Below are 57671 nucleotides of genomic sequence, written 5' to 3'. Positions count from 1 at the left end.
CACAGGTATCGCAAGGCGCAGGGGCGGTAAAGCTGATTTCTTTTTTGCAACCGCGCACCGCTTCTTCTAAGGTCAGCTCAATCACATAACGCAGGTCTGAGCCGCGGCGCGAACGTCCACCACCGCCACGCGATTGACCAAAGATATCGCCAAAGTTGCCAAAGATATCACCAAAGATATCTTGGAAGTTACCACCGCCGCCGCCGAAACCGCCGCCGCCCATACCGTTTTCAAAAGCGGCATGACCCATACGGTCATAAGCTGAGCGTTTTTCTTCGTTGCTCAACACCTCATAAGCCATCGATGCTTCTTTAAACTTATCTTCGGCATCGGGATCTTCAGAGTTACGGTCTGGATGATATTTCATGGCCAGCTTGCGGTAGGCTCGCTTAATTTCCTTGCTGTCAGCGGTCTTACTGACACCTAATACTTCATAAAAATCGCGCTTACTCATGGGCTCTCCTCTCGTCTTCACAGTCCACCGATCGGTCGATTCATCAACCCGAGTCAATTATCCTAATACTGCCTATACTCGCACTAAAAGGTTTCACATGAAACACAGTGAAATATGCGAAGGCAAAGAAGATAATTTATGAATCTTGCAAGCGAATACGGCGGGATGCTGCTTAGCCAAATCAATTATTAAAAGTTTGCGCTATTTATGGAGATGCCAGTGTGATTTATCAAGCGCTGGGATGGCGAAATTCTCACTTATGATGCCTGAAGCACTTTAAAAAAGGATTTATTAAGGATTGAACAAAGGTTTTCATACCGTAATATGATTAAGCCATGCTAGTATTTATCGTCCAAGTTTGTGGTCATTTATATTAAAAAATTTTAAGTTTGCGATAAGGTAGCATTTTTTATGAAAAAGCTGATTGTTTTATTGATTGTCATTGCAGTCGCTGTTTATGGCGGTTCGCCTTACTATAGCGCTTATCAGCTTAAAAACGCCTACGACGCCAAAAATGGCGCGACTGTCGCGGCGGCTATCGATTATGAGCAAGTACGACCGAGTATCCAAAATCAATTGATCAGTCAATTTGCTATGACTATGACCAAATATCCGTTGGTCGCAGAACTCGGCGGGGCGCCATTAATAGAGGCAGCAAATGGTTTTATTACCCAAGCAGTCGACGGTGCGATTACCCCGCAAAACATTGAAAAAGTCATCAACACCCAAGGTCAGGCCAACACCGCCACCAAAGAGCTTGCCGCCGCATGGGCAATCGCCAGTAATCAAGTCGATTTAAAAAACTTGATTCAAAACTTAATCATCAATCGCGGCGACATCAATGCAGTGGTTAAAAATCAAATGCAGCAAATTATGGATAAACAAGCGGCAGAACTTGAAAAACAAGCGGCGCAAGGCACGGATAGTGATAAGCCAACATTGGGCTATTGCGGTATTAATTGCTTTACTATTAGCGGTCAAGTGAAAGGCTACCCGCTCACTATCGAGATGCAGCGAGACGGTTTAATTGCTTGGAAAATCGTCAATATCGTCTTGCCACAATAGTTGTTGCCATAATAGACTTGCTACCATCAACTGTTAGGCGCAAAAAAACCGCCCTATGAGCTATGTTCATAGGGCGGTTTTGGCTTAATCATTTTCATACAGCAATTTATACGATAAATCTACGTTTGAGAATAGCTAAACCAGCTATTCTACGCCCAAAAACTCTAAAAACTCAGGGCTCTCAAAACTGGCTTGAAAAAGGACACCATCTTCACGGTAAATAGCAGGTGTTGCCATCACTGCCAAACCAGCGGCTTTTTCGCGGTTAGGAGTGACATAATCGACGTCACAACTTGCTGGTGCAGGTGTCATTTTTCCCTGTAACATAGCCTTATCAAAAGCGCTACGGCGGCTGTCTTCACTACCTTGACACCAGATACCACGCATTTGCTCAGGCGATTGCTCATATATCGGATAGCCAATGGTTTTTACCGTCACACCTTTGGCGTTAAGCATCGGTAACTGCTGATGTAATCGGCGGCAGTACGGGCAATTGACGTCGTTGGCCACGTAAATAACCGCTTTTTCAGCGCCAGTCGCTGGATAATTAATCAGATGGCTTTCATCTAAGGTCGCAAATACAGACTGATTTTTGCGCTTTTCAAACTCTTGATCGAGCCCAATAAACTGACCATTTTCAATCACTGATATCTCGCCATCGGTAATATACTGCGCATCATCTGACAGTAAAAAAGGCACACCTTCTAAGGTAGCACCCCAAATAACACCCGGTACAGCGGTATAAAAGAACGGCGTTTTGGCACTCATGTTTTTCAGCGCACTCATATTGGCTAGGATGTCAGACTTGACGCTGGCGCTGACAGGTTTGCCGACTTGCGCACTACTACGCGCTGGGATTTTGGTTACTAGCCGTTCGCTGGGGTTCTTTTGTAGCTCGCCTTGAATCACGTATTTGCCATCTTCGGTAATATGCAGCGGCAATTGACCAGCCAAATTGACCTGATACATATTGGGCAGCTTAGAAGGTACGATAGAGGTAATTTGCGTTTTGATACCGGCTTGGATGAGCAGTTGACGTAATTGACTATCAATAGCTTTACTAACGGTACCAGACACTTTTGTACTTTGAGTCGCTTGGCTGACGTTTTTATGAACAGCCTCAGTAGTGCTTGGCTGCGCGCAAGCCGTGGTTGCCAATAACGTGGCAGTAATCAGGCTGGCGGGTTTTAATACAAGTAATTTCACAGAGACCATCCTATCTGGTTTTTGATAGCAGCTGTGTTTAATAAAAGGCATATCAAAACATTGCGCTATTAATAAAGACAACTATATTATGTAAAAACATAGATTAAAAATAATAAACGGACTGTAGCACATGTGAGTATTTTGCAAAGCCTCAAACAGTTAATTTTGCAAAACTGCTACTGAGCTTTAAGAGATAGGCAACACAGACGGCTGGTAGAAATAACCAAGGCAAATAACGGACAGCAAAAAGCAGCACACTGTGAGTGGCTGCTGATTTTGCAAAAATCATTTTAATGGGCTATTTTAAATCTCATAGCACACAAATTTAGAATTTGGCGACTTCTTCGGGGGTTAGGAAACGACTGTCCCCTTTATCCAAGCCATCCAAGTTGATATGACCAATACTGGCGCGATGTAGCTCAGTCACTCTATTGCCAAAGTAACCCATCATACGTTTAACTTGATGATATTTACCTTGCTCTAAGATTAAACGCGCATGAGTTTCATCGATGAATTCAAGAATCGCAGGCTTGGTCTCTTCGTGCTCGCCTTCTAAAAGAATGCCTTCAGCGACTTCTTTGACCGCATTGGCTTGCGCCGCTTCATCCATTGGATCAGCCAAAGTCAGCTCATAGATTTTTGCATGTTCGTGCTTAGGACTGGTCACACGGTGCAACCATTTACCATCATCACTGATTAACAACGCACCCGTGGTATCGACATCGAGGCGACCCGCAATACGTAAGCTGCCAAGCTCTGGTACGGCAATCAGCTCAGTGACGATAGGATGTTCTTTCACTTTAAGCGTACATTCAAAACCTTCAGGCTTATGTAATAGAATATAACGACTGCCCGCCGCGACCGATAATGGCTCCCCCGCCCAAATTACCTCATCGTTGACGATATCGACATGTAAGCCTGGATCTTTGACCACAGTGTCATTTACCGTCACTTCACCAGCGTGCAGAATCTTTTTCGATTCTTTACGCGACAGCTCAGTGGCTTTACTAATAAATTTATCTAAACGCATACTATTTACTACCATCAGTTTTATGTTACCAATCCTAAATCAGAAGCCAACGTCATTCGCATTCAGGCGTGGCCTGCTCGCTATCTTCACTGGTTAGAAATGGTACTATAATAAAAAATTAATGAACACTACGTCAAATACAGACAACAGTGAAAGTCAGACAAGTTTACCATATCCAACCTAAGCCTGATGAAATATGAACTATCAAACGCTAAAACAAGCAGTCACTGCCCGCTTAGAAATCAAGAAATCTGAGTTTATTGCCTACGCTTATCCGGTCAATTCACGTGAAGAAGCGATGTTTCACGTGGAACAGTTACGTCAACAATATGCCGACGCCCACCATCACTGCTGGGCATACATCATTGGTGACCCCAATAACACCACCAGCGCAGGCTTCGATGATGATGGCGAGCCCAATGGCACCGCAGGACGACCGATACTAAATGTCTTACAGCACAAAGCTATCGGTAACGTCATTATCATCGTGGTACGTTATTTCGGTGGTATCAAACTCGGTGCTGGCGGCCTAACTCGTGCCTATGCAGGCTCGGCTCAAGCAGCGGTCGATGAGATGATATTACTGCCCTATGTAGCGATGGCGCAAGTACAGATATTGGCAGAATTTGCGACTGAAGCGCAATGTCGCTATATCGTCGAAAGTTTAAACGGCCGTATCGATAATGTCGATTATAGTAAAAAAGTGACATTGACTGTGACGCTTGCTGAGGCAGATATAGAGCATTTAAAAGAACGCCTTGCGATGGATGGACGTGTACTAGATGAGTGATAAAACTGGATGAGTAACCATGCGTTCACTGAAAACCATTGGTTTTGACAACGACCGTGGGTATGATAAAGCACTGATTTTTAACGACGATTTTTTAACAAACCTAAAATAAGACCCCTATATGCCAACCTCAAAGTCGACAAAACCATTCTCGCCAGCGCCTTTTAAACCGCCATTCTGGCTGACCAATCCACACCTGCAAAGTATCCTGCCGAAGTTTTTTGCACCTAAAGCGCCTACTTACCGACGCGTGATTAAACAAGACTCGCTTGCCGAAACAGACATCGCTTATGATTTTTATGATGCGTATCCTATAAAAACAGCAGAAAATGCTGAGCTTGAGCAAACGCCATTAATCGTGCTATTCCATGGTATGGAAGGTAGCAGCGACAGCCATTATGCGCGTGCTTTGGCGTATCAGATGCATGCGCAAGGTTGGCACTTTGTCGTGGCGCACTTTCGCAGCTGTGGCGGCATTCCTGCTAATGGTAGAGTTTTTTATAATGCGGGTGATACCGATGAAGTGCATCACGCCCTGCAAAATCTAAGTCAGCAGTACGCCAATATTTATGCGGCTGGGGTATCACTTGGTGGTAATGCCTTGGCAAAGTATATGGGCGAATATGGTAACAAAGCAATCTGCCAAGGCGCTGTTGTGATTTCTGCGCCGGTTGATATGTCATCGGCTGCTCTTAGTATGCACAGCTTTTTGAGCCATCGTATATACACGCCCTACTTACTCAACCCCATTATCAAAAAAGCCTTGGCCAACGACATTACTAAAGATGAGATCGACTCGATCAAAGCGGTCAATCGCATCAGTGATTTTGATGATATCTTTACCGCACCGCGTCATGGCTACCGCTCTAACAATCACTACTATCAAGCCTCTTCAGCACTACCTTATTTGATAAAAGTGACGAAGCCTTTATTATTAATTAGTGCCAAAGACGATCCTTTCCTTGGTTTTACCGCCACACCAAACGATGTCTCAGACAGTGTCACTATTTTAGACACTGAGCATGGTGGGCATGTGGGCTTTATTCGTTATAACGCTGATAAAGACAAATCACCTCATCTTTATAAAAAATCAAGATTTGATATCAATTGGATACCCGAAACCGTCAGCGCCTACTTTAACCATATTGGTGTACCATCTAAGCACTGATAATTTGGCAAACGTTAACCCTACTATTTAAACTCTAACTGTTTGAGATTGCTTTATGTATCCATTTATCCGTTATGCCAGCACCATCGCCCACGCCGCACTACAAGTAAAAAAAGGCCATACTCTGACGTTTAAAGATACCAGTGAGATTACCTTTCGCTGCCGGCTGACAGACATTGATAATTTCTTAGAGATGAATAATGGTCGCGTGCTGACCCTTTATGACATGGGGCGCACCGATTTTGCTGTGCGTAGTGGACTTGGCAGCCAACTACTCAAGCAGCGTTGGGGCTTGGTCGTTGCTGGCAGTACCATTCAATATCGCAAACGCATTCGTGCTTTTGAAAAAGTCACCATGAAGACCAAAATCGTCGGCTTCGATGAGCGCTGGATATATATTGAGCAATCGATGTGGGTCAAAGGCAAACCTTGCTCATCGGCCCTACTGCGGACGGGCGTGACTGAAAAAGGTAAGGTGATCGAGACCGCACGCGTACTAGCAGCTTTAAACCAATCAGATTGGAAACTGCCACCGAGCGGCTATGTGGCAGAATGGATTGTGAGTGATGCTGACCGTCCGTGGCCGCCACAAGCGTAAGTTTTTGCTAGGTTCACCGCAAATATCTACTGATTATTTAACCATTTGCATGACAGCGCTGCTTCACAAGTAGGTCGTCACAAGCAAGTAACCTTATAGCTACTATTTCCTAACAATACATTATATAGATACATATAATAAATGTTAGGATAGTAGTGAGTCTTATACTCAACTAAATATTGTCTAGCTAAAACAGTCTAATAAGGAAAATAATATGGTTAATAATACTGATTATGTCGGCACGCTGTTTGATAATAGCGAATCAAACCCAAGTAAAATTACTTTAGCATTTACCATGGCAGGTGTGGCGCTGAAAAAAGGGCACTCAGCATCGGTCATATTAATGGTAGACGCGGTACATTTAGCATTGCCGAAGGCATTAGATAACGTCAATATTGGTGCACCATTTGAACCTGCAGGCGAATTGCTAGAAGCCTTTGTCGAAAAAGGCGGTCAAGTGTTAGTCTGCGGCGCATGTATGAAACACAATGGTGTCGAAGAATCAGCGATTGATAAGCGCTTCACCGTCATTAGCGGTGATGACGTGGTTGAGCTGTTGATGAATGCGAAGGGTTCTTTACAGTTGAACTAAGAGTTTAAGCTAAGCAGTTAGTTTATAAAAACAGGTCGGTTTTCTTAACTCTCTTTTCGATGGTGTAAGAACTGACCTATTTTTTACGTTAAATTTCAACATCTAACCTTGTATTACTATTTAATGTTGAATACTAGCCACAGCTTCTCAACCCCTCCTATTTCTCAACTAAATAAACATTATCTAACACACACGCCGTTCAGCTTTGTTAAAGTACGTCATGCAAACCTCCTAATAAATAAAAAGGACGCCCGTCATGACCTTGCTGAATATTCTCAATTTAACTCATCCTATCGTGCAAGCGCCTATGGCAGGAGCAACCACACCTGAGCTGGCAGCGACGGTCAGTAATTTTGGTGGATTGGGTTCATTGGGATCTGGCATGACGACGCCAAAGGTTTTAAACAGTGAAATTGATAGCATTAAATCACTCACTGATCGCCCTTTTATGATCAATCTGATGGTATTGTCTGAGCATGAATCTAATACCTTGGACAGCGCGGTTCCAAATTGGCTAAGCCAGTATTATCAAGAAAATAATATAGAAATAGAATTACCGAAACAACCAGCGCTCAGCTTTGCAGAGCAACTACAAGTGCTCTATGACAATCCTGTTCCTGTCGTCAGTTTTACCTTTGGTATTATTAACGCCGAACAAGTGCAGCGTTTACAGAGTCTAGGCACACGCGTCATCGGTACTGCCAATCATCCATTAGAAGCAAAAGCATGGTCAAATATTGGCGCAGATGCAGTATGCGTACAAGGCGTAGAAGCTGGTGGACATCGCGGTGGTTGGTTAGCGCAAAGTGCAAACGACCCATTGGGATTATTGACACTGATTGCTCAAACTCGTGCGTGTACTGATGTTCCTTTGATTGCTGCGGGTGGCATTATGACGGGGCAAGCTATTAAGGCCGTTCAAACCGCTGGTGCCGAGCTAGCGCAAATAGGAACGGCATTTTTGACCACCGATAAGAGCGGTATCAATGATAGCTATAAACAAGCACTACTTGACGCCAGTGAAGGTAAGCGCAGTGCCGAAACGCGCTTAACACGACTATTTTCAGGTAAACAGGCACGCGCTTTATTGAACGATTATCTGCGTGACTTTGCTCAATTTGAGAGCGCTCATGAGCTACCACCTTATCCACAATTAAATGCCATGACCAAATTGTTGCGTGCCCATGCGACCAAAAATCTTGATGCCGAACATCAATCTTTATGGGCAGGACAAGGGGTGGCTTTGGTCAGACAAGAGCGCACGATTAAATTATTAGAGCGCTTGGTAAAAGAGAGTTAGTTTGATTGACGTAGGCTGAGTTTTTAACCCAACCTACAACAGCTCATATCCAACCAAAATCTGAGCCAATAAATTCTTACAACATCATAGGTAAATGGCTATTTCTTTAGCGCTTCACGAAACGTTTTATAATCCTCAGCCGTTTGCTTCACCGCCTCTATCATTGGTACATGCCCAATCTCTGGCATCATAATAACTTGTGATTGCGGAATGATTTCTTTTATTAGCGTAACCGTTTCAGGCTTGATCACTTGATCCTTCTCACCCCAAACCACCAGCGTTGGAATATGATAGTCAGCGATAATCTTAGCGCGACCTTCGACATTGTCTTCAGTTATTTGCGCCAGTATCTTAGATTCTAGCGCTTTATTCGCAATACGTTCTTGCGCAAAGACGGCTTTTACAGACTTAGGAATATAAGGCGGCTTAGACATGACAAGGTTATACATAGCATAAAAATCTTCCTTCTTATTGACCAACAGCGGATTATTCTCAAGGGTTGCGCTTTCCAACGATTTCGGCACGCCCGCTGACCAAAAGCCTGCACTATCTATCAGCCATAGGCTTTTGACCTCTTTAGGATACTTCGCGGCATAAGCGACACTGATAGCGCCGCCCATCGAATTGCCACCGACATGAATATTAGATGCTAAGCCCTTAGCTTGTAGTAGCTCATGTAAGCGCGTCGCTTGTGCTTCCGAGCGGTAGTCTGCTGTTATCGGTTTGCTAGAGTCTCCAAAGCCGAGCAAATCAGGAATTATCAAATGGTAGTTTTCTAACTGCCGAGCAATACGGGTAAAGTTGTCTTTATTACCGCCAAAGCCATGAATTAGTAATAAAGGCTCGCCCGCTACATTGCCGTTTTCGGCGTAGACCATTTTATCGCCAGAAGCTAACATCAGCGCTTTGACGGCTAAATCAGACTTATTGCGCTCATACTGAACTAACTTTTGAGTGGTGTTGACAGCTAAGGTATTAGGCGCGGTGGTACAGCCAACGACTGAAAGGCTGAACAAAGCAGCAAGGCCTAGGCGTTTTAAACTCATCGAAACTTCCTTGTTAAATCCAGCAAATGAAGAAGGGTGAAAACAGCTTAAAAGCATAATCCTAGCACAAGCCTATTTCAAGTTTAAACTATGACCACCGCGATGTGCGCCAATAGTGCTAAAGATGGTCAAGTAGAACATCTGTCACTATGGAAGGGAGAAGGCGTTGCAGGTGATGAGGCTAAATGACTAAGAATTGCGAACGGTTCGTTACCGCTGAGCTGATTACTGTTCTAATAAAGATGGTACGAGCATTCTCATTTATAATAAGTACCTTTCTTTAATCAATTATTGAATCAATCCTAAGTTAACTATCTGGCACCTTTCGTAGGACGCTTTTTTACAATCAACCAAAGCCAACTTGAATGATGCAAAAGGAAAGACATTGAGCGAGACAAGTATTCCCACTGATAAACGGCGTGACCTCACCGAAGGATCGATTGCCAAAACCATGCTGCTTTTTGCCTTACCGACCCTTGGCTCATCGGCCCTGCAGTCGTTGAACGGCTCGATTAATGCCGTCTGGGTAGGCCGATTTTTAGGCGAAGAGGCACTAGCAGCAACGGCAAACGGCAACATCTTGATGTTTATCCTGATCTCATTCGTTTTCGGTTTCGGTATGGCTTCTACTATTTTGATTGGTCAGGCAATGGGCCGCCGTAACGACACCATGGTTAAGAAAACCATGGGAACGGCGCTGGGCAGTATTATTCCAATCAGTATATTGGTATCGGCAATAGGGTGGCTATTTGCCCCACTGCTCCTTGAGCTACTCGGTACACCACCAAGTGCGGTAGATCTTGCCCTGACCTATCTGCGGATGATTTTCATTGCGATGCCCGTCACCTTAACGTTTACGCTAATCATGATGGCACTGCGCGGAACGGGCGATTCTACGACGCCGCTTTGGTTTATCATTGTATCAGTCGTGATTGACCTGACTTTGACACCGACGCTCATTTTGGGTCTAGGACCCTTTCCCGAATGGGGTATATTTGGCGCGGCCTTCGCAACCGCTGTCGCAAACGCGCTAGCGCTTATTGGTATGGTGATCACCATGTACATGCGTGACTCGGTGCTGACACTTAGGTTGCCAGAGCTTCGTTTTCTACGCGCAGACCGAGAAATCCTGAAGTCGATGTTCTCAAAAGGTTTGCCGATGGGCCTGCAGATGATCGTCATCTCTTCGGCGGCGTTGACGATGCTGTCGCTGATTAACCGCGAGGGCGTACAGACGACAGCCGCTTACAGCGCGACCCAGCAGCTCTGGACATACGTGCAGATGCCTGCGATGGCGCTAAGTGCTGCGGCCAGTGCAATGGTTGCACAGAACATCGGTGCCAATCAATGGAGCAGGGTTGCAGGAATCACACGCTGGGGGCTTATTTTTAACCTGATATTGACAGGCGCAATTATCGGGGTATTAACTATGTTCGATGAAACTATTTTGGGCTTTTTTCTTGGCAGTGACAGCGAAGCGGTGCCGATTGGGCGGCATATTCAGTTAATGGCGACATGGGGCTTTGTCTTTTTTGGGATAGCGCAAGTGCTGTTCGGCACGATGCGTGCGAACGGTTATGTGGTTTGGCCGCTGATTGTCATGGTAATTTCGATGTACCCAGTTCGTCTAGGATTTGCTTTCGGGCTTTATCCCCTACTTGGAACCGATGCGCTTTGGTTGTCGTTTCCAGCAGGCATGGTAGCAACCGCTCTGATGGGGGCTGGACTATATCTGTACAGCGGATGGCGCAAGGGTAAAAACTTGGTCGCAGAGGAAGCCGCGCAAGGAACTGAAGGGTATCGCGTGCAGGTAGGTACCTCTGCGTCGTGTCGTGATATTGCACCGACGACTGTGTGGAAACTGTCACCTTTACGCCGTATCACAAGGTTGCACCGCCGACTGCAAAGTCGACTGCAGAAACACCGTATGATAAGAAAGCATAAACGCTCATCGCGTGGTTTATAGTGGTTTATAGATAGTAAGTCCAATTGGTTTAAGCTCAACTGTTTTAAAATTAATGACTTAATAAAAAATCCACCGCTGCGGCTGCATGAATAGCGGTGGTATCAAATACAGGAATTGGGCTGTCTGCTTGCTGAATAAGCAGTCCAATTTCGGTACAGCCTAAGATGACGCCCTCTGCACCTTTATTTGCTAAATCTTGAATCACCTGCTGATAATATTGGCGTGAGCTGTCAAGTAGCTGACCTTGACATAGCTCCTCATAAATAATGCGATGCACCTCTGCCCGCCCGTCATTTTCTGGTATCAACACTTGCAAACCCGCATCAATCAAACGCTGCTTATAAAAGTCCTGCGTCATGGTGAACTGAGTTCCAAGTAGAGCAACCTTAGTGAAATCTTGCTGCTTAATCGCAGCAGCCGTGACATCAGCAATATGAATAATAGGTAAGCCAGTCGCAGCTTGCATCTCATCCACGACTTTATGCATGGTGTTAGTAGCGATTAATAAACCTTGCGCGCCAGCCGCCTGCAAGCGCTTACCGCTACTCGCCATTATCACGCCCATCTCATTCCATGCGCCTTGCGCTTGCAACTTATTGATTGGCGCAAAATCCACACTATGAATCAGCAAATCTGCTGAGTGTAGCCCGCCAAGTTTGGCTTTGACACCCTCATTAATCAGTCGATAATAGCTTTCGGTACTTTCCCAACTCATACCACCAATGATACCCAAGGTTCGTTGCTTTGTAGCTGCCATTCCCTTCTGCCCTGTATTTTTAACCTTATTTATCGTAGCAAAATGGATGAGCTTTAGTTTGTTAAAAGCTGGATATTGTTATTTTTATAGGTAAGAAAGTCGCCCTTAAAATATAACGAATCTTATTATTAATAATAACTATTTTACCTCGCCAGCATCACGCGTTATCATAGTCGCCGCTAAGCATGAGCAATGCTTTATATCATCCTCTTTCATCGCAAAATCACGTTTATAACACCCCTTAAACGTGGCTCTCATCAAGCAGGACAACATAACGTTATGGCAAAATTCCCGACCGTCAGAATACGCACTCGGCGCAAATACTATCGGCTGATTTTCACCTTTTTGATGGCGCTGATGATGTCTACGATTATTTCGACAGCGTTGCTGCTGATTAATGTAGGATTTGTCGAAGGCTTCTTTACCACCCTGTTTCATTCATGGAAGTATGCCTTTATGGTTGCTTGGCCGAGCGCTTATATTTGTGCCTATTTAATCCAAGAGCACCTGCTGAGCCGCATCGAGTTTTATTAGATCCTTTATAAGCTTTAGTACACTATGCTTGTATAAAAACAGCTAAGATAAGCGACAAACTGTTTTTATTCAGAGGCGACTATGAGCCAAGCACGGCGTACTATCGAGCAATTACTGCAGCAAGGTATTCTGCCTCTCAAAAATGCCGAGGCGGCAGCAACGCACCTAGAAGTCTATCCAAGCAAACGCACTTGGCTGAATTTTTTTGACAAGACACTACTGATTGTCGGAGCCGTAGCGCTGGTATTGTCTCTGGTGTTCTTTATCGCCTATAACTGGCAAAACATGGGCAAGATAGGTAAGTTTGCGTTGGTTGAAGGCGCGCTGGTTATTAGCATTGCGCTTTATGTGACCCTGTCTTTTAGGCGACGGTTTCAGCTAATTCGGCAGGTATTATTGCTTATCGCTAGTATCATTACCGGTAGCTTGTTGGCGCTATTTGGGCAGGTCTATCAAACGGGCGCTGATACGTGGCAACTGTTTTTTGGTTGGGCAATACTGATTACGCCGTGGGTCATGATTGGCCGTTTCCCTGCGCTGTGGCTGCTGTGGTTAGGGCTGCTGAATGCATGTTTGATATTATATTTGGATGTCGCAAATCTACAGTTTATCGCCTATCACTTACAAAGCATCTCTCAGGTGGCAATCCTAGCGCTATTTAATTTCGTTGCTTTTTACTTTTGGCTTATGAGCTTCGATAATAAAAACCCTTCCTCTGCTAGTAAGTCCTTTAATCGTATTAACGTTAAAAAACTCATGTCCGATACACCGGCTAGTAACGTTACTCGTAATCTAAGCAATCCTCAAACCCAATCCAACTTGCACTGGAGTACTTATGTTGTCGGTTTATCAAGTACGTTCTTTATGACGTATTTGGCTATTGTTACTGTTTTCGAGAATGGCAATATCTGGGCAACGCTTATCTCTGTCATAGTGTGGTTAGGTTGGTGCGGCTTTATTTTTTGGCAGTTTCGTCAGCGCCGTACTGACTTGCTGATGCTTACTTATCTGTCATTTTCTCTCATTATCGTGGTGATGTTTTGGGTCGGTAGATGGCTGTTAGATGACTTTAATGCGGCTGGATTTTTGCTATTAGCGCTGTTGCTTATTGGTATGAGCTCTACAGCTGTCATGTGGCTGCGCAAAGTATCGCGCCTAGAGAATGACCATCAAACCCATACGATTGAGAGAGACGCTAACGATGAATGATGATAAACAAGCGCTACTTCAGCTAAAAAACCTTGGCTTGCTTGATACTGAGTCAGTTCATACCAGCTCAGTTGACAGCAGTTCGGTTGATGAGAATTTAACCAATGCCAGACCTGCCAGCGCAGATATTGATAGCCATCAACCAGACCAAGACAATCCTTGGTTTTTACAGCTGCTTTTTGGGCTAAGTGGTATGTTAGCCAGCCTATTTTTTATTGGGTTTTTGACGTTACTATTAGACAGTACCGGTGCGCTTGATAGCGCAATAGCGTTATTCATTATTGGCTTATTATTAAGTGCTAGCGGTTTTGTCTTATTTAAAAGTAAGCGTGCCAGCCATAATATATTTTTAAACAGCTTAGCTTTGACGATTAGCATCGCTGGTCAAAGCTATGTGATGTATGCCTTGATGAATGATGATATTGAACATCCCTTTGGTATATGGTTGTTTTTATTCTTGCAAAGTGCCATGACTTTTATCGTACCAAATTTTATTTATCGTTTACTCAGTAGCTTAGCTGCTTTGGGCTGCATGGTATTTTTACTGAATTACTATCATCTGCATGAGGTAAGTTTGGGGTTATTGGCGCTGATTGCTATCGTTAGTCATTTACAGCATTATCAATTATTGCAGCGTGCTCCCGTTAAATGGCGCGCTGGCAGCTCTGATATTATCAAGGCGCTTGGCTATGCCAGCACGCTCATGCTACTTTGTATTTCCGTCTACTTTATCGCTGCTGAATATAACAATAGCTTTGCTACTTATGATGGCGACACTTTTAGTTATAACTACTACTTAGCACAGGGGCTCTTAACACTCGCCAGCCTTTATGCCGCTTATTTGATTCTTAAGCGCTATCACGTCAAATTACTATCAGCAGCAGGACTGCTCATTAGCGGCGTGATTGTGTTGCTTGGGATAATATCAATTTATGTCTCAGGCTTATTAGCCACCAGCTTGATTATCATTATCGCAACTGCCAATAGCCAACGCGTACTCTTAGAACTAGGCATTATCGCCTTAGTTGGTTATGTCTTTTGGTATTACTATCAGCTCGACACCTCGCTATTGGTCAAATCCGCCTCCATGCTTGTCATCGGTATCTCGCTATTACTGCTGCGCTGGATGCTTATCAGAGGCCATCTTGCGAATATAAAACCGAGCGCTAACGACAATCAGGAGCGTCCGTCATGAACAATAAAATTTTGACCAAGCACCTGATTAAGGATACATCGAGTGCGCATTGGCTACGAAAACCGGCCGTCACGATTGTTATTGCCCTCCTTGGATTGGCGCTGGTATTGGTCGTGATGACGATGAATATCATCAAATACGAAGCCCATCTTACGACTGGTGATACCGTCTTATTAGCGCTTGCCCCTGTTGATCCGCGCGGCTTTATGCAAGGCGACTATATGACGCTAAGCTATGCGCTAGAGCGTGACGTATTTGACACCTTAAACAAGGGCCCCGGTAGCTATCCTACTAATGAAGAAGGCTATGTCATTGTCGCTTTAGACAACCATAACGTCGGACAGTTTGTGCGCTTAGCTGCTGATAATCAGCCGGATAATCTGGCTACTGATGAGATGGCCATTCATTACCGTATCCGTAATGGCACAATGCAGCTTGCGACCAATGCCTTTTTCTTCCAAGAAGGTCATGGCGAAGCATTTGAAGCAGCACAATATGGATTATTTCGGGTGAATGATAAGGGCGAGCCGTTATTAACCGAGATGGTAGATAGTAATTTCCAGTTTATTAAAGGTAAGGCTGAGTCAGCTGCTGACTCCTCTCCTTAAATAATAAAAGACGGCTAGGTAATGACTTTTATTAACCAAACTGATATTGCGATAAGTAGGCACGACTTGTTACTGTTGATGGCTGTAAATTATCAACTCATTAGAAAAAACTTAAAACTAAAAAAGGAATTATTATGCGTAGTGCAACTTATAACGAATTTGGCAAACCAACTGAAGTATTGACCCTCGGCGACCGCCCTATCCCAGAGCCTAAGGCTAATGAAGTCCGCGTCAAAACCATCTTAGCCTCTATCCATAATCATGACTTGCTTACCATTCGTGGTCAGTACGGATTTAAACCTGAATTGCCAGCTATCGGTGGTAGTGAAGCGCTGGGTATTATCGACGCCGTTGGCAGTGAGGTTACAGACTTAAAAGTCGGCCAGCGCGTGGCAGCAGCCAGTGTGCAAGCAACGTGGGCGGAGTATTTTGTCGCATCAGCCGATATGGTCTTTGCCGTCCCTGATAGCCTAAAAGATGAAATGGCGGCACAATTAATTGCCATGCCGCTAAGTGCTCTAATGCTGCTGGAGTTCTTAGACGTAGAAAGCGGTCAATGGATTATCCATAATGCCGCCAATGGCGCCGTCGGTAAGTCGCTCGCCATGCTGGCAGCGGCGCGTGGCGTTAATACCATCAACGTCGTACGCAGTGCAGATGCGATAAAAGAATTAGCCGCTCTCGGTATTAAAAATAATATCAACAGCTCAGATAAAGACTGGAAAGAGCAAGTCCGTCAAATCATCGGTGATGATAGCATCAGCGCGGCAGTCGATTCTGTCGGTGGTGAAGCTAGCGGCGACTTATTATCCTTGCTAGGTCATGGCGGCACTTTGGCGTCTTTTGGTATCATGTCAGGCAAGCCAATGATCCTTAATCCGACACATTTGATCTTTAAACAAGCGGTAGTGAAAGGTTTTTGGGGCAGTAAAATCAGCCAAGAAATGAGTGTTGAAAACAAACAGCGCCTGATAGATGAGCTTATCGAACGAGCCACCAGTGATAAATTACATCTACCCGTTGAAGCGATTTTTGATTTGGCTGATATTACCAAAGCGGTCGATGGCAAACTGCAATCAGGCAAACAAGGTAAGGTATTACTAAAACCATAAACGATTATTTAGTGAGTTTAAGTATTATTGAAAATGGCAGCATTCTTTATAGTAAGAACGCTGCCATTTTTTATGGCTTATTTTATGGTTATAACATTTGATGGTCACAAACAGCTGGCAACGTTAATTAACCAAAGTCAGGTTGCGGGTATTAAGGCCAGCTTGTTAAGGTTGATGAGCAATTAATCACTGTCATCGTTTAAAAATAAACCACATCGATTAACGACATATACCTAACAATAAAAAAGGACCTTACCATGCGTAGCGTAACCTATCATAAATTTGGCAAACCATCTGACGTACTGAATATTACCGACCACCCTACCCCAGAGCCACATGCCAACGAAGTGCGTATCAAAACCATTTTATCCTCTATCCATAATCACGACCTCATCACTATCCAAGGTCAATATGGCACCAAACCAAAACTGCCTGCAGCTGCGGGTAGCGAAGCCGTGGGTACTATTGATGCTATCGGCGAAGGTGTCGATGGTATAGAAATGGGTCAGCGTGTGGTGGTAACAGGTGTCGAGGGCACGTGGGCAGAGTACTTCACCGCCCCTGCCAGCAGTATTATTCCTATACCTGAACAAATCGATGATGAAATGGCCGCGCAGCTTATCGCCATGCCGATGAGTGCCTTGATGCTTATTGAGTTTTTAGAACTAGAAAAAGGTCAATGGGTCATTCAAAATGCTGCAAATGGCGCCGTTGGCGAATCGCTTGCGATGTTAGCCGCCGAGCGCGGTATCCACACCATCAACGTCGTCCGTAGTAAAGAATCGGCAACCGAGCTGACGGAGATTGGTATCACCGAAAATAACGTCGTGAGCGCTGATGACGACTGGAAGGATCAAGTCCGCCAAATCGTTGGCGATGCCAAAATAAGCGGCGCAGTCGACTCTGTTGGCGGTCAATCTGGCGGTGATTTACTAAGCTTGCTCGGTCATGGCGGCATGATGGCAGCGGTGGGCGCGATGTCTGGGCAGCCGCTAGCGCTCAACCCGACTCACCTCATCTTTAAGCAAGCCACAATCAAAGGGTTTTGGGGCGGCGCCTTGATGCAAAAGCTGGATGCGGATAATAAAAACCGCTTGATAAAAGAGCTCATCGAGCGTGCTGCCAGTGGTAAATTAAAGCTACCGACAGGTGGCATTTATACGCTAGATAATATTAAGGAAGCGGTATCAGGTAAGGTGCAATCTGGCAAAAAAGGCAAAATACTGCTAAAGCCATAAGGTTTTTTTATACCAATAACTGCCCGCACCTAATGTGACCAATTTACATGGCGCGCAGGCAAAGCTACTCTAATCAGGAACACTCTTATGTCTAATAATAAAACATTTAAAGCCTTGGTCGTTGAAGAAACCAGCGACGGTGAATTTAAAAAAAGCATTCAGCAGCGCAACGTTAGCGATTTACCTGAAAATGATTTATTGATCGAAGTCCATTACTCATCGTTAAATTTCAAAGATGCGATGTCGGCATCAGGCAATAAAAGAATCACCAAGCAGTATCCACACACGCCCGGTATCGATGCTGCAGGCGTCGTGGTCAGCGACAAATCTGGCACGTTTACAGCAGGACAAGAAGTCGTGGTCTTTGGCTATGACTTGGGCATGGATACCGATGGCGGCTTAAGTCAGATGATATCTATCCCAGCCGATTGGGCGGTCGAATGTCCACCTTCTCTAACACTAAAAGAAGCGATGATTTATGGTACTGGCGGCTTAACAGCAGCCTTAAGCATTCAAAAGTTAGAAAAAATGGGTGCAAAACCAAGTGACGGACCAGTCGCGGTCACTGGCGCAACGGGCGGCGTTGGCAGTATCAGTATTGCGATTTTGAGTCAGCTCGGCTATGACGTTATTGCTTTCTCTGGTAAGCCTGAGCAAAGCGATTATCTAAAGGAGTTAGGTGCAAGTGAAGTCCGTCATCGCGATACCATCAATGAAATTGGCAATAAACCTGTCGGTCGTGAGCTATGGGCAAACGCCATTGACACCATCGGCGGCGATTATTTAGCAAACTTGCTGAAACAGACCAAAGCAGGCGGCGCGGTCACCTCTTGCGGCTTGGCTGGTGGAGCTGAATTTTCGATGACGGTCATGCCATTTATCACCAGAGCAGTTTCTTTATTGGGTATCGATTCGGTCTATATTCCACTGGCGGATAAAAAGGCTATCTGGGAGCGTGTCGCTACCGATATGAAACTGCCTAATCTAGAGAGCTATGGCGAAGAGATTACGCTTGAGCAAACGCCGGAATACTTAGATCGTTTTATGGCGAGTCAGACGGTTGGACGTTATGTGGTGAATGTGCGGGGTTAAGTTTTGGTTTAAGATCGAATTTTATAAATAGTAGCGGTGCTCTTTATCTAAAAGAGCACCGTTTTTTTGTATAGAAACAATGAATAATTTATTCACATTGAAGCTTAAGATAAAAAATAATTAAGTATAGTAAACTTAAGTACATTTTATTGGAATCATAAAATATGAATAGTAAAAAAGCTGAGTTGTTTAAGGTAGGTGAAGTTTATAATCGAATGTCTGACATACATAACAAATATGACGGGCAGCAACAAGGAGGTATTTCTACACCTGCTGAATTTCCTTATATATTTATCTTTACGGGTACTACTGGTGGAGATTATGGGTATAGAGATGGATATGATAATGAAGGTGTCTTTAACTATACGGGTGAAGGGCAAATAGGTGATATGAAGATGACTAAAGGAAATTTAGCTATTCGTGATCATCAAAAAAATAGGAAGGAAATATATCTTTTTGAAAAATTCCTATCAGGCTATCGCTTCGTAGGTCTTTGTAATTACATAGATAATCGCATAGAAAAACTAAAAGATAGAAATGGTGAGTTACGTGATGCTATCGTTTTTCGTTTAGATATTGTTAATGCTCAAAATATTGATACCGCTCAAAATTTGCATGCAAATATAGTTGAAGCACCTAAATCTACGTACTGTACTAAACCTAGCAAAGCTAGGTCATTACAGCAATTACGAGAGATTGCCTTAAGTTCAACACCAACCCAAGCAAGTACTCAAGAAAAAATTCAGTCTATTCAAAACCGTAGTACAGCAATTAAACTTTATGCCAAGAAAAGAGCTAACGGTATATGCGAAGGATGTAATGAGACAGCTCCATTTGAAACCAAATCTGGACCTTATCTGGAAGTTCACCACCTAACGAGGCTAGCAGATGGTGGTGCGGACTTGCCTCAAAACGTCATCGCTCTGTGCCCTATCTGTCATCGAAAAGCTCACTACTCTTTAGACCATTTAGAATTTAATAATCAGTTAATAAATAAAGTTGCTTCTATCGAAGCAGACCTTAATGAGTGAAACACTTAACTTTAAACTAAAAAAACACCCAACCAAGTTGAGTGCTTTTTTGTTCTATTCTCGGATATCAAACATTCTTACGCATGCTTATTAATAATTATTTTAAATAACGATTAAGGAAAATGAACTTGTTCGTATACTTAGTGCTTCTCTAATAAATCAATTATGCGACTCAATCCTCTTTTTTTAAGTTCTTTTAAAAGTATATCTAGTGGAGGCCAATTACTCACGTAAGGATTAGAATCTGGTCCAGTATAAAGCCCGCCACCTGGTCCAGTATAAAGCCCGCCACCCGGTTCAGTGTAAAGCCCGCCGCCCGGTCCAGTGTAAAGCCCGCCGCCCGGTCCAGTGTAAAGCCCGCCGCCTTGCCCGGTATAAGCGCCACCGCCTGGCCCGGTATAAGCACCACCGCCTGGTCCAGTATAAGCACCACCGCCTGGCCCGGTATAAGCACCACCGCCTGGCCCGGTATAAGCACCACCGCCTGGTCCAGTATATTTATTTCTTACCCACATAAACAATCCTCATTTAATTGATAGTTTTGATTTATTAACATATTATATCTTTTTTAATTTAAAGCCAAATAATGTTCATTTTTATTTTATAAGTTAAATTTACCACAACAAAAAAAACACCCAGCTAAGTTGAGTGTTTTTTTGTTTCATCTAAGGTCTAACTAGGATTTTATTCCCACTCAATCGTCGCTGGTGGCTTGCTTGATACATCATAAGTCACGCGTGAGACTTCAGCGATTTCATTCATAATGCGATTCGATACCGTCTCAATCAAATCATACGGCAGATGTGCAAAGCGTGCAGTCATAAAATCTACCGTTTCAACGGCACGTAGCGCAATCACCCACGCATAGCGGCGACCATCACCGACCACGCCGACCGATTTAATCGGTTGGAATACCGCAAATGCTTGCGCGGTCTTCTCATACCAGCCTGAACGCTCAAGCTCTTCCATAAAGATAGCATCAGCAGCACGCAGGATATCAGCAAATTCTTTGGTGACTTCGCCTAAGATACGCACGCCCAAACCTGGTCCTGGGAACGGATGACGGTTAATCATTTTAGCAGGCAGACCAAGGGTGATCCCTAGTTTACGCACTTCATCTTTAAACAAATCACGTAACGGCTCAACCAATTCAAACGCCAAATCATCTGGTAAACCACCAACATTATGATGGCTCTTAATAACATGCGCTTTACCTTGATGCGACTTGGCTGATTCAATCACGTCTGGATAAATAGTGCCTTGCGCCAAGAATTCGATGACTTTACCATCGCTTTGCTCACTGACTTCACGGGCACTATTAGCGAATACATCGATAAAGGTTTTACCGATGATTTTGCGCTTGGCTTCAGGATCAGACTCGCCAGCCAATGCGGTTAAGAATAACTCTTCGGCATCGACACGGATGACTTTTACACCCATGTTTTCTGCGAAAACTTGCATCACTTGGTCGCCTTCATGTAGACGCAAGAGACCGGTATCAACAAACACACAGGTTAGTTGATCGCCAATGGCTTTATGCAACAATGCCGCGACGACTGAGCTGTCAACACCGCCTGATAAACCAAGTAATACTTGCTTGTCACCGATTTGCTTTTTCAGCTGTTCGATACGCATATCGATGATGTTATCAGGCGTCCAGCTACCAGCACAGCCACAGATATCATGGACAAAACGACCAAGCAACGCAGAACCTTGCGCGGTATGCGTGACTTCAGGATGGAACTGTAGACCATAATAGTGGCGCGAATCGTCTGCCATAATCGCAATCGGACAGCTTGGCGTGCTAGCGATGATATCGAAGCCTTTTGGTGCATCAATGACTTTATCACCATGACTCATCCAAACATTTAGCTTACCGGCAGCGTCTTCGATGCCATCGGTCAATGTCGATTTACCATCAATATTAATAGTTGCAGCGCCAAATTCATGGATATCACTGGCGTGAACTTTACCACCGAAACGCTCTGCCATCGCTTGCATACCGTAGCAAATGCCTAACACGGGTATGCCTAAGTCAAAAACAGCATCGTTGATACGTGGGCTATTTTCCGCATGAACGCTTTCAGGACCACCAGATAAGATAATGCCTTTGGCACCAAAATCGGTGATACGCTGAGTATCGATGTCAAACGGGAACATCTCACAGAATACGCCTGAATCACGTACACGGCGGGCGATAAGCTGGCTGTATTGTGAGCCAAAATCAAGGATTAATATACGGTCTGCTTTTATTATAGGCATAGTAGGTATTGCAGGAGTGGCAGCGGCAGTGGTCATAAATCGATGTCCATCAAGAAAAAATTAGTGACCTATTTTAACAAGTTTGCGCGCATTAATGGCTATTAGATGGTCAATTATCCATGATTTTTGCGAGTTATTACTATTTATGGCTGATTGTTGATAGTTATTAGCGGATATTCAGGATTATTTGAATATTAGGAAGGTAAGCGTCTAACTTAAGCCGCAAGCTCAACAATACATTCAGCAGCTTCATAAGACTTTTTTTAACGCATGACTATAAAGTGATAAGAATAGTATTCCTGAAAAAGCATTGATAATTAGCGACCAAACAAAAAGTCATGAATTTTTATTATACAAATGACGAGTCTGTATGAAATTTTTGTTTATATTGTGCTATGCTCAGATTATCAGCACTTGGCTTTAACGCTGTAGAGTGTGCATGGTTTACCCAAGCTAACGATCAGCGGTTAAGCAGTGGTTAATTAAATTAATTCCAATTATCTAAACCACACCTAAATCCAAACTTAAATAACACTGATAGTCGGTTCAAGATAATTTGGACACATGGAAGACGAGTAATATTACTACAGGATAGTAGACTGCGCGCGCCTGAACCTGTGTCCGATTTATATAGAGTTTGACTATATAAAAAATTGACAGGTATGTCCCTATGAGCAACATCAAATCTCTTTTTCGTAAAACAGCTACCCCTAATAATACTGATAACACCTCTTTAGATACGGCTTCAAAAGATAACGAACCCACCAATACGCCTGCTAATACCTCCGCCAACACTCCTATTGAGCAGACGCGCTGGAATGGTTGGGGTAATATTAATATCAATAAAAAAGTTTCGCCACATGGCGCAAAACTGATTAAATCACATATCGGTAAAACAAAAAAACTAAACTCTGTCAGTTTGGCGCAGGTACTCAAAACCGTACCAAAATCGCGCTTGCCTGCTGCCCTGACTAAGCTGGATACGGTATCTGTCGATAACGAGGTCAGACTCAGACATGCCCGCGGCCAAAGCTTTCCAGACTGGATAGCCATGCATGGTGGCGACTTTGAAGTCTTTCCTGATGGCGTCGCTTTTCCTGAATCGACCGCTGATGTCGAAACCTTATTAAAGCTAGCGAGCGAGCACGACCTTATCGTCATTCCTTTTGGCGGCGGCACTTCAGTAGCTGGTCATATCAATCCACAAAAAGGTTCACGCCCCGTATTAACCATTGCCATGAGCAAGATGGATCAGCTCATTGATTTAGATATCGAGAGCCAAATTGCTACCTTTGGCGCAGGCACGCAAGGGCCAGCGGTCGAGGAGCAATTAGACGCACACGGCTATCGTTTAGGACATTATCCACAGTCTTGGGAGCTATCGACCCTTGGCGGCTGGATTGCAGCGCGCTCTAGTGGTCAGCAGTCTTTAGGCTATGGACGTATCGAGCAGATGTTTGCCGGTGGTACGTTGGTGACGCCACAAGGAGTGCTTAATATTGCGGATATTCCAGCGTCAGCAGCAGGGCCTGATCTGCGTGAAATGATGATGGGCACAGAAGGTCGCGCCGGTATTTTTACCGAAGTCAAAATGCGGGTGCAGTCGCAACCAGAAGAAGAGCTGTTTAAAGTCGCCTTTTTACCCAACTGGGAAGCGGGTAAAGAAGTGATTAGACAAGCCGTACAAAAAAATATTCGCCTATCTATGCTGCGTCTGAGTAATGCAGTCGAGACTGACGCGCATCTACATTTGGGCACGACGCCCAGCCAATTTATGGCCATCAGCACTTATCTAAAAGCGCGCGGACTCAGCTCAGAAAAAGTCATGCTCACTTATGGGGTATCAGGGGATAAAGCGCAGAATAAACTGGCGCTGACGCAGTTTAATAAGCTATTAAAGCAGCAGAATAGTGTCACTGGTAAAATAACCGATATCATGGGTAGTGTGTGGGCACATGGACGCTTTAAATTCCCTTATTTGCGCGGCACTTTGTGGGAAAAAGGCATCATGGTCGATACCTTTGAGACCGCAACCAACTGGAATCATATCGACGAGCAGATGCAGCAGATGCAAGAAGCCGTTCGGACTTCCTTGGCAGATGAAGGCGAAGAAGTAATGGCCTTTACTCATATCTCACACGTCTATAAACAGGGTGCCAGTCTTTATACCACCTACTTCTTCAGAGCGGCTAAAGATCATGCCACGACCTTAAGCCGCTGGCAGAAAATCAAACATGCGGCCAGTTTAAGTTTGGCCAATGGCACAGCGACGATATCGCATCAGCATGGTGTTGGTCGCGATCATGCCCCGTACCTTGCTGCCGAAAAAGGTAAGCTCGGTATTCAAGTAACCCATGATATGCTGAAAAGCTTGGACCCTGAGCAGCGCATGAATCCGGGTGTTTTAATCGAAGATTAAAAGGTAGCCTTAGCACCATTAAGTGGCTTAAGTATATTCAAGCATATTAAGTTACTGATTAATTTAAGTTAATGTGAGATAAATCGTTTATGAATCAAAGCAAGCAACGCCAGCAAGCACTAGCGCCTTTAACACGCTCAGAACCGTGGGATATGCTCATCATCGGTGGCGGGATTACTGGCGCTGGTATTGCTCGTGAAGCAGCAAGGCGCGGCTTAGCAGTTTTATTAATTGAGCAAAAAGACTTTGCTTGGGGCACCTCAAGCCGCTCAAGTAAAATGGTACATGGCGGGCTGCGCTACATTGCCTCAGGTGACTATAAAACCACTTTGCTGAGCGTCCGTGAGCGCGAGCGGATGCTTAGCGAAGCAAGTGGTCTCGTCAACGAGATGCATTACGTCATGCCGCATTATAAAGGCAAGTTTCCACCGCCATGGATTTTCAATACCTTGCTACGTGTCTACGATGGTTTAGCGGGTAAGCGCTACTCTAAATACTTTAAAAAAGATGCTTTTTTACAGCTTAATCCGCACATCAAGCAAGACAAATTTTTGGGTGCCAGTCAATTTAGTGACGCGGTGACCGATGACTCACGTCTAGTGATGCGCGTGCTGGACGAAGCGACTCATGATGGTGCGCATGCGATTAATTACCTTAAAGCTGAGTCATTAATTACCAATGAGCAAGGCTTGGTAGTTGGCGCTACTCTATTAGATACTTCTGCTGAAGATAGCAATCATACTTACGATGTCCATGCCAAAGTGGTGGTTAGTGCTACGGGTGCTTGGGCAGACACCTTACGGATGCAAGCAAGCAAACAAACAGAACAGAGCTTTCATAAGCAAATTCGTCCGTCGCGCGGCAGTCATTTGGTAGTCAGTCAAGAGCGCCTACCAATCAAGCAAGCCTATACCTTTTTGCATCCTGTCGATAAAAGAGCCGTCTTTGTCTTTCCGTGGGAAAACCGTACCGTCCTTGGAACAACCGATTTGGATCATCCGCCATTAGACGATAACGAAGTCGGTATCACTAATGAAGAGGTGGATTACCTATTGGCGGCGACCAATAATCTCTTTGATAATGTAGACATTAGCCGCAAGGATGTCATCAGCTCATGGGCAGGCGTACGTCCACTGATTTCTGATGGCGGTGACGGTAAGCGCGTCAGCCCGAGTAAAGAAAAACGCGACCATAGCGTCTGGTTGGATAACAACCTAGTTACCGTCAGCGGTGGCAAGTTAACCACCTTTCGCCTAATCGCCCTTGATGTATTAAAGGTTTGTCAAAAGGTGCTCGAACTTGATGAGTCGGCTACTCAAAATAATGTCTCATATAGCAGCCAAGTCTTTAGTAATCAACCGCCAACCAATCCCAAGTTTTCAACCCTAACACCACTATTGCAACAACGCTTGCTAGGGTTTTACGGTCTACAGCTTGATGCCTTATTAGAGTTAGCACATGATAATGACTTGGCTTATGTGACCGATAGCAATACTATCTGGGCGGAGATTCGCTTTGCGGCGCATTATGAGCAGGTCATGCATTTAGATGATTTATTATTACGCCGTACGCGCTTGGGCTTGATACTGCCGCATGGCGCGATGACCCCGCTGATTAGTGTAAGACTGAAGCAAATCTGTCGGCAGGAGCTTGGCTGGGATGAGCAAAAATGGCAGCAAGAAGTTGAACGTTATCAAGCCTTATGGCAACGCTACTATCATCTGCCTGCGGCTTAGGGTTTTTTTATATTATATTAATAGCAAATGCTACTGGTATAAGTTTTCCTTGCTTGCTGTGCCTACGCAGACAGAGGCTGCGGAAAACTTACCCCAGTAGCACACTATAATCATCGTATTTTTATTGAGCTATATATCTATTTCTACATAGTAAAGGACTACTATGACCCATAACCTTGATGCCCCTATTTATTTCTTAGCTATCGACAATGGCACCCAAAGCGTCAGAGCGCTTATCTTCGATCAATTCGGTAGCGAGATTGCCAAAGCCCGCGTCATTATCGAGCCGTATTTTTCAACGCAGCCAAATTTTGCAGAGCAACATGCCGATTATTATTGGCAAAAATTAAGCGAAGCCTGTCAGCAATTGTGGCAAAACTGCGATATTACGCCCGAGCAAATCGCCGGCGTCAGCCTCGCCACCCAGCGCTATACAATGATATGTTTGGACAAGGATAAACAACCGTTACGCCCAGCTATCGTCTGGATGGATTTGCGTCGCGGCGAAACCAATGACATAGGCTTCTTAAATCCGCTAACCAAAATCATCGGCATGGGTGAGTTAGTGAATGAGGCGCAGCAAAAAGCCCGCTGCAACTGGCTTGCACAAAATGAGCCTGAGATTTGGAAAAAGACTGCACACTATGTCAACCTCTCCGCATACCTCACCTATCAGCTCACCGGCGAACTCGCCGATTCGACAGGCCATTCGGTTGGATATTTGCCTTATGACTTCAAGGCGCAAGCGTGGCTAAAACCTAAAGATTTAAAATGGCGCTTATTTAGTTGTACACCAGAGCAAATGCCCAAAATCGTCCCTCCTGGTCAATCGCTAGGTCACATCAGCGCCAAAGCTGCCAAAGCCACAGGTATCTTACAAGACACCCCAATGATTGCCGCTGCTAGTGACAAAGCTTGCGAAGCACTAGGCGCAGCGGGTCTCGCAGCAGATACCGCCTGCTTAAGTTTTGGTACTACTGCGACGATTAATACCACTTCGAGCAATTATGTCGAGATCCTCAAGCACATGCCCGCCTACACCGCTGCTACGCCGAATTACTATAATCACGAGTATATGATTTATCGCGGCTTTTGGATGGTCAGCTGGTTTAAGGAGCAATTTGCTCACTATGAAGAGCAGCTGGCAAAGACGCAAGGCATCGATACCGAAAAACTCCTCGATCAAGCGGTAAAAGACATTCCAGCGGGCTGTATGGGATTAATGATGCAACCGTATTGGTCACCCGGTGTTCGTCATCCGGGGCTTGAAGGCAAAGGCGCACTCATTGGTTTTGGCGATGTGCATACGCGAGCGCATGTTTACCGCGCTATTCTAGAAGGGCTGGCTTATGAGCTAAAGCTTGGCTTTGATACCATTGAGAAGCGTACAGGCAAACCCATTAAACACCTGCGTGTGTCTGGTGGTGGCTCCCAAAGCGACTCAGCGATGCAGCTCACCGCCGATATCTTCGGTATGCCCGCTTATCGACCGCATACTTATGAAGCCTCGGGACTAGGCGCTGCCATTAACTGTGCGGTGGGACTTGGCGTTTATCCTGATCACGCGACTGCAAGCGAGGCGATGACCCATTTGGGCGATGAATTCTTGCCTATTGACGCCAATGTCCAGCTCTACAAACGCCTTTATAATGAGGTTTATCTCAAAATGTATGAGCGCTTAAAACCTTTATATCAAAGCATTCAGGATATTACTGGTTATCCGGCTAAGTAACGCGAACCTTGCACTCTACTCATTACGACTGTTATGAAATTAAAATAATAACAATGGGGATTACTTAATGACCATGACATCGAAGCCTGAGCTTAAAAACACCCAAGATTATGTCCTAATCAAGTCTGATATTGACAGCATTCCTGAAACCAGACACGTGCACCAATTTAACGAACAAGCTATTCGCCATGCGGTCTCATTGAGCGACATCGTTGGTTTAACCAAATTTGGTTTGCATCTCGTACGCGTTGAATCAGGTGATGAAACGACTCAGCATCACTATCATGAAGAATCAGACGAGTTCATTTATGTGCTATCTGGTAAGCTTACGCTACGTTATGGCGATGACACTTATTTATTAAATACTGGTGATTTCGTCGGCTTCCCAGCACATGGAGCGGCGCATTCTATGCGTAACGACAGCGATAGCGATGCCGTCTATCTTATGGGTGGTAGCAGACCACCCATTGATATCACCAACTATCCAGACATTGAGCGCAAAATGTACAAGATCCATGGCAAAAAGGAATTTGTAGATTTAGAAAATTTGGGTCAAGTAAACCCTTAAAACAAGCGAATCTCATCTCATTTTATAAGGGCTGGCTTATATCACATAAGGCGGTATGCATACGATTTAAGCCCTCTAAAAGCAGCGCTTTAGGACACGCCACATTAAGGCGCATTTTTAGATGTCCTTCACCACCATATTTAATCCCTGCACTTAGCTCAACCTTAGCGGCTCTCAATTTGTCATAAAGCGTTTGATCGTCTTGCTCATATGCCGAGCAGTCAAGCCATATCAAATACGAAGCTTCTGGACGCATCACCTTAATTTTAGGCAAATGCTCTTCTAAAAATTGCAGGGTTAAGTCAATATTGGCTTCGATATAAATCAGCGCCTGCGCCAACCACTCACCACCTTGCTCATAAGCATTACGCATTGCCGTATAAGCAAATAAATTTAGCTCATGCTCATCACTTAAACGTTGCTGCTGGTTAATTTTACTCAGTAATGCGCTGTCTTTAGCAAATATCATCGAGCCTTTGATACCGGCAATATTAAAAGTTTTAGTCATCGAGGTTAGGCTGACTACTTTGTGCTCATAGCCTTTTACTAGGGTTAAAAAGGGAATAAAGGTGTGACCACTCAAAGTTAGATCTTGATGAATCTCATCACTGACAATCGCCACATCGTACTTTTTGCAAATCGAAAGCAGCGCCTCAAGTTCATCCACTGTCCATACACGTCCGCCCGGATTATGCGGATTGCAAAACAAATACAGCTTAACTTTATGCTCGATAATTTTAGCTTCTATATCAGCTAAATCCAGAATATATTTCCCTTCAACCTCCTGTAATGCAGAACTCACCAGCTTACGATCATTATCCAAAACCTTGGTCATAAAAGGCGTATAGATAGGATCATTGATGAGTACCGCATCCCCTGCCTCAGTAAATACCTTCATCATCAGCACCAAACTTGGCACGACACCCGGAGAAAACAGGATATCCTGCTTATCCAGCCACAAGTCATAACGACTGCCATGCCAGTCGATAATCGCTTGATACAACGGCTCGGTCGGCACGGTGTAACCCAATATGCCATGCTGCGCTACTTGCTCAATCGCCGCTAAAATAGGCTGGGCGGTCTTAAAGTCCATATCCGCAACCCATAGTGGAATCGTGTCATCGCTATAATGCCATTTAAACGACCCCGTATCACGTCTGTCTATTATTTCATCAAAGTTGTACAACACCGTATTCTCCTGAGTTAGACAAAATAATGTTTTAGGGTACAACATGAATGCCATCATCGCCAAATACTAAAATAGAAACCCGTTCAGCTTACCAGCGATGATGTTGAAATTGACCAAATCTAAAGCTATGCACATACCCAAACCCATCAATATCAGGAAATAATGTTAAATGCCTTATATCAAAAGTTTCTTCTAATTCTTTAACAGCTAATCTCTTGAAAGCAGGGCTTATATTTATAGCTATATAAGAACTTAGATCATTATTTATTACTAGGCTTCCAATAGGATTATCAACGACTAAACTAAAAAGAAATTGAGCGTTTTGAGATGCAATACGTTTTGAGACAACTGGAGGTTGCCATACGAGCGAATTATTATGTGTCTTCAGTCTTTTACAAACATCTGAATAGTCTCTACTCTCAGTCTTATTCTCATTTCCACCAACGAAATCAGAATGATACCCAAAGAGTAATCCATTACTATGTGGTTCAGATATGCATGCAAACCACAAGCCTACTAATAGATTTCTAGAACAATCTATCAATCTTGTAGCAGCTCCATGGTGCTGTAATTTAGCTAATAACTCAAAATCGGTAAGCTCCCTAGCACCTTCATATCTATAACCTTGATGAGTAGCATGCTCAAGCAAAGATTCTTCATAATGTTGCATATCCTGCTCAGTTACTTCTTTACCAGTTATTTTCAATCTTCTATATGCTGAGCTATGTATAGGCCATTGAATATCACTTTGGCCTCTCCAAAAATAAACATTCCGCCTTTCTAATGCATGATTTTTAACTAAAAGTAGTAAGTCTTCAATCGACTCTGGGGAAGGTAATTTTCCAAATAGCTCACTGTCAGAAAAACTTATCATTTATTTACCCTTAAACTCAGCTTCCCTTCTCTCAACCATCGCCATCGCACCCTCTTTTGCATCTTCTGAATGAAATAGATGCGGCAGATAGCCGTGAATATTGGCGAGTGCTACTTTTGCGCCATTACGACTGGCATCTTGTGCTGAGGACAGTAATCCTTGCACGCCAAGCGGTGCAGCGTTGCAAATCTCTTGGGCGATGGTTAGCGCACGCTCATATTCCTCACCATTTTCCACCACTTCACTGACCAAATTCAGTCTATCCGCGGTCTGTGCATCGAAGTTCTTACCCGTTAATAGATAAGGCATGGCTTTTTGCCAACCAGCTGCTTGCACGAAGCGCACGGTTGCGCCACCAAATGGCATAATACCTCGCTGGACTTCCATTTGCGCAAAGTTGCAGTTGCTACTTGCGATGACGACATCACTATTGAGCATCAGCTCAATCCCAGCGGTAAAGCAAGTTCCTTGCACCGCAACGACAACGGGTTTGCTGCGCAATTTTCCACCGATACCCCACGGGTCAATTTCGTCGGCAGCAAACTCAAATGCGCCTTTGTCCCATTTATCCTGTAGCTCCATTAAATCAAGCCCTGCGGTGAAGTGCTCACCGTGAGCGAATATCAGCGCACAACGCAGATTGGCATCATTTTCATAACGAGTTAGTGCTTTAGAGAGTTGCTTAATCATATGACTGTCAAACGCATTGCGTTTATCGGCGCGATTGAGCCCGATCAAGCAGATGTAATCTTGGATGTCATAGGTAATGCGAGTGTCATTGCCAGTGTTATTTCCAGCATCATTGCTATTGTGGCTTTCCGTAGTCATGGTCTTATCCTTTTTAAAGCATTCATTTATAGGGTACAAATTACACTAAATTGATATTACTACAGCTAATAAACCTTCCTTTCAATATAGACATACGTTCGGTGCAACGCAAGCACCATATCAGCGGTGATATCAATATCAGTTGACCTCATTTACGGTAATGTGCAACTATTATCCAACTCAAGACATGACTCAGAGCATTTTATGGAATTTTGGCACGGTTTTTTACTTATCACCAGCGTCCATCTACTCGCTGCCGCCTCTCCGGGCCCTGATTTTGTATTAGTCTCACAGCAAACCTTAGCAAAAGGGCGACGCACGGGTTTGATTTGTAGCCTTGGTATTACTTTGGGTCTGGCGATACACATCACTTATTCGGTGCTAGGACTGGCGACGGTGATTGCTCATTCGCAACCATTACTCACCGCTATTAAATGGTTAGGTGGCAGTTATCTTATTTATCTAGGATGGCAAGGTATTCAAGCCAAACCTAAAAAGCCATTAGACTCAGCAAATTCAGAAAATATAACAGATTCAAGCGCTCACGTTTCACCAGATACGCTTACCAAGCAAACGACGATTAACACTCACACAACGCTTTCTGATAAAGCCATTTCTAATAAAAAACCGCCTACCCATACAGAATCAACCGCTTCCATTCTGCGCCGTGGCTTTTTTTGCAATGTGTTTAACCCAAAAGCACCCGTATATTTCGTGGCGATATTTACCCTCGTACTTTCACCCAATATACCGCTTTGGCAACTGGCTATTTATGGCGTATGGATGATGGTCTTGCAGATGGCATGGTTTAGTACCGTGGTTATGTTGCTCTCTATCCCTGCGATTCATCGACGTTTTCAGCGTTTTGAGCATTGGATAGACCGCGTATTGGGTACAGCGATGATAGTGTTGGGTTTAAATCTCATTTTACGTAGTCGATAAGAGATAAGACGCTAGTGACTGATGAAATCTGCTAAAATGGTGCATTATATTCACATATCAAAGCCCGATACTATGACCAGTAAGCCTATGACCCGTCGCCCGACCGCCAATAATCACAGAAACAGATCGCCTGAAACTGCCAAAAAACTCGGTAAGCTACATCCGCGCAACCCACACCAAGGTCGTTATGACTTTGCGCTATTGACCCGTGCCCTGCCTGAATTGGCCAAGCACACCATCACCAACCCGAATGGTGAGCCGACCATTAACTTCTCTGACAGTGAGGCGGTTCGCGTCCTTAATCAGGCCCTGCTAGCGCATTATTACGGTGTAAAATTTTGGGATATTCCGGAAGGATATTTATGCCCGCCTATTCCTGGTCGTGCCGATTACATTCATTACATTGCCGATTTGCTTGCGCAAACGACGCATGTTAATAAAGACAATACGCCGCCAACAGGTAAAGAGATTCACGCCCTTGATATTGGTACCGGTGCCAGTGCGATTTACCCTATTGTTGGTAGCCAAAGCTATGGCTGGCGCTTTACGGCTTCAGACATTGATCCTATTTCGGTCAATACCGCCGCGCTTATTTGCGAGGCCAATCCTAAGCTAAAAAGTGCGGTTAAAGTAAAATTACAACCTGAACCTAAATTTATCTTTAAAAATATCATTGGTCGTCAAGATTACTTTGATGTGGTGGTATGTAATCCGCCGTTTCATGCGTCATTAGAGGAAGCGATGGAAGCCAATAGTCGTAAGCAGCACAATTTGCAACGACATCGCGGTAAGAATGAAAACGAACAAATCAGCCGCAGCTCGACAAAATCTGGCAATGCAGCACAGAATTTAAACTTTGGCGGTCAGCATAAAGAGTTGTGGAGTGAAGGCGGCGAGATTGCCTTCTTAACCAAGATGGCAAAAGAGAGTCAAGACTTTGCTGAGCATGTTGGCTGGTTTACGACACTGGTATCTAAGTCAGAAAATGTAAAGCCTCTACAACTGCTGTTAAAACAACTTGGCGTCGCCCAAATGCGTATCATCGAGATGAGCCAAGGTCAAAAAAGCACTCGTATACTCGCCTGGCGTTTTGATACTGACGAAGAATAAATAGTAGTTAATATAAAATAGTTATAGTTTCACGTGAAACAAAGAATCACCACTTTAATGATTAAGGTGGTGATTTTTATTGTATAAAACAAAGCCAAATAATGGTACTTATTAATGGATAAACATCACCTTTATACCAATGGCTATCAATACCAATCCACCAAGTATTTCAGCTTTATCCTCAAGCCAAGTTCCTGAAGATTTACCTAAATAGATACCGAAAAAGCCAAATCCAGCGGTGACAATAGCGATAATGAAGCACGCTAGCCATGCATTAAGTGCTAGTAAATTTAAAGTAAAGCCTGCTGCCATCGCATCAATACTGGTAGCGATAGCCAGTGTAAACATCATACGATGATTGATTTTTTCTTGTATATTCTCATCGGAACTGTCTTCTACTAGCGCTTCAATCTCACCAGTGAATGCTTCATATAACATCTTAGCACCAAGCACAATAAGGATACCACCACCAATCCACGGTGCAGCAGTCGCTAACCAGCCTAATAATACTGCGCCCAATAAATAACCTATCAGTGGCATCACGCCCTGCGCGATACCAAAATACAAACCAGCATAAATGGCTAAGCGCAGCACATACTGCTTATCTTGTTTTTGCGATTTAGCCCCTAGCCCAATTGCAACGGCAAACGCGTCCATGGCTAGCGCTATAGCCAGTAGTATAACTTCTATCATTTTATTTTCGCTTATTATAATAAGTTTCACGTGAAACAACTTTAATAATAAAAAACCACCGCCTTGGCAACAAGGCGGTGGTTTTTTATTAACTAATAGTCATTAAGCAACTTTTCATAGCCAGTTTAGATGTCTAAATTAGATACCGTCAGCGCATTCTCTTCAATGAAAATACGACGTGGTTCAACATGATCACCCATCAAACAAGTGAACATATGATCAGCAGCAATCGCATCTTCAATCGTCACGCGTAGCATACGACGATTTTCAGGATCCATCGTGGTATCCCATAGCTGATCAGCGTTCATCTCACCCAGACCTTTATAGCGCTGAATGGCCAAACCACGACGTGCATCAAGCATCATTTGCTGCCAGAGATAATCAAAGTCATGTACAGGAATATCTTTGGTCGTACCCGCTGTTGCTTCACGGCGGATAAAAGCATCTTCTGCAAGCAACGTATTCCATTCAGCTGATAAGCGTAGCAGCTTGGTATACTCACCTGAATTGATAAAGCTGGCGTCTAGCAGATAATGATGCGCTAACTGATGCACATAAACGGTGATACGTGGCAACCATTGGGCTTTAGCAGAGAGTGCTTCACCGTCACTATCTGACGCGACGCTCTGTTCAGGCTCTACCACAGGTCTCATGCCTAATAAATCAGCGGCAGCCGCATCCATATTTTTTGGTTGCGGCGCATGGATATTGATCAGCTCAATTTCAGGATTTAAATCACTACCAAAGCGCTCAAGTTGCGTTTGTAAAGATGCTTTCCACGCTTCCATCGCCGATTTATCATAGGTCATATCCGTACTAAGCTTTGGTGTATGCGTCAACGCATCCAATAACACTGCTGGATAACGAATCTGCAAACGCGCTTTAATCAGTTGGGTTTGGTTATAGTCGTTTAATAACGTTTCTAACGCTTGACCAGTAATAGCCGGCGCATCCGCACTGATATGTAGCTTGGTATTGTCAATCGTTGATGACAATAAATAAGCTTTTAAAGCTTCATCGTCTTTTAGATACAGCTCTTGACGACCCTTTTTTACCTTATAAAGCGGTGGCTGGGCGATATAAATATAACCGCGTTCAATCAGCTCAGGCGTTTGGCGGAAGAAGAAAGTCAATAAAAGAGTACGGATGTGCGACCCATCAACGTCCGCATCGGTCATGATGATGATTTTGTGATAGCGGACCTTGTCAGGATTATATTCATCCGGACCAATACCACAGCCAAGCGCGGTAATTAGGTTACCGACTTCAGCAGAAGATAGCATCTTATCAAAACGGGCTCGCTCAACGTTAAGAATCTTACCTTTTAATGGTAAAATCGCTTGGGTCTTACGGCTGCGACCTTGTTTCGCTGAGCCACCTGCAGAATCACCTTCCACAATATAAAGCTCTGATAGTGCCGGATCTTTTTCTTGGCAATCTGCCAATTTACCCGGTAAACCAGCGATATCTAACGTGGTCTTGCGACGTGTCATCTCGCGAGCTTTACGCGCCGCATCACGGGCACGCGCGGCATCGATAATCTTACTACCAATCGCTTTACCCGCACTTGGATTTTCCAATAAGTAATCATTAAACTTATCATGCATCGCTGATTCGACAGCAGATTTTACTTCACTTGAGACCAGTTTATCTTTGGTTTGGCTTGAAAACTTGGGATCAGGTACTTTGACAGAAACAATCGCTGTCAAACCTTCACGAGCATCATCACCAGTCGCGACGACTTTCTCTTTTTTAGATAAGTTTTCACGATCCATATAGCTGTTTAGAACACGCGTGAGTGCTGAGCGGAAACCAGATAAATGCGTCCCACCATCGCGCTGCGGGATATTATTGGTAAAGCACAATACTTTTTCGTTATAAGTATCTGTCCATTGCAGCGCCACTTCAACACTGATGCCATCATCTTGCTCACTGACAAAATGAAAGACTTCGTTGATGCCATCTTTACCCGCATTGATGTAGCTGACAAACTCTGACAAACCGCCTTTATGTTCAAATTCATGACGCTTATCAATACGCTCATCCGTTAAGACAATACGCACTCCTGAGTTTAGGAAAGACAGCTCACGTAAGCGCTTGGCTAAAATATCATACTCAAAGATAGTGCCCGTAAAGACATCATTACTTGGATAAAAACGAATTTGCGTACCAGTTTTATCTGTCGCTTCCATCTGCTGAATATCGGCATCAGGGACACCATCAGTATAAGTTTGATGATAATGATAGCCTTCACGCCAGATATTCATCTCAAGCTTTTTAGACAAGGCGTTAACAACAGAGACACCGACACCATGTAGACCGCCTGATACTTTATAGCTGTTATCGTCAAACTTACCACCCGCGTGCAGTACGGTCATAATAACCTGTGCTGCCGACACGCCTTCTTCTGGATGGATATCGACGGGAACACCGCGACCGTTATCCATGACACTGACAGACTCATCTTCATGAATGATAATGTCAATTTGGTCACAATGGCCAGCCAATGCCTCATCAATCGAGTTATCCACCACCTCAAAGACCATATGATGCAAGCCGGTACCATCATCGGTATCACCGATATACATACCAGGACGTACGCGCACTGCTTCTAGTCCACGCAATACACGAATGTCTTTGGAGCTATAATCAGAGGGCAATCCTTCAGGGATGGCAGCGGGGGCAATAGTATCCACAACGCTGTCTGGCGCCAATTGCTCGTGGTCGATAGGTAATGAATCACTCATGTACATTCCTTAATCTAGCCATCATCAGCTATTTGTCATCAGCCCACCACGACGGCGATACTGAATGACGTTATCTTAGATTTAACGTTCACGGTTAAAATATTTAGTTATAGTATTTACTAAAACGTCATCAGATGTCGCTTAAAGAGATATAAAGCAGTGTTAAAAAAGCAGCTCTAAACATAGCCATTTTTCAACTAACGTTTTTAATATACGCTTCTATTTTTTTTAAATATCATTAAAGTAAAGTAATATTAAGCGCATATTTATCAAACACTTAAATATCTATAAGCTTTGAAGAACATCCATAGAAACCTCTAAGATAACTTGCTGAGAATAGGACAAAAACAAAGTTCCATTTTAGCATTTTTTTGCCGCTAAGTCACTGTTTACTGACAGTTTTATCGGTATCGAGCCAGTAGTTTAGGATTGTCGTTATTTTACTGCAAAGATGCGCTTAATGACGATGATTTAGAGAAAGTATCAGTGAAATGAGATAAGAGTTAAGCAAAAATTCAGACTATATTATTCATTGAAAAGTGCATTTTATAAAAGTAGCACACTTCCTTGTTTCACATGAAACGTCTTAGGTTCTGACCAATATTGATGGACCAACGGTAAGATATCATCAGTCAAGCTGGTCATAAATACCTGACATGGCAGCTGCGCTAACGTCGATAATAAAATCTCTATCGCCCTATTATCCAACTCTGCAGTGATATCATCTAGCAACACCACTGGGGTGGCTTTCGATTTGATATGGTCACTAAACGCAGCAGCACTATGACTCTGTTTGTCGATAGCAAGCTCGACTCTTTCGTCATTAAGCAATAATGGCAATTGTGATAAGCGTAAGGCGGTGATTAACAGCTTTTTCTCACCGCGAGACAATACATTGGCCGCTTGTTCTTTTAAAGTTGGTAGTTTGGTATTAAGGTCTGTATTTGCGGTGGGATTCGAACTAGCGTCCTTTCCATCGTCACTGGTCGTTTGTGCTATATCGCTAGAGCGCCAATGCACATGAATATCAGCGCGATGGTTACCAATACGCGTATAACCCAGTTGTAAATCCTGCTCTAAACGCTCGTTAAGCTGTACATCAAGTGCCACACTAGTGTCATAGCCGGCATTATAGCTCAAGCTTAATTGCTCAGCGTATGTAGGCAATAATTGCGCGATACTGTCAGCAAAGTAAGGCTGCCATTCTGTAAAGATACGTTCACGGTAATGATGAATAAGCGCAGCATGATTACTAAGCCCTTTATCCCATGATTTTAGCTCCGCAAGCTGAACCTGCGTCAGATGGCGGCTTTTTTTTAGCAAACTATTGCGCTGTTTTAGTAAACGTTGATAGGCTACCCACTGTGGGTGAAAACCTTGTTTCATGTGAAACACTAGCCAATCTAAGAGCTGCCGACGACTGGCACTACCCTGCTCCAACATATCCATCGTCGATGGATCTATAAGTAATGTGGGTAGCTGTTCAGTTAAGATACTTTGGTTATAAACCGTGGTTTGATTCAGACGTAGAACCGTCGTCGCATCGGCTTGCTTTTGAATAGCTAAGGTACTGCTATCACTTAGCTTCGCGTGTACGGTGGCCGCATTTTGATGGTGTTGGATATAGCGTTTAGGCTGGTGATGACGAAAACTCTTACCCCGCGATAGTAAGAATATTGCCTCAAGCAATGAGGTTTTACCACTCCCATTATCGCCGATAATGACGTTGCAAGCAGCAGGCTGTAGATTCACTTGGGTTAAATTACGCAGATTTGAAATCTGTAGACGTTCAATCATAATAGTGACAGCCGCCTATATGACTACCTACAAAATAGCAGGCAAAAGTTTATTTTTAAATATTTTATAATAGAGTCGCACTATATGCGCATTGGCATAATGACATACTGATGAAAGTCGTCATTGAGCTGATTGACCAATACCGAAGCATTTGATTGGCTCATGTGCATCTGTAAATCACCTTGAATGACACCTAATACATCTTGTAGATAAGCGGCATTAAAAGACAGCTCCATCGGCTCGCCTTGATACTTCGCTTGTATCATCTCGACTGCTTCATCTTGTTCAGCGTTATTGGCGCGTACTTCTACCATACCATCACTGGCAAAGTTAAATACCACGCCGCGAGACTTTTCATTACTCAAAATCGCCACACGGCGCAACACATCTGTCATTTTTTCTTGATTAAACAAAGCAAGCTTATCTGTATTACTTGGCATGACACGGCGATAATCAGGGAATTTGCCATCGATAAGACGCGCTGTAAACGTCACCATCAAATTATCATTTACTTGCCCTACACTATCCACATCACCAAACGGCAAGCTTACTTGCAAGAATTCACGACCAAAACTTAGCGTGACTGCATTGTCTTTATCACCCAGCATCTTACCAAGCTCTGATGCCAAACGCTCAAGCTCAATCACAGCTTTACGCGGTAAAATCGCCTGCATATTCAAATCGGCATTGGCATCGATAACACTACGCGCTAAAGCCAGTCTGTGTCCATCGGTTGCAACTGTAGTCAATTGCTGCTGTGAAACATCAAACAACATACCCGTTAAATAATAACGAACATCTTGAATGGCCATCGCAAACTGGGTTTTATGAATCAAATCCGTCAAACGGCTACGACTGATGGTTAAAGGTGTGATATTTTCAGGATTACCAAGACTTGGATAATCTTCGCTAGGCAATGTCCCTAAGGTGAAACGACTTTTGCCACTGGTCAACAGGCAACGCTCATTTTCTTGCGTGGTAAGATTGACTTGCGCTTGCGACGGCAGTGATTTACAAATATCTTTAAGTTTGGTCGCAGGTAACGTCGTTGTACCGGCTTCAATACAAGCACCGGCAGGCAATTTCAACGTCGATGTCAGCTCTACTTCTAAATCAGATGCGGTCAAAATCAGCGCTGATTCAGACAACTGAAGCTTAATATTACCCAGAATAACCATATTGTGGCGCTTATCTGCAGCCTTAGCGATGAGGTTAATAGCTTTTAGTAACGACTCTCGATTAATCGATAATTGCATGCTTAGTTACTCTTGTTTATTAGTTACTCTTATTGAAAGGATTCTTTTTATATAGTTTCAAAATACTGGCTTAATAATACCCTGTCTACTGACGATAATCCATATAGCTGGTGTCTCATGATACTTAAAGTATTATAAATCATATCTGCTTACGGAAATATCTTGACACCACAACTGTCTAACCCGCTTGTAACATCAACGCCAATGTCTTGTAATCCTTATCAAATGCCGGATCGGCAGCGCGTAGCTCATTGACCTTATCGCAAGCATGCATCACTGTCGTATGATCGCGACCACCAAATGACTGTCCAATTTCAGGAAAGCTATCACTCGTTAGTTCGCGTGATAAAGCCATCGCGATTTGACGCGGTCTTGCGATACTGCGCGTACGTTTTCGTCCCATAATATCTTTGACCGTTACATCATAGTATTCGGCAACTACCTTACGAATATTGTCCATGTTCACGGCTTGAACACGCATCGCAACAATGTCTTTTAGCGCGTATTGCACCATTTCAAGCGTAATGGGCGCACCCGTAAGATTAGCATTAGCAAACACCTGATTTAACGCACCTTCTAAACGCCTAACGTTAGAAACCACGTTTTGAGCAATGAATAACGCACATTCTTTAGGAAGACTCATTCCATAAGATGCCGCTTTTCTCTGTAGGATTTGTACACGCGTATCGATCTCAGGAGGATCGACCGCAACCGTCAAACCCCAAGAGAAGCGAGATCTAAAGCGCTCATCAAACTCCGTCATTTGTGATGGATGACGATCTGATGCCAAAATTAGTTGTTTATCACCACTGGTGAAATCGGCAAATAGCGTCAAAAACTCATTACTACTTTTCGTCTTTCCAGCCAATACATGAATATCATCTACAATTAACAAATCTACTTTTTTTATTTTCTTTTTAAAATCTTCTATTTTATTATTTCTTAATGAATAAACCAATTGATTAATAAACTTTTCAGAAGTGAAATAATAAAAACTTAGATTATTTTTTAAATAGCGATGTGCTACAGAATGCATTAAATGCGTTTTTCCCAAACCAGAAGGTCCGTATATAAATAAAGGATTGTGTCGATTTTTTGATTGGCGTTTTCCAAGCTCATAACAGGCTTTGTAAGCCAGATTATTAGACTTACCAGTGACAAAGGTCTCAAAGGTAAAATCAGGGTTTAGATAACTTAATGATTTGGCATCGGCAGATTCGATCAGTTCAGCATGACGCATATTGGCATCAATATCTGCCCTAGCCATATTATTATGGGTGGTTTGAAAACTGTGATCTGTAGGGGGAGGGGAGGGCTTATCCTCTGCAAACAATGAACCTGACTGCTGATTACTATCCTCTATGTCTCGACCAGCATTATCAACACGAACAATAACATCTTCGATACTACCTTGGCTATGTTTAGCAACCAGCTGTTGGATATCTTGCAAATGATTCTTTTTTATATAGGTCACAAAATAATCATTAGGAGCAAGAATAATCAAGCTATTTGCTTCTTGATGAGCAGATAATGGTCTTAACCACATAGTAAAGACGTTGTCTTTAACGTGATAACGTAAGTCGTTTAAGCATTTATCCCAAATAGTTGCTGTATCAATCATGAAATATACTAACCCTATAGTCCAAAATAACTGGTCAAAAGAACACTGTTTTTATTATGAATATCACTGAATCTTTACCGATAGAGCGGCTCGTTTTTGAGTTAAGCCGCTGTATAGTGAGATCACTTAAAATCATACATCATGTAGGGGGCTAATCTAACACAAACACCTTGTGGATAACACCTTGTTTTTTGTGGATAAGCCTGTGGATAATTTTGTGGATAAGTTAATATTGTAAGTTATCCATATTTCACCCACAGGTTACCCACAACCTTATCCATAGCCTAGTATTTTGATATTAAAGAAAAAAAATGAGTTAACCACAGATAATAAGGCTCCCAATAACAACAATACTTATATATATTAATAGTTAATTATTATAATGACGGACACAAACTGTGGATAACTTTTAAAATCAATTGTCAAAATAGTTTCTTAAACACTTGGACTGGAGTTGCAAATAAGAGTTGTATTACTATAGATAACTTAGAACAGATTCTTTCTGTTCTAAAATCTGATTGCATAAACACAGACTGAATTAGTTTATTGACCAAGATACTATGCGGTGGTATAATCCTCCGTTATTACGAATTTAGTCCATTATTTTGATAGGTGAGTTATGAAACGTACATTCCAACCAAGCGTGATCAAGCGTAAACGTACTCACGGTTTCCGTGCTCGTATGGCAACTAAAAAAGGCCGTCAGGTCTTAGCTCGTCGCCGCGCTAAAGGACGTCATCGCCTTACTGTATAATCAGTAGATTGCGATAAGCATGGCTGATAGTGCTTGTTGTGTTTCTATTATTATTTATAGATTGCGATCGTCAATCATCACAACTGACACTTAGCCATATATCAAAAGCGCCCATATCGGCGCTTTTTTTGTCTCTATACTTTGCGATTATTTCTACTCTATTATTTCTGCTATTGTTATTAGCCCTTATACTAGGTTGTACTATGTCTAATACTGTTTCAACGCCACCTAATGCTTGCTTCACCAAAGCGCAGCGCTTACTGACGCCTGCTGCCTTCCGTGAGGTGTTCGATGAGCCTGAGCGTAAGCTTCATCAGAACCACCTGATGGCGTTTGTGCGTACCAATACTCACGAGCAACCCCGAGTCGGTATGGCTATTACTAAACGTAAAGTACCTACTGCTGTTGCACGAAATTTAATCAAACGTCAGGTACGTGAGCAGTTTCGCGTAAAGGCTTGTTATTTAGAAAATAAAGATATCGTTTTCATTGTCAAAAAATCTATAAAAGGTTTAAGTAATAAAGATTTAATTAATGAGATAAATAATATATTTAAAAAAATAGAAAAAAAATAAAATGAATTATTTATATAATATAATAAATAATTTTTTATATAAAATTATTTATTATTTAATTTTACTTTATCAAAAGATAATTAGCCCTATACTACCTGCTCGTTGTCGTTATTATCCGACTTGCTCGAATTACGGCAAACAAGCTTTAGCGTGGCATGGTATTTGGTCAGGCAGTTGGCTGTTATTAAAACGTATTAGCCGCTGTCATCCTTTGGGCGGACATGGTATTGATTTTGTGCCGTTACCTTTATCTTCTTATCATTATAAATATTTATCTCCTATCGTAGTTGGTGGTGTTAAAAGGCAAGGTTTATATATTTTTAGAGATACGACAAGCTATGTTTTTCGTCTAAATCAGATGATGAAATAGACCTAAAGCGTGTTAGCGACTGGGTAGTTGTGGATATCTATTTAGTTACCCACAAGTTATCCACACTCTTGGTATCATTTAGAGTGGTTTTTTAGTAAAATGATGAACATTTTATGTGATTGACTGCTGGAATTACCGCTAAGAATGCCGGTTAATGCTGTGTGGTGGTCATGACACATGCCTGATTTTTCATTCCCTAATTTTTTAATCTAGGAAAGGTTTATGCAAAAGATATTTCGGGTGATGATCATCATTGCGATGCTAATCACCGCTTATCTGCTGATTTTGGCATGGCGAGATGATTATGCCGATGCGCCAGCTGTAGAGACGGTGCCAAAAACTGCAACATCGGTAGGAGTTGATATTCCTTCTACCAGCGGCGCAGCAGGCGACATTCCGGTACAGACATTACCAGTGGGTACGGGTACGGTAGCAGAGACACCTGCTGCCAATACCGGTCTGATTACGGTAACCACTGATCGCTATGACATCAAAATCAATCCAGAAGGCGGTGACATCGTTTATGCTGCGCTAAAGCAGTATGATGCGACACTCGATAGTGATAAGCCTTTCGTCTTGCTAGAAAATAATAGCAATCGCGTTTATGTTGCGCAGTCTGGTCTGATTGGTAAGAATGGTATCGATACCGCAGAAGGTCGCGCCAAATACAGCCACACTGCCAATAACTATGTGATGGAGAAAGGTCAGCAAACACTATCAGTACCGCTTACGTATCAAAAAGATGGCGTGACAGTTACTAAGACCTTTACTTTCACCCAAGACAAATATCCGATTGATATCAGCTATAAAATCCAAAACGCTTCTGCCAATGCTTGGCAAGGGCAGATGTTTGCACAGTTAAAACGTGATAATAGTAAAGATCCTGGAATGTCTGATAAAGGCGCGCTGAGCATGGCGACTTATTTGGGCGGCGCTTGGGGCACACCTGATGACCCTTACAATAAGCTGAAGTTTGGTAAGTTTAATGATGGTGAGTTGACCACGACCAGTGATAAAGGCTGGGTTGGCATCGTACAGCATTACTTTGTTTCTGCTTGGACACCTGAAAACTTTACCGGTAAGTTCTTTAGCCGTGAAACGGGCGATGATTACTTTATTGGTTTTAATAGCCAACCTGTCAATGTTGCACCAAATAAGCAAGTAACTTTAAATGCAACCTTATACGCTGGTCCAAAGGTACAGGCTGAGTTAAAAGAAGTCGCAGCAGGTCTTAACCAAACTGTCGATTATGGCTTGCTATGGCCAATATCAAAGATATTATTTGCGGTTTTGGATGGTATTCATAAAGTTATCGGTAACTGGGGCTGGTCAATTATTCTGTTGACGCTGCTGGTTAAAATCGCTTTGATGTGGGTCTCTAATAAGAGCTACTATTCAATGGCGAAGATGCGTGCAATCGCCCCAAGGCTTGCTATATTAAAAGAAGAGCACGGCGACGATCGTATGAAAATGTCGCAAGAAATGATGGCGATTTATAAAGAAGAGAAAGTCAATCCAATGGCGGGTTGCTTACCTATCTTAATGCAAATGCCGATTTTCTTGGCGCTATATTGGGTGTTGGTCGAGAGTGTTGAGCTGCGTCATGCGCCATGGATCTTATGGATTCGGGATTTATCAGCGATGGATCCGTGGTTTATCTTACCACTCCTCATGGGTGCATCAATGTTTATACAGCAGCAGCTAAACCCGCAGCCCGCTGATCCAATGCAAGCGAAAGTGATGAAGTTTTTACCGATTATCTTCACCGCCTTCATGTTGTTCTTCCCCGCAGGTTTGGTACTATACTGGACCGTGAATAACTTATTCAGTATGACCCAACAGTACTTAATCAACCGAAAAGTTGAAGAAGAGCAAAAACGTCGTACCGTTAAAGTTTTGGACTAAACAACACTTGAACTGATAAAAAACCATCGCTACGGCGGTGGTTTTTTATGTGCTAAACAATGGCATTTTCTTAAATTAATAACTGAGGAAAATAGCTATATGTCACTGCTGTAAAAAACGGCTCATTGAAGTTTGCTTTGTCAGTGTGCCTTAAGCCGTCTATAATGAGGTTTTTGGTTATTGAGAGTGATTGTGGATTCCTTAGAGATGGCACTAGCCGCCCATGATTTAGGTGATTCACCTGAAAAATTCGGTTTATCTGGACTTCCGACCATTGCGGCGATTGCGACACCGCTTGGGCGTGGTGGCGTCGGGATTATTCGTCTATCAGGTGCACGCGCCTATGATATTGCTTGTCAGCTCACTGGTAAGTCTGCTTTCACGCCGCGTTTGGCCAGTTTTTGCCGTTTTTATCAGGCTGATGGTACGACCATTGATGAAGGTTTGGTGCTCTATTTTAAGGGTCCTCACTCGTTTACTGGTGAGGATGTGATTGAGCTACAAGGGCATGGCGGCATGATCTTACAAAATCAGCTGTTAGCGCGGGTGTTTGAGCTGGGTGCAAAACAAGCGAGCGCAGGGGAATTTTCTTACCGTGCTTTTGATAACGATAAATTAGATTTGGTGCAGGCTGAAGCCATTGCTGATGCTATTGATGCCACCAGTGCCGCTGCTGCCAGTAGTGCGATTCGCTCTCTTAGCGGTGAGTTTTCGCAAAAAATCAATCAATTGCTTGAGCAGTTGATTCATCTGCGCTTACACGTTGAAGCAGCGATTGATTTCCCCGATGAAGAAGATGTTGATTTTTTATCTGATGGGGTTATCCAAGATAAACTTGAGCAAACGCAAGCTAAAATACAGCAAGTATTAGCGACCGCTAAGCAAGGTCAACTGTTACGCGATGGGATTCATGTGGTGCTTGCGGGCAGACCAAATGCTGGCAAATCAAGCTTGTTGAATCGTTTGGCAGGACAAGAGCGTGCTATCGTGACCGATGTCGCTGGAACAACGCGCGATACCCTGCAAGAAACCGTCGTGCTTAACGGCTTGACGCTGCATTTAACCGATACCGCAGGTTTGCGTGAAACTGAAGATACGGTTGAGCGTATCGGTATTGAACGTGCACGTACCGCTATCACACAGGCTGATATACTACTGATGGTTTATGATGTGACTCGTGACCTTGAAAGTGACAGCACACCATTACAGTTGGCTGAGCAGCTATTCGGTGAGCTGCCGGAAGCCAAGCGCTTATTGATTATTGCCAATAAAAGCGATTTATTGAACGATAACAGCAGCAAAGAAATAACGTCTATTTCGCAAGCAGAAATCAAAAATCGCGGCTATGAACAAGTCAATGTTTCATGTGAAACAGGTGCAGGGATTGATGACTTAGTTAAAACTTTATGTGCTAAAGTAGGTTTCCATCCGCCAGAAAACAGTTTAATCGCTCGTACCCGTCATATAGATGCGCTAAGACGTACCGCTGACTCGTTAGCAGAGGCGCATGAGCAGCTCGCGGTATTTAAAGCGGGAGAATTGGTGGCAGAAAGCTTGCGCCAAGCACAGCACAGTTTGGGTGAGATTACCGGTGAATTCAGTGCCGACGATTTATTAGGTAAGATTTTTGGTAGCTTCTGTATTGGTAAATGATGTCATTATTGGTGGCAAAATGATTAATGTTTTTAGGTTGTTTAACATTAATCATTGAATGTATTATTTAAATCCTATTATTCAAGCAGTAATAGCTCCTATAGCGCTTAATATTAAGACAAGGAAAAGAGTATGCATTGCCCGTATTGTAATGCGTCAGATACCAAGGTTATCGATTCACGACTGGCAGCTGAAGGCGCGCAAGTGCGTCGCCGCCGCTCATGCAATAGCTGTCAGGAACGCTTCACGACCTTTGAAGTGGTAGAAGTAGTGATGCCGCGCATTATCAAATCAAGTGGCAAAATCGAACCTTATGATAATGACAAGCTGCGCCGTTCGATTTTATTACCCTTACAAAAACGCCCGATTACCATTGATGAACAAGAAGCAATGATTAGCCGTATCGAAAAGCGCGTGCGGCAAATGGGCGAGCGCGAAGTAAGTAGCAAGGTTTTGGGTGAAATTATCATGAGTGAGCTCAAGACATTAGATGATGTCGCTTATGTGCGCTTTGCCAGTGTGTATCGCGACTTTCAAGATATCGATGCCTTTCATCAAGAGATTGCCAATATTCGCCCAAACGAAAAATAGAATAATTTAAATATCAATCAGTCGATAAATTTGACTAATTATTGAATACTTCTCTTAGTTCAAACCTTCTAAAACTATTAGGTATTTATAATAACCATTTCCATCCTCTATTAAGTACGCCCTTATGCCGAACTCGAATCACTCTCAAGATGCCAAAGACCGCTATTTTATGATGCTTGCTATCGAGCAGGCAAAGCGTGGTTTGTATACGACGCGCCCCAATCCGGCGGTGGGCTGTGTGTTGGTGCAAGCAGACGAGGTGGTCGGGCAAGGGTTTCATCCTAAAGCTGGTCAGCCGCATGCTGAGGTTTTCGCCTTAAAAGATGCAGGTATACGCGCCGTGGGTGCTTGCGCTTATGTGACGTTAGAACCCTGTAGTCATACTGGACGTACTCCGCCATGCGCGCGAGCGCTTATTGAATCTGGTGTGAAACGTGTCGTCATCGCTGGTCTCGACCCTAATCCTCAAGTGGCTGGTCGCGGGGTGGAACTGTTAGAACAAGCGGGCATCGCTGTTACCGTTGGCGTGCTAACAGCGCAAGCAGAAGCGTTGAATAAAGGCTTTTTAAGGGCGATGCGCAGCCAATTACCTTATGTCAGGCTTAAGATTGCCACCAGTCTTGACGGTCGTACGGCAATGGCATCTGGAGAGTCGAAATGGATTACGGGTACAGCCGCACGTGAAGATGTGCAGAAATTACGCGCGCAGAGTGGCGCTATTATCACTGGTAGCGAAACCGTTATCGTCGATAACCCTCAATTAAACGTACGTTCAAGCCGATTGGGTATAGCGCCTGAGGAGATACCATCTGCTAAGGTGGTGATACTTGATAGACGAGAGCGACTAAAATACGATTTGCAATCTGACTATCAGTTATGCACTCAAGCAGATACGCTATATTGGCGTGAAGATAGTTTGATTGAGTTATTAAAAACCCTAGTGACTGAGCATCAATGTTATGACGTATTGGTAGAGGCAGGAGCAAGCGTGGCTGGTAGCTTCTTACAACAGCAGCTGGTGGATGAGCTCATTGTTTATCAAGCGCCTTGCTTATTAGGAGCACAAGCACGCCCTATGGTTGATATTAATCCGTTACTTTTAGCACAGCAGCTGCGTTTTGATATTCAAAGGCATGAGCAACTGGATTCTGATCTTAAGCTTACCTTACTGCCTTTATAAACCTTCTAACGGAAACTCTTGTTTTTCAATGCTTTATCCACAAGATTACACTCATGAACCACTGGTGTGGATAAATATAATGATTTATCAGAAGTTTCACATGAAACTGTGTATAACTTTGTTTCACATGAAACGGATTTATAGGACTTGGTAATAATTTATAAAGGTATTTCCTTTTAATTCAAACACTTAGATTTTACTAGTGTATTCGGTAGGTATAGAGTGAAAAGTATATCTGCTGTGGATAACTCCTCGGATATACAGCTTTTAATCCTACTATTTCTCAAACACTCTTTAGTTATCCACAGTTTATCCCATGGTTTTACTAGATTTAGCTACGCTTATAATAAATGCCGTCGATATAATTGAGTGCAATAGTTAACATTATTTATATATTTACATGAAACAATATGCTCAAATAAAATATACTAGCCTACTAGGGCAATAAAAAATGAAAAGAGGGTGATATGTTTACCGGAATTATAGAAAGCGTTGGAAAAGTAAAATCTATGCAGCCAACGGGTGGTGATATCCGTTTGACGATAGAGTCTGATGGTTTGGATTTTAGTGATGTGAAACTAGGAGACTCTATTGCCTCTAATGGTATCTGTTTAACGGTAGTCGAGTTTGGCAGTAATTATTACTCTGTTGATGTTTCACGTGAAACTATTGCTCGCACTGCTTTAGCGGAGCTAAAACCAGGTTATATCGTGAACTTAGAGAAAGCAATGCTACCGACAACACGTTTTGGTGGGCATATTGTTGCCGGTCATGTCGATGGCGTAGGCGTGGTCAGTAAGCTGCAAAAAGATGCGCGCTCACTTTATATTGAAATTGAGATACCACAAGAGCTGGCGCATTATACGGCGACCAAAGGTTCTATCACCCTTGATGGCATCAGTCTGACCACCAATTTGGTACGCGATAATATTGTCTCACTTAATATCATTCCGCATACTGCGCAAGTGACTAATATCGCGCAGCATTGGTTGGTAGGAGATAAAGTCAATGTGGAAGTGGATATTGTGGCGCGCTACTTAGAGCGTTTGTTAAATAAATCGCAAGCAGATAGCTCAAATGTGGCTAATCCACAGAGTGCTATCACCGAGGCGTTTTTAGCAGATAATGGTTTTATGAGGTAATGAGTACAATCTAAAGTCAGAGCAGCACTTATGCCTCTTTAATATGACTGGCAAATGTTGTAAACGCTTATTAGGTTTTAATAAGCGTTTGCAAAACCTCTTGTAGTTTAAGCTTATTAATAGGTTTGGCTAAAAACTCATCCATGCCGACTTGCAAGCAGGCGGCGCGATCCTCTTCGGTATTATTTGCTGTTAGTGCAACGATAGGAATATCATCGCCTTGCGCACGAATAGCTTGGGTCGCTTGTAGTCCATCCATCACCGGCATCCGGCAATCCATTAAAATAAGCGCAATCTCTTGACGCTGTTCTTGTAATTTGTCTAGCGCTTGCTGCCCATCTTCTGCAACCACACTACGATAGCCGATTTTTTCCAAGATTTTGCAAGCTATTTTTTGATTGGTTGGGCTATCTTCTACTACTAAAATCAACGGTGCTAGGCTTTCGCTAGTAGCATCGTCTGTAGCTGTTGTTAACGGGTTACTATTCTCTTTACTATTCTCTGGCTGTATTAATTTTTGTCTAACAAGTAACGTCAAACGCAGTAATTCAGAGAGTAATAATGCCACATCGACTGGTTTGTTTAAAAAGCCGTCACATCTCTCTAATAACATGGATGGAATGCGGCGCTCTGCTTTCATGCTAACCAATATTTTTGGCAGCGAGTTATCAGCAAGTAAGCTGTTTAGAGCCTGCTGTCTATCAATATTTACGTGTGCTTTATTTTCTAATTTATTTTCAGCTTCTATATTTTTATCGTCAGCGATTATTTGGGGCGATAGTGCGAGCGTGATTTCTTCATAATATTCATAATCTAGTAGCAAAATAGGAGCAAGCCTCTGCTCATCTTGCGTCAATTTATCGTTTATTTGCCGTAGCGCTGTTCTGTCTATAAAAGTCGAAATAGTGGCTGGTATAGATAAGTAAGCACACAAATCGCGCAGATGTTTGGCACGCAGCGGTTGTTTAATTACTGCAATCAGATGGATATGGGTCAATTGCGGATTAGGATGATAAATAGGCTTATAATTTGGACGCCTGCAAGGTAAGTAAAGATTAAAAGTGCTGCCTGTAGTCAGCGTGCTTTTTATTTCAATAAAACCACCCAGTAATTGCGCAAAACTATTGACGTTATTTAACCCTAATCCTTTTTTAGTTGTGTTTTTTTGAAGATAGTTAACATTTCGGTTGTGGTTTTCATTAAGATACATCAGCAGTTGATGCTGCTTCGCTATATCGATTCCCATACCGCTATCGGTTACGCTAAACCGAATCCAGTCGTGTGAGGCATGAGTGGTATTGTCTGTATCAATATCGCCTTCTTGAGTAAGTGTATGGTCTTTATTGATACCTACCAAGCTTCTGTTTTTGCTTGCTAATACCTCTGCGTTACTCACCGTCTCTATGGTCAATGCCACATAGCCAGAAGTGGTGAATTTGACTGCATTGTCCAATAAATTGTGCAGGATTTGTTGTAGACGCTGATGGTCTGTATCAATATAACGCGGACTGTTAGGTGTAAAAAAACACAGTAGCTCAAGACCCTGCTGCCTGATCCTTTCTAGCAGTGACTCACTGACCTTCTGTCCGAGTTTATAGATATCGACCGCCTCGATATTCAAACGAGTCTTACGTACCTCTATCTCTCCTATATCTAGCATGTCGTTCAGCATAGTAAGCATAGAGTGACTGGTGTGAATTAAGGTGTTTAAAATTTCATTTTGAGCAACCGTCAAAGTTTTAGGGTCAATAGGTTCTAGGGTATCAATCATCGCTTCTAACGGCAGGCGTAAATCATGACCCAAATTTGATTTAAGCGTATTAAACTCATCAAGTTGGCGTTGTAGCTGTTGGTTTTGTTGTTGTAATTGTATGCTCTGATTGACCCATTCATGGATATTGTTTAGCAATACCGTAAAGCCATGTACTTGTCCATGCTCGCCAAACCACGGGGTAATATGCAACTGATAGGTTTTTTTATTATGCAATCCATACACCAATAAGGTACGCGTAACCCGCAAATCTGCCAGTTTATATAATAGTGACTGAGTGGTTTCATCCTCAGCAAAGACGAAGTCAGTCAATTGATAGTTGCTATCGCTTTGAAAGGGTGTTGCAAATACTTGCTCAAAACGCTGATTAAAAAAGCTGATTTGACCGTGTCTCATAATCATCAGCATGGGCAGCGGCGCATGGTCAACCAAACGCTCTAAACGATGTTTTAGCGTGGTAATGCGTCGGTGATTGTCGTGCAACTGATAACTGATACGACTGAGCGCGTGCCCTAAGCGCAAAAACTCAGCCGTAGTTTTTTTTTCAATAAACGGTGGCGTGATATAAGCCTCTTTGGCATGGCTGCTTAACTCATCGGTATAAATAAGGAGTTGTTCCCAATTGGCACGCCGTTTTAGTGTATACAGTAATGCTAGGGTAAGGAACATGGTGGCTATCATGAAAGGCAGCCAATAGCGATACGATATCCAACTGATATCGAGCGGCTTATGACGCAGGATGGTATAAACCTTATGACCAGTCTCAAGCTCAATGGTGCCGACCAAACTGCTATTATTCACTCTATAGGTACTAGAATGGTTGCTATTAGTAGGCAGTGAAGTCATGACCTTGGGAAAGGTGATGCCGGTAAATTCACGCTCATTAGGGCGGGTGCGGCGGTGAATATAAGTTTGTCCAGACGGCATCATAAAAATCAGCTGATAGCTAATACCTTTAAAAAAGGGTTTTTCTAATATTTTTTTTATCTCAGAGTCTGCAGGGTTATCAAGCTCACTAATCTCATGCTGCAATGCATAAAAGCTCTCTATGCTATATTGCTCATTATATTGTCTCATCTCATAAAACATGGTGACGTAATACACTGACAACATTGCCAATAATGTCAAGGTATAAAAAATCAGCAGGCGTTGCAGAGACTGGAATTGTTGCATAAAAGCATGACCCTAAATCGGCGGTAAGTCGGCATATCTCAAAATGATAGTGAAAATAACAGATTTGCTCGCTGTGGCTTATTTGATATATAAGTAATTGAGCTTGATTACCATTATAGAGATAAATAGCACCATTAATAGCGCTTGATGCCTGCTATTACAATCATGGCACAACACTACAAACTCACCTATAATAGGCAAATCAACCATAAATAATGCCTGACTATGACCACACTTGCTGCACAACCTGATGTATTTATTGACGCCACTCAACCTGAGAAAATCCCTATGACTGGAACGCAGACTGAAGCTAACCCGTTAAGAGTGATATTTGCTGGCACACCTGAGTTTGCTGCTGTTAGTCTTGAAGCGCTTATTAAGCAGCAAACGGCGCTTAATATAGACATTGTGGCTGTCTATACCCAGCCTGATCGTAAGGCAGGTCGCGGACAAAAAATGGCTGCTTCTGCGGTCAAGCAAGTGGCATTGGCGCATGGTATTGCGGTTGAGCAGCCTGAAACCTTTAAGAAATCTAGCACAGAAGGGTTGGCGGCGCGCGAGACCCTGCGTAGTTATCAGCCAGATGTGATGATTGTCGCTGCTTACGGACTCATTTTACCGATTGGTGTATTGACCACGCCGACTTATGGTTGCCTGAATATTCATGCTTCCTTATTACCACGCTGGCGCGGTGCGGCACCTATTCACCGCGCATTACTGGCAGGTGATAGCGAGACTGGCATTACTATTATGCAGATGGATAAAGGACTCGATACTGGCGACATGCTTTATAAAGTCAGCGCACCTATTGAGTCTGATGATACGGCTGCTAGCCTACATGATAAAATGGCTGAGCTTGGTGCGACCGCCATTATTACTGTGCTAAAAGATTTACCACATTATCAAGCTCAGGCTATAGTACAAGATGACAGCCAAGCCAATTATGCTGAAAAACTGGTCAAAACTGAAGGCGAAATTGACTGGGCGCAATCAGCTACTCTGATTGAACGAAAAATTCGCGGACTGACTCCATGGCCAGGTGCTTATACTTTTTTGGCAGGGCAGCGCGTCAAAATTTTAGCCAGCTTGCCTGTGAATGCATCGCAGCTAACCGATAAACCAGCAGGCACGGTTATGAGCGTTGGGCGCAAAGCTATATTAGTAGCTTGTGGCAAAGAAAGTAATCATGATCAACAAGCTACTAGTTTAGCTATTACTCAGCTACAGTTTTCAGGTAGCAAGCCGGTGAGCGCCGAACAAATTTGCCATGGAAATCAGCTCAATGATGGCGACCAGTTCAGTAAAGAAACGAAATAATTTAATCTAACTACACACAATCCAAATCGCACAAGACGCTAACTATTAGGCGTCAAGGAAATTCAATTTAATGAGACAAACCAGTACTGCGCCAAGAAACAATAAGCTTAAACCGTCAAGCAACCTTATCATGAATGGTAGCGTCCGCGTTCGCGTCATTCGCACTTTACTGGCGATTCAGAATGGTCAGTCGCTAGCGAGCGTCCTTGATCCGCTATTAAACAGTTTGCATGATGGGGATAAAGGTTTTGCTCATGCGCTATTGTTGACGACGTTACGCCAGTGGTATGCCCTTGAGCGCTTACTCGATAGTCTGGCTGATAACCCTATTGATGAAAAAGAAGTACGTACGACTATTCAAGTAGGTCTAACGCAGCTACTCTATTTGCAAGTGGCTGACCATGCGGCGATTCATGAAACGGTTGAAGCGGCAAAAGAAATTGAGTTTGCGCATGCGACGGGTTTAATCAACGCCATTTTGCGTAAAGTTGCTAAAAACCCAAGTAAGTTCCGTAAGAAGTGTGATAAAAAACACAGCTTACCGAATTGGCTTGCCTATCAGCTTAAGCAAGATTGGAGTGAGCAGTATGACGACCTGATGCAGGGTTTACGTCAACCTGCACCAATGTTTTTGCGCGTGAATACAGCGATTACCTCGATAGAGAATTATCAGCAAGCATTGGTGGAGTTTGAAGTTGAAGCGGACTTGGTTGAGCTAACGAGTGGTTTACAACTCGAAAACTCGTCGGATACAGCCACATCTAATACTATATTGACCAAAGGGTTAAGATTGCATCAAACTACCGCAGTCAATGCCTTACCGCAATTCGCTGAAGGGGCTGCTAGCGTACAAGACATGCATGCTCAGCTTGCAGCACCGCTTATCCATAGCGCTCTACTTAATAAGCTGAGTGTTAAAAACGACGATGCAGACGGCGATATGGATACGAGCAACAACGAGATCCGCATTTTAGATGCATGTGCAGCGCCGGGTGGTAAGCTTGCTCATTGGTTAGAATTAATCAGCTCAAACGAGTCTCCATTGTTTAACGTCAAACAAGATGATGAGTCAATACCTGTAGTTTCAAAAGTGAAGCTCACGGCGATAGATAGTGAAGCGCCGCGTATCGAGCGTATTTATACCAATCTACAGCGCTTGAACTTAAGTCAGCATGACTTACAGCAAGCTGGGAAAAATATTGAGCTCAATATTGTCTGTGCTGACGCGACGACATGGCAAGGGGCTGGTAAGAAAAAGAGCAAGCTCGTATTTGACGCTATATTGCTAGACTCACCTTGTACGGCGACAGGCGTGATTCGTCGTCATCCTGATATCAGTATCTTGCGTACCGAAGAAGACGTCGAGCAAACGGCACTCTTACAAGCGGATATATTGCACAATCTATGGCCACAGCTTAAAGTTGGTGGTTATCTGTTATATGTCACTTGCTCTATCCTAAAGCAAGAGAACGTCGAGCAAATGCAGGATTTCATGACTCATTATAGTAATGTAGAAGCCATTGAGTTTAGTGACGATTGCAGTTGGGGTATCGAACAAGCGATCGGTCGCCAGTGTTTACCAATTGATAGCGAGAGCGGCGATGGCTTTTATTATGCCTTGCTGCAAAAAACTGCTGAATAAACTGTTTTAATTAATCATCTCATTGTAGACAGGACAATCTAATGAAATATATCAGTACCCGTGGTCAGACAGCGCCGATGGATTTTAGTGATGTGTTATTAATGGGTCTTGCACCAGACGGTGGTTTGATGTTGCCTGAGCACTATCCAAATATTGATAGTGCGACGCTTACGGAATGGCGCGCACTGAGCTATCCACAGCTTGCGATGGCGATTATGCAGCGCTTTGCTACTGATATTCCTGCTTCTGATTTGCAAGATATTATTGAGCGCACTTATACCGCTGAAATATTTGGCTCTGATGAGATTGTTCCTGTCCGCAAGCTTGAAGATAATTTGTATATTTTAGGCTTGTCGAATGGTCCGACATTGGCATTTAAAGACGTTGCCATGCAGTTTTTGGGTAATGCTTTTGAATATGTGCTTAAAAGAAAAGACGCACGTATTACCATCATTGGTGCCACCAGTGGCGATACAGGTAGTGCGGCAGAATATGCCCTGCGTGGTAAAGAGAATATAGAAGTCTTTATGCTGTCCCCGCATGGCAAAATGAGCGAATTCCAGCGCGCGCAAATGTATAGCCTGACTGATAAAAATATCCATAATATCGCCATCGATGGTATGTTTGATGATTGCCAAGATATCGTCAAAGCATTACAGCAAGATGCAGAATTTAAAGCAGCTTATAACTTAGGTACGGTCAACTCTATCAATTGGGGTCGTATCCTAGCGCAGATTGTTTACTACTTTAAAGCCTATTTTGCCGTTACTACGAATAATGATGAAAAAGTTAGCTTTAGCGTACCATCAGGCAACTTCGGCAATATTTGTGCTGGTCATATTGCTCGCGAAATGGGCTTATCAATTGAGCGTTTAATCGTCGCGACCAATGAAAACGACGTGCTCAATGACTTCTTTAATCAAGGTGCTTATCAGCCGCGACCAACTGCTAAAACTTATATCACGTCAAGTCCCTCAATGGATATCTCCAAAGCGTCTAACTTTGAGCGTTTTGTCTATCTACTACTCGATAAAGATAGCGCTCGCGTCAGCGAGTTATTCGAAGGGGTGAAATCCGGTCAAGGTTTTGACTTGTCTGACTTGATGGAGGCGGTTAATACCCGTTATGGCTTCGCTGCGGGTAAATCGACCCATAGTGACCGCCTGCAAACCATTAAAGCGCTTTATGAGCAGCATGGTGAGCTAGTCGATCCGCATACGGCTGATGGTATCAAGGTTGCCAAAGAACTACAGCGCGAGGGTGAGGTGATTGTCTGTGCGGAAACTGCACTGCCGGTCAAATTTGCGGATACTATCGTTGAAGCTATTGGTCAAATAGAAATCGCCCGCCCAGCCCATACTGAAGGCTTAGAGAGCTTACCGCAATATGTGGTGGTGCTTGATAATGATGCTGAATTGGTCGCTGAACAAATCCGTCAGCACGTTACACCAAATCCAGCTTAGTAAGCTTATCTATATAAGATATTCATTGATATTAATATCCAATTAAAGGTTACGCTATTGTAATAAAGTGTTTATGATTGTGTTATGGTAGATATAATTGTAATATTATAAATAGCGTCGGCGAGTCATCATCATGCTAGGCGCTTTTTTAGCAATCAAACCCGTCAATCACATCAGTCAACAACACTGAGCAGCTGCTCTATAAGCGTTATGATGGTGATACTTAAGCTTTTTATGTTTTTTCTAGTCACTATTTATTGCTTAGAAATAAGGTTCAAACCTAACTCATAGACTTAAGTAAACCAGAGTTGACGCTAATAGCGCTACATTTGTGGATATAACAATGAAGATGAGCTTAAAAAAGATAGCA

Annotated in this window: 49 protein-coding genes (2 of these 49 cut by a window edge); 33 read left to right on the top strand and 16 right to left on the bottom strand. The window is 43.3% G+C overall.

All coding sequences use genetic code 11. From position 1 onward, the window contains the following. Positions 1 to 454, bottom strand: the 5' portion of a protein-coding gene (gene dnaJ / locus FQ084_RS08980) for a molecular chaperone DnaJ (protein WP_149490309.1). It extends 677 nt beyond the left edge of the window; only the first 454 of its 1131 coding nucleotides appear in the window; it begins with the start codon at positions 452 to 454; its stop codon lies off the left edge, out of view. A gap of 411 nt (positions 455 to 865) precedes the next feature. Here dnaJ and FQ084_RS08975 point away from each other — a divergent pair, with 411 nt between their 5' ends. Further along, positions 866 to 1519: a DUF2939 domain-containing protein gene (locus FQ084_RS08975; protein ID WP_149490308.1), complete on the top strand. Its 654-nt coding sequence runs from the start codon at positions 866 to 868 to the stop codon at positions 1517 to 1519. A 144-nt stretch (positions 1520 to 1663) separates the two neighbouring features. On the opposite strand, the gene FQ084_RS08970 is transcribed toward FQ084_RS08975, so the two are convergent. Both FQ084_RS08970 and FQ084_RS08965 read right to left on the bottom strand, forming a co-directional pair. Continuing rightward, complete coding sequence (locus tag FQ084_RS08970; protein WP_262880743.1) at positions 1664 to 2734, bottom strand: disulfide isomerase DsbC N-terminal domain-containing protein; 1071 nt, start codon at positions 2732 to 2734, stop codon at positions 1664 to 1666. 316 nt (positions 2735 to 3050) lie between these two features. After that, on the bottom strand, positions 3051 to 3755 hold the full coding sequence (locus FQ084_RS08965) for a pseudouridine synthase (RefSeq protein WP_149490306.1): 705 nt from the start codon (positions 3753 to 3755) through the stop codon (positions 3051 to 3053). A 196-nt stretch (positions 3756 to 3951) separates the two neighbouring features. Here FQ084_RS08965 and FQ084_RS08960 point away from each other — a divergent pair, with 196 nt between their 5' ends. The 5 genes from FQ084_RS08960 (at position 3952) to FQ084_RS08940 (ending at position 8203) form a co-directional block, all read left to right on the top strand. Beyond that, entirely contained in the window at positions 3952 to 4545 is a 594-nt protein-coding gene (locus FQ084_RS08960; RefSeq protein ID WP_149490305.1) for a YigZ family protein, read from the top strand. Between the two features lie 121 nt (positions 4546 to 4666). Further along, entirely contained in the window at positions 4667 to 5713 is a 1047-nt protein-coding gene (locus FQ084_RS08955; protein WP_149490304.1) for a YheT family hydrolase, read from the top strand. A gap of 55 nt (positions 5714 to 5768) precedes the next feature. Then, positions 5769 to 6311 (top strand): acyl-CoA thioesterase, encoded by a 543-nt coding sequence (locus FQ084_RS08950; protein WP_149490303.1) that lies wholly within the window; start codon positions 5769 to 5771, stop codon positions 6309 to 6311. 214 nt (positions 6312 to 6525) lie between these two features. Further along, a complete protein-coding gene (locus tag FQ084_RS08945; RefSeq protein WP_149490302.1) occupies positions 6526 to 6903 on the top strand; it encodes a DsrE family protein in 378 nt (125 codons plus the stop codon). 256 nt (positions 6904 to 7159) lie between these two features. Further along, the gene (locus tag FQ084_RS08940) at positions 7160 to 8203 is read left to right on the top strand and encodes an NAD(P)H-dependent flavin oxidoreductase (protein ID WP_149490301.1); all 1044 of its coding nucleotides are present in this window, start codon (positions 7160 to 7162) and stop codon (positions 8201 to 8203) included. Between the two features lie 98 nt (positions 8204 to 8301). Here FQ084_RS08940 and FQ084_RS08935 read toward each other — a convergent pair whose 3' ends face one another. After that, the gene (locus FQ084_RS08935) at positions 8302 to 9249 is read right to left on the bottom strand and encodes an alpha/beta hydrolase (RefSeq protein ID WP_149490300.1); all 948 of its coding nucleotides are present in this window, start codon (positions 9247 to 9249) and stop codon (positions 8302 to 8304) included. Between the two features lie 361 nt (positions 9250 to 9610). On the opposite strand from FQ084_RS08935, the gene FQ084_RS08930 reads away from it, so the two are divergent. Further along, complete coding sequence (locus FQ084_RS08930; RefSeq protein ID WP_262880716.1) at positions 9611 to 11215, top strand: MATE family efflux transporter; 1605 nt, start codon at positions 9611 to 9613, stop codon at positions 11213 to 11215. Between the two features lie 49 nt (positions 11216 to 11264). Here FQ084_RS08930 and FQ084_RS08925 read toward each other — a convergent pair whose 3' ends face one another. Continuing rightward, positions 11265 to 11972, bottom strand: a complete 708-nt coding sequence (locus FQ084_RS08925; RefSeq protein WP_149490299.1) for an aspartate/glutamate racemase family protein — start codon at positions 11970 to 11972, stop codon at positions 11265 to 11267. 279 nt (positions 11973 to 12251) lie between these two features. On the opposite strand from FQ084_RS08925, the gene FQ084_RS08920 reads away from it, so the two are divergent. The 8 genes from FQ084_RS08920 (at position 12252) to FQ084_RS08885 (ending at position 19991) form a co-directional block, all read left to right on the top strand. Next, on the top strand, positions 12252 to 12506 hold the full coding sequence (locus FQ084_RS08920; RefSeq protein WP_149490298.1) for a DUF2798 domain-containing protein: 255 nt from the start codon (positions 12252 to 12254) through the stop codon (positions 12504 to 12506). 81 nt (positions 12507 to 12587) lie between these two features. Beyond that, positions 12588 to 13715 (top strand): DUF2157 domain-containing protein, encoded by a 1128-nt coding sequence (locus FQ084_RS08915; RefSeq protein ID WP_149490297.1) that lies wholly within the window; start codon positions 12588 to 12590, stop codon positions 13713 to 13715. After that, positions 13708 to 14910, top strand: a complete 1203-nt coding sequence (locus FQ084_RS08910) for a DUF4401 domain-containing protein (protein ID WP_188032940.1) — start codon at positions 13708 to 13710, stop codon at positions 14908 to 14910. The genes FQ084_RS08915 and FQ084_RS08910 overlap by 8 nt, the downstream gene beginning before the upstream one ends. Then, entirely contained in the window at positions 14907 to 15518 is a 612-nt protein-coding gene (locus FQ084_RS08905; RefSeq protein ID WP_149490295.1) for a GDYXXLXY domain-containing protein, read from the top strand. Before FQ084_RS08910 ends, FQ084_RS08905 begins: the two co-directional genes overlap by 4 nt. A gap of 134 nt (positions 15519 to 15652) precedes the next feature. Continuing rightward, positions 15653 to 16630: a zinc-binding dehydrogenase gene (locus tag FQ084_RS08900; protein WP_149490294.1), complete on the top strand. Its 978-nt coding sequence runs from the start codon at positions 15653 to 15655 to the stop codon at positions 16628 to 16630. A gap of 257 nt (positions 16631 to 16887) precedes the next feature. Then, positions 16888 to 17868 (top strand): zinc-binding dehydrogenase, encoded by a 981-nt coding sequence (locus FQ084_RS08895; RefSeq protein ID WP_149490293.1) that lies wholly within the window; start codon positions 16888 to 16890, stop codon positions 17866 to 17868. A gap of 87 nt (positions 17869 to 17955) precedes the next feature. After that, positions 17956 to 18960, top strand: coding sequence for a YhdH/YhfP family quinone oxidoreductase (locus FQ084_RS08890; RefSeq protein WP_149490292.1), 1005 nt, complete (start codon positions 17956 to 17958; stop codon positions 18958 to 18960). 164 nt (positions 18961 to 19124) lie between these two features. Next, on the top strand, positions 19125 to 19991 hold the full coding sequence (locus FQ084_RS08885) for an HNH endonuclease signature motif containing protein (RefSeq protein WP_262880715.1): 867 nt from the start codon (positions 19125 to 19127) through the stop codon (positions 19989 to 19991). A gap of 140 nt (positions 19992 to 20131) precedes the next feature. Here the strand turns inward: FQ084_RS08885 and FQ084_RS08880 are convergent, their stop codons facing one another. After that, entirely contained in the window at positions 20132 to 20506 is a 375-nt protein-coding gene (locus FQ084_RS08880) for a hypothetical protein (RefSeq protein ID WP_149490291.1), read from the bottom strand. Between the two features lie 169 nt (positions 20507 to 20675). Beyond that, complete coding sequence (guaA, locus tag FQ084_RS08875; protein ID WP_262880742.1) at positions 20676 to 22253, bottom strand: glutamine-hydrolyzing GMP synthase; 1578 nt, start codon at positions 22251 to 22253, stop codon at positions 20676 to 20678. Between the two features lie 670 nt (positions 22254 to 22923). Between guaA and FQ084_RS08870 the strand changes: the two genes are divergently transcribed. The 4 genes from FQ084_RS08870 to FQ084_RS08855 all read left to right on the top strand — a co-directional run bounded on the left by FQ084_RS08870 (position 22924) and on the right by FQ084_RS08855 (position 28708). After that, positions 22924 to 24672 carry an FAD-binding oxidoreductase gene (locus tag FQ084_RS08870; RefSeq protein ID WP_149490289.1) on the top strand — a complete coding sequence of 583 codons (1749 nt, stop codon included), beginning with the start codon at positions 22924 to 22926 and terminating at the stop codon, positions 24670 to 24672. Positions 24673 to 24761: 89 nt separating this feature from the next. Further along, the gene (locus FQ084_RS08865) at positions 24762 to 26408 is read left to right on the top strand and encodes a glycerol-3-phosphate dehydrogenase/oxidase (RefSeq protein ID WP_149490288.1); all 1647 of its coding nucleotides are present in this window, start codon (positions 24762 to 24764) and stop codon (positions 26406 to 26408) included. 163 nt (positions 26409 to 26571) lie between these two features. Then, on the top strand, positions 26572 to 28140 hold the full coding sequence (locus tag FQ084_RS08860; RefSeq protein WP_149490287.1) for an FGGY-family carbohydrate kinase: 1569 nt from the start codon (positions 26572 to 26574) through the stop codon (positions 28138 to 28140). A 67-nt stretch (positions 28141 to 28207) separates the two neighbouring features. Continuing rightward, positions 28208 to 28708, top strand: a complete 501-nt coding sequence (locus FQ084_RS08855; protein WP_149490286.1) for a cupin domain-containing protein — start codon at positions 28208 to 28210, stop codon at positions 28706 to 28708. A 22-nt stretch (positions 28709 to 28730) separates the two neighbouring features. On the opposite strand, the gene FQ084_RS08850 is transcribed toward FQ084_RS08855, so the two are convergent. From FQ084_RS08850 to FQ084_RS08840, 3 genes are all read right to left on the bottom strand, one after another. Next, the gene (locus tag FQ084_RS08850; RefSeq protein ID WP_262880714.1) at positions 28731 to 29897 is read right to left on the bottom strand and encodes a MalY/PatB family protein; all 1167 of its coding nucleotides are present in this window, start codon (positions 29895 to 29897) and stop codon (positions 28731 to 28733) included. 88 nt (positions 29898 to 29985) lie between these two features. After that, the gene (locus tag FQ084_RS08845) at positions 29986 to 30771 is read right to left on the bottom strand and encodes an FRG domain-containing protein (protein ID WP_149490284.1); all 786 of its coding nucleotides are present in this window, start codon (positions 30769 to 30771) and stop codon (positions 29986 to 29988) included. Beyond that, entirely contained in the window at positions 30772 to 31599 is an 828-nt protein-coding gene (locus tag FQ084_RS08840; RefSeq protein ID WP_149490283.1) for a crotonase/enoyl-CoA hydratase family protein, read from the bottom strand. It lies immediately after the preceding gene. A gap of 204 nt (positions 31600 to 31803) precedes the next feature. On the opposite strand from FQ084_RS08840, the gene FQ084_RS08835 reads away from it, so the two are divergent. Together FQ084_RS08835 and rlmF are read left to right on the top strand one after the other, a co-directional pair. After that, positions 31804 to 32541, top strand: a complete 738-nt coding sequence (locus FQ084_RS08835) for a LysE family translocator (RefSeq protein ID WP_149490282.1) — start codon at positions 31804 to 31806, stop codon at positions 32539 to 32541. A 72-nt stretch (positions 32542 to 32613) separates the two neighbouring features. Further along, a complete protein-coding gene (rlmF, locus tag FQ084_RS08830) occupies positions 32614 to 33651 on the top strand; it encodes a 23S rRNA (adenine(1618)-N(6))-methyltransferase RlmF (RefSeq protein WP_149490281.1) in 1038 nt (345 codons plus the stop codon). A 111-nt stretch (positions 33652 to 33762) separates the two neighbouring features. On the opposite strand, the gene FQ084_RS08825 is transcribed toward rlmF, so the two are convergent. The 5 genes from FQ084_RS08825 to dnaA form a co-directional block, all read right to left on the bottom strand. After that, positions 33763 to 34344: a manganese efflux pump MntP family protein gene (locus FQ084_RS08825; RefSeq protein WP_149490280.1), complete on the bottom strand. Its 582-nt coding sequence runs from the start codon at positions 34342 to 34344 to the stop codon at positions 33763 to 33765. A gap of 125 nt (positions 34345 to 34469) precedes the next feature. Continuing rightward, the gene (gyrB, locus tag FQ084_RS08820; protein ID WP_149490279.1) at positions 34470 to 37091 is read right to left on the bottom strand and encodes a DNA topoisomerase (ATP-hydrolyzing) subunit B; all 2622 of its coding nucleotides are present in this window, start codon (positions 37089 to 37091) and stop codon (positions 34470 to 34472) included. Positions 37092 to 37637: 546 nt separating this feature from the next. Next, on the bottom strand, positions 37638 to 38888 hold the full coding sequence (recF, locus tag FQ084_RS08815; RefSeq protein WP_149490278.1) for a DNA replication/repair protein RecF: 1251 nt from the start codon (positions 38886 to 38888) through the stop codon (positions 37638 to 37640). Positions 38889 to 38968: 80 nt separating this feature from the next. Next, a complete protein-coding gene (gene dnaN, locus FQ084_RS08810; RefSeq protein ID WP_149490277.1) occupies positions 38969 to 40144 on the bottom strand; it encodes a DNA polymerase III subunit beta in 1176 nt (391 codons plus the stop codon). A 178-nt stretch (positions 40145 to 40322) separates the two neighbouring features. Then, the gene (dnaA, locus tag FQ084_RS08805) at positions 40323 to 41765 is read right to left on the bottom strand and encodes a chromosomal replication initiator protein DnaA (RefSeq protein ID WP_149490276.1); all 1443 of its coding nucleotides are present in this window, start codon (positions 41763 to 41765) and stop codon (positions 40323 to 40325) included. A 619-nt stretch (positions 41766 to 42384) separates the two neighbouring features. Between dnaA and rpmH the strand changes: the two genes are divergently transcribed. The 8 genes from rpmH to FQ084_RS08765 all read left to right on the top strand — a co-directional run bounded on the left by rpmH (position 42385) and on the right by FQ084_RS08765 (position 49935). Continuing rightward, complete coding sequence (gene rpmH / locus FQ084_RS08800; protein ID WP_007394757.1) at positions 42385 to 42519, top strand: 50S ribosomal protein L34; 135 nt, start codon at positions 42385 to 42387, stop codon at positions 42517 to 42519. 203 nt (positions 42520 to 42722) lie between these two features. After that, positions 42723 to 43094, top strand: coding sequence for a ribonuclease P protein component (gene rnpA, locus FQ084_RS08795; protein WP_149490275.1), 372 nt, complete (start codon positions 42723 to 42725; stop codon positions 43092 to 43094). A 1-nt stretch (position 43095) separates the two neighbouring features. After that, complete coding sequence (gene yidD, locus FQ084_RS08790; protein ID WP_149490274.1) at positions 43096 to 43464, top strand: membrane protein insertion efficiency factor YidD; 369 nt, start codon at positions 43096 to 43098, stop codon at positions 43462 to 43464. Positions 43465 to 43686: 222 nt separating this feature from the next. Next, entirely contained in the window at positions 43687 to 45369 is a 1683-nt protein-coding gene (gene yidC, locus FQ084_RS08785; protein WP_149490273.1) for a membrane protein insertase YidC, read from the top strand. Between the two features lie 207 nt (positions 45370 to 45576). Next, positions 45577 to 47022: a tRNA uridine-5-carboxymethylaminomethyl(34) synthesis GTPase MnmE gene (gene mnmE, locus FQ084_RS08780; RefSeq protein ID WP_149490689.1), complete on the top strand. Its 1446-nt coding sequence runs from the start codon at positions 45577 to 45579 to the stop codon at positions 47020 to 47022. A 132-nt stretch (positions 47023 to 47154) separates the two neighbouring features. Continuing rightward, positions 47155 to 47613 (top strand): transcriptional regulator NrdR, encoded by a 459-nt coding sequence (gene nrdR, locus FQ084_RS08775; RefSeq protein WP_149490272.1) that lies wholly within the window; start codon positions 47155 to 47157, stop codon positions 47611 to 47613. Positions 47614 to 47737: 124 nt separating this feature from the next. Next, on the top strand, positions 47738 to 48793 hold the full coding sequence (ribD, locus tag FQ084_RS08770) for a bifunctional diaminohydroxyphosphoribosylaminopyrimidine deaminase/5-amino-6-(5-phosphoribosylamino)uracil reductase RibD (RefSeq protein ID WP_149490271.1): 1056 nt from the start codon (positions 47738 to 47740) through the stop codon (positions 48791 to 48793). 467 nt (positions 48794 to 49260) lie between these two features. Next, positions 49261 to 49935, top strand: coding sequence for a riboflavin synthase (locus tag FQ084_RS08765; RefSeq protein ID WP_149490270.1), 675 nt, complete (start codon positions 49261 to 49263; stop codon positions 49933 to 49935). 70 nt (positions 49936 to 50005) lie between these two features. Here the strand turns inward: FQ084_RS08765 and FQ084_RS08760 are convergent, their stop codons facing one another. Then, a complete protein-coding gene (locus FQ084_RS08760; protein WP_149490269.1) occupies positions 50006 to 52879 on the bottom strand; it encodes a response regulator in 2874 nt (957 codons plus the stop codon). A 225-nt stretch (positions 52880 to 53104) separates the two neighbouring features. Here FQ084_RS08760 and fmt point away from each other — a divergent pair, with 225 nt between their 5' ends. From fmt to FQ084_RS08740, 4 genes are all read left to right on the top strand, one after another. Next, positions 53105 to 54196 carry a methionyl-tRNA formyltransferase gene (gene fmt / locus FQ084_RS08755; RefSeq protein WP_149490268.1) on the top strand — a complete coding sequence of 364 codons (1092 nt, stop codon included), beginning with the start codon at positions 53105 to 53107 and terminating at the stop codon, positions 54194 to 54196. 70 nt (positions 54197 to 54266) lie between these two features. Then, the gene (locus FQ084_RS08750; protein WP_149490267.1) at positions 54267 to 55838 is read left to right on the top strand and encodes a transcription antitermination factor NusB; all 1572 of its coding nucleotides are present in this window, start codon (positions 54267 to 54269) and stop codon (positions 55836 to 55838) included. 41 nt (positions 55839 to 55879) lie between these two features. Next, a complete protein-coding gene (thrC, locus tag FQ084_RS08745; protein ID WP_149490266.1) occupies positions 55880 to 57301 on the top strand; it encodes a threonine synthase in 1422 nt (473 codons plus the stop codon). A 343-nt stretch (positions 57302 to 57644) separates the two neighbouring features. Beyond that, positions 57645 to 57671, top strand: the 5' portion of a protein-coding gene (locus tag FQ084_RS08740; protein WP_149490265.1) for a LysM peptidoglycan-binding domain-containing protein. Its footprint extends 1071 nt past the window's final position; the window shows 27 of its 1098 coding nt (coding positions 1-27); its start codon is at positions 57645 to 57647; its stop codon lies off the right edge, out of view.

It is taken from the genome of Psychrobacter sp. ANT_WB68 (assembly GCF_008369115.1).
Taxonomy (GTDB): domain Bacteria; phylum Pseudomonadota; class Gammaproteobacteria; order Pseudomonadales; family Moraxellaceae; genus Psychrobacter.
The sequence above is the reverse complement of the archived record's forward strand: the minus strand, read 5'-3'. Positions and strand labels throughout refer to the sequence as shown.

Excerpts from the sequence above, each read along its gene's own strand:
- FQ084_RS08975 (WP_149490308.1), top strand. The coding sequence starts at position 866 with ATGAAAAAGCTGATTGTTTTATTGATTGTCATTGCAGTCGCTGTTTAT.
- FQ084_RS08970 (WP_262880743.1), bottom strand. The coding sequence starts at position 2,734 with ATGGTCTCTGTGAAATTACTTGTATTAAAACCCGCCAGCCTGATTACT.
- FQ084_RS08965 (WP_149490306.1), bottom strand. The coding sequence starts at position 3,755 with ATGCGTTTAGATAAATTTATTAGTAAAGCCACTGAGCTGTCGCGTAAA.
- FQ084_RS08960 (WP_149490305.1), top strand. The coding sequence starts at position 3,952 with ATGAACTATCAAACGCTAAAACAAGCAGTCACTGCCCGCTTAGAAATC.
- FQ084_RS08955 (WP_149490304.1), top strand. The coding sequence starts at position 4,667 with ATGCCAACCTCAAAGTCGACAAAACCATTCTCGCCAGCGCCTTTTAAA.
- FQ084_RS08950 (WP_149490303.1), top strand. The coding sequence starts at position 5,769 with ATGTATCCATTTATCCGTTATGCCAGCACCATCGCCCACGCCGCACTA.
- FQ084_RS08945 (WP_149490302.1), top strand. The coding sequence starts at position 6,526 with ATGGTTAATAATACTGATTATGTCGGCACGCTGTTTGATAATAGCGAA.
- FQ084_RS08940 (WP_149490301.1), top strand. The coding sequence starts at position 7,160 with ATGACCTTGCTGAATATTCTCAATTTAACTCATCCTATCGTGCAAGCG.
- FQ084_RS08935 (WP_149490300.1), bottom strand. The coding sequence starts at position 9,249 with ATGAGTTTAAAACGCCTAGGCCTTGCTGCTTTGTTCAGCCTTTCAGTC.
- FQ084_RS08925 (WP_149490299.1), bottom strand. The coding sequence starts at position 11,972 with ATGGCAGCTACAAAGCAACGAACCTTGGGTATCATTGGTGGTATGAGT.
- FQ084_RS08920 (WP_149490298.1), top strand. The coding sequence starts at position 12,252 with ATGGCAAAATTCCCGACCGTCAGAATACGCACTCGGCGCAAATACTAT.
- FQ084_RS08915 (WP_149490297.1), top strand. The coding sequence starts at position 12,588 with ATGAGCCAAGCACGGCGTACTATCGAGCAATTACTGCAGCAAGGTATT.
- FQ084_RS08910 (WP_188032940.1), top strand. The coding sequence starts at position 13,708 with ATGAATGATGATAAACAAGCGCTACTTCAGCTAAAAAACCTTGGCTTG.
- FQ084_RS08905 (WP_149490295.1), top strand. The coding sequence starts at position 14,907 with ATGAACAATAAAATTTTGACCAAGCACCTGATTAAGGATACATCGAGT.
- FQ084_RS08900 (WP_149490294.1), top strand. The coding sequence starts at position 15,653 with ATGCGTAGTGCAACTTATAACGAATTTGGCAAACCAACTGAAGTATTG.
- FQ084_RS08895 (WP_149490293.1), top strand. The coding sequence starts at position 16,888 with ATGCGTAGCGTAACCTATCATAAATTTGGCAAACCATCTGACGTACTG.
- FQ084_RS08890 (WP_149490292.1), top strand. The coding sequence starts at position 17,956 with ATGTCTAATAATAAAACATTTAAAGCCTTGGTCGTTGAAGAAACCAGC.
- FQ084_RS08885 (WP_262880715.1), top strand. The coding sequence starts at position 19,125 with ATGAATAGTAAAAAAGCTGAGTTGTTTAAGGTAGGTGAAGTTTATAAT.
- FQ084_RS08880 (WP_149490291.1), bottom strand. The coding sequence starts at position 20,506 with ATGTGGGTAAGAAATAAATATACTGGACCAGGCGGTGGTGCTTATACC.
- guaA (WP_262880742.1), bottom strand. The coding sequence starts at position 22,253 with ATGCCTATAATAAAAGCAGACCGTATATTAATCCTTGATTTTGGCTCA.
- FQ084_RS08870 (WP_149490289.1), top strand. The coding sequence starts at position 22,924 with ATGAGCAACATCAAATCTCTTTTTCGTAAAACAGCTACCCCTAATAAT.
- FQ084_RS08865 (WP_149490288.1), top strand. The coding sequence starts at position 24,762 with ATGAATCAAAGCAAGCAACGCCAGCAAGCACTAGCGCCTTTAACACGC.
- FQ084_RS08860 (WP_149490287.1), top strand. The coding sequence starts at position 26,572 with ATGACCCATAACCTTGATGCCCCTATTTATTTCTTAGCTATCGACAAT.
- FQ084_RS08855 (WP_149490286.1), top strand. The coding sequence starts at position 28,208 with ATGACCATGACATCGAAGCCTGAGCTTAAAAACACCCAAGATTATGTC.
- FQ084_RS08845 (WP_149490284.1), bottom strand. The coding sequence starts at position 30,771 with ATGATAAGTTTTTCTGACAGTGAGCTATTTGGAAAATTACCTTCCCCA.
- FQ084_RS08840 (WP_149490283.1), bottom strand. The coding sequence starts at position 31,599 with ATGACTACGGAAAGCCACAATAGCAATGATGCTGGAAATAACACTGGC.
- FQ084_RS08835 (WP_149490282.1), top strand. The coding sequence starts at position 31,804 with ATGGAATTTTGGCACGGTTTTTTACTTATCACCAGCGTCCATCTACTC.
- rlmF (WP_149490281.1), top strand. The coding sequence starts at position 32,614 with ATGACCAGTAAGCCTATGACCCGTCGCCCGACCGCCAATAATCACAGA.
- FQ084_RS08825 (WP_149490280.1), bottom strand. The coding sequence starts at position 34,344 with ATGATAGAAGTTATACTACTGGCTATAGCGCTAGCCATGGACGCGTTT.
- gyrB (WP_149490279.1), bottom strand. The coding sequence starts at position 37,091 with ATGAGTGATTCATTACCTATCGACCACGAGCAATTGGCGCCAGACAGC.
- recF (WP_149490278.1), bottom strand. The coding sequence starts at position 38,888 with ATGATTGAACGTCTACAGATTTCAAATCTGCGTAATTTAACCCAAGTG.
- dnaN (WP_149490277.1), bottom strand. The coding sequence starts at position 40,144 with ATGCAATTATCGATTAATCGAGAGTCGTTACTAAAAGCTATTAACCTC.
- dnaA (WP_149490276.1), bottom strand. The coding sequence starts at position 41,765 with ATGATTGATACAGCAACTATTTGGGATAAATGCTTAAACGACTTACGT.
- rpmH (WP_007394757.1), top strand. The coding sequence starts at position 42,385 with ATGAAACGTACATTCCAACCAAGCGTGATCAAGCGTAAACGTACTCAC.
- rnpA (WP_149490275.1), top strand. The coding sequence starts at position 42,723 with ATGTCTAATACTGTTTCAACGCCACCTAATGCTTGCTTCACCAAAGCG.
- yidD (WP_149490274.1), top strand. The coding sequence starts at position 43,096 with ATGAATTATTTATATAATATAATAAATAATTTTTTATATAAAATTATT.
- yidC (WP_149490273.1), top strand. The coding sequence starts at position 43,687 with ATGCAAAAGATATTTCGGGTGATGATCATCATTGCGATGCTAATCACC.
- mnmE (WP_149490689.1), top strand. The coding sequence starts at position 45,577 with ATGGCACTAGCCGCCCATGATTTAGGTGATTCACCTGAAAAATTCGGT.
- nrdR (WP_149490272.1), top strand. The coding sequence starts at position 47,155 with ATGCATTGCCCGTATTGTAATGCGTCAGATACCAAGGTTATCGATTCA.
- ribD (WP_149490271.1), top strand. The coding sequence starts at position 47,738 with ATGCCGAACTCGAATCACTCTCAAGATGCCAAAGACCGCTATTTTATG.
- FQ084_RS08765 (WP_149490270.1), top strand. The coding sequence starts at position 49,261 with ATGTTTACCGGAATTATAGAAAGCGTTGGAAAAGTAAAATCTATGCAG.
- FQ084_RS08760 (WP_149490269.1), bottom strand. The coding sequence starts at position 52,879 with ATGCAACAATTCCAGTCTCTGCAACGCCTGCTGATTTTTTATACCTTG.
- fmt (WP_149490268.1), top strand. The coding sequence starts at position 53,105 with ATGACCACACTTGCTGCACAACCTGATGTATTTATTGACGCCACTCAA.
- FQ084_RS08750 (WP_149490267.1), top strand. The coding sequence starts at position 54,267 with ATGAGACAAACCAGTACTGCGCCAAGAAACAATAAGCTTAAACCGTCA.
- thrC (WP_149490266.1), top strand. The coding sequence starts at position 55,880 with ATGAAATATATCAGTACCCGTGGTCAGACAGCGCCGATGGATTTTAGT.